Source organism: Betaproteobacteria bacterium (assembly GCA_016720925.1).
Classification (GTDB): domain Bacteria; phylum Pseudomonadota; class Gammaproteobacteria; order Burkholderiales; family Usitatibacteraceae; genus UKL13-2.
Window position 1 is genome coordinate 230,686 of sequence record JADKJR010000036.1, and the last position, 57,671, is coordinate 288,356.

The 57,671-nt window shown below is 60.0% G+C and carries 40 protein-coding genes and 2 pseudogenes (2 of these 42 only partly in view); 30 read left to right on the top strand and 12 right to left on the bottom strand.

All coding sequences use genetic code 11. The features are described 5' to 3' along the window. The 4 genes in view from IPP88_23850 to IPP88_23865 are tightly spaced (at most 33 nt apart) and all read left to right on the top strand, a layout consistent with a single transcriptional unit that may run on beyond the window. Positions 1-5,026, top strand: the 3' portion of a protein-coding gene (locus tag IPP88_23850; protein ID MBL0125562.1) for a DUF11 domain-containing protein. 1,310 nt of this gene lie to the left of the window's left edge; the window shows 5,026 of its 6,336 coding nt (coding positions 1,311-6,336); its start codon lies off the left edge, out of view; its stop codon occupies positions 5,024-5,026. 33 nt (positions 5,027-5,059) lie between these two features. Further along, complete coding sequence (locus tag IPP88_23855; GenBank protein ID MBL0125563.1) at positions 5,060-10,705, top strand: DUF11 domain-containing protein; 5,646 nt, start codon at positions 5,060-5,062, stop codon at positions 10,703-10,705. Next, positions 10,702-10,950: a DUF11 domain-containing protein gene (locus IPP88_23860; GenBank protein ID MBL0125564.1), complete on the top strand. Its 249-nt coding sequence runs from the start codon at positions 10,702-10,704 to the stop codon at positions 10,948-10,950. The genes IPP88_23855 and IPP88_23860 overlap by 4 nt, the downstream gene beginning before the upstream one ends. 21 nt (positions 10,951-10,971) lie before the next feature. Next, the gene (locus IPP88_23865) at positions 10,972-11,616 is read left to right on the top strand and encodes a DUF11 domain-containing protein (protein ID MBL0125565.1); all 645 of its coding nucleotides are present in this window, start codon (positions 10,972-10,974) and stop codon (positions 11,614-11,616) included. On the opposite strand, the gene IPP88_23870 is transcribed toward IPP88_23865, so the two are convergent. Next, complete coding sequence (locus IPP88_23870) at positions 11,583-11,867, bottom strand: hypothetical protein (protein ID MBL0125566.1); 285 nt, start codon at positions 11,865-11,867, stop codon at positions 11,583-11,585. The genes IPP88_23865 and IPP88_23870 overlap by 34 nt on opposite strands. Positions 11,868-11,917: 50 nt before the next feature. On the opposite strand from IPP88_23870, the gene IPP88_23875 reads away from it, so the two are divergent. The 13 genes and pseudogenes from IPP88_23875 (at position 11,918) to IPP88_23935 (ending at position 31,265) form a co-directional block, all read left to right on the top strand. Beyond that, complete coding sequence (locus IPP88_23875) at positions 11,918-12,727, top strand: DUF11 domain-containing protein (protein ID MBL0125567.1); 810 nt, start codon at positions 11,918-11,920, stop codon at positions 12,725-12,727. 74 nt (positions 12,728-12,801) lie between these two features. Continuing rightward, positions 12,802-14,646, top strand: coding sequence for a DUF11 domain-containing protein (locus IPP88_23880; GenBank protein MBL0125568.1), 1,845 nt, complete (start codon positions 12,802-12,804; stop codon positions 14,644-14,646). Further along, positions 14,550-19,268, top strand: a complete 4,719-nt coding sequence (locus IPP88_23885; protein MBL0125569.1) for a DUF11 domain-containing protein — start codon at positions 14,550-14,552, stop codon at positions 19,266-19,268. The genes IPP88_23880 and IPP88_23885 overlap by 97 nt, the downstream gene beginning before the upstream one ends. Beyond that, positions 19,172-19,432 carry a DUF11 domain-containing protein gene (locus tag IPP88_23890; GenBank protein MBL0125570.1) on the top strand — a complete coding sequence of 87 codons (261 nt, stop codon included), beginning with the start codon at positions 19,172-19,174 and terminating at the stop codon, positions 19,430-19,432. Before IPP88_23885 ends, IPP88_23890 begins: the two co-directional genes overlap by 97 nt. 11 nt (positions 19,433-19,443) lie before the next feature. Further along, complete coding sequence (locus tag IPP88_23895; protein MBL0125571.1) at positions 19,444-20,439, top strand: hypothetical protein; 996 nt, start codon at positions 19,444-19,446, stop codon at positions 20,437-20,439. 2 nt (positions 20,440-20,441) lie between these two features. Further along, positions 20,442-21,956, top strand: a complete 1,515-nt coding sequence (locus IPP88_23900; protein ID MBL0125572.1) for a DUF11 domain-containing protein — start codon at positions 20,442-20,444, stop codon at positions 21,954-21,956. Between the two features lie 11 nt (positions 21,957-21,967). Continuing rightward, positions 21,968-22,324: pseudogene (locus tag IPP88_23905) on the top strand (DUF11 domain-containing protein). Between the two features lie 172 nt (positions 22,325-22,496). Beyond that, positions 22,497-23,489, top strand: coding sequence for a hypothetical protein (locus tag IPP88_23910; protein MBL0125573.1), 993 nt, complete (start codon positions 22,497-22,499; stop codon positions 23,487-23,489). Then, positions 23,458-23,805, top strand: coding sequence for a hypothetical protein (locus IPP88_23915; protein ID MBL0125574.1), 348 nt, complete (start codon positions 23,458-23,460; stop codon positions 23,803-23,805). Before IPP88_23910 ends, IPP88_23915 begins: the two co-directional genes overlap by 32 nt. A gap of 2 nt (positions 23,806-23,807) precedes the next feature. Then, a complete protein-coding gene (locus tag IPP88_23920) occupies positions 23,808-25,154 on the top strand; it encodes a hypothetical protein (protein MBL0125575.1) in 1,347 nt (448 codons plus the stop codon). Then, positions 25,058-29,071, top strand: a complete 4,014-nt coding sequence (locus IPP88_23925) for a DUF11 domain-containing protein (protein ID MBL0125576.1) — start codon at positions 25,058-25,060, stop codon at positions 29,069-29,071. Before IPP88_23920 ends, IPP88_23925 begins: the two co-directional genes overlap by 97 nt. Before the next feature lie 25 nt (positions 29,072-29,096). Further along, positions 29,097-30,023 carry a DMT family transporter gene (locus tag IPP88_23930; protein MBL0125577.1) on the top strand — a complete coding sequence of 309 codons (927 nt, stop codon included), beginning with the start codon at positions 29,097-29,099 and terminating at the stop codon, positions 30,021-30,023. A 255-nt stretch (positions 30,024-30,278) separates the two neighbouring features. Then, the gene (locus IPP88_23935) at positions 30,279-31,265 is read left to right on the top strand and encodes a malate dehydrogenase (protein ID MBL0125578.1); all 987 of its coding nucleotides are present in this window, start codon (positions 30,279-30,281) and stop codon (positions 31,263-31,265) included. A 66-nt stretch (positions 31,266-31,331) separates the two neighbouring features. On the opposite strand, the gene IPP88_23940 is transcribed toward IPP88_23935, so the two are convergent. The 4 genes from IPP88_23940 to IPP88_23955 form a co-directional block, all read right to left on the bottom strand. Then, the gene (locus IPP88_23940) at positions 31,332-31,664 is read right to left on the bottom strand and encodes a DUF5056 domain-containing protein (protein MBL0125579.1); all 333 of its coding nucleotides are present in this window, start codon (positions 31,662-31,664) and stop codon (positions 31,332-31,334) included. Then, a complete protein-coding gene (locus tag IPP88_23945; protein ID MBL0125580.1) occupies positions 31,661-32,260 on the bottom strand; it encodes a sigma-70 family RNA polymerase sigma factor in 600 nt (199 codons plus the stop codon). The genes IPP88_23940 and IPP88_23945 overlap by 4 nt, the downstream gene beginning before the upstream one ends. Before the next feature lie 35 nt (positions 32,261-32,295). After that, a complete protein-coding gene (locus IPP88_23950) occupies positions 32,296-32,664 on the bottom strand; it encodes a hypothetical protein (protein ID MBL0125581.1) in 369 nt (122 codons plus the stop codon). A 69-nt stretch (positions 32,665-32,733) separates the two neighbouring features. Beyond that, positions 32,734-34,104, bottom strand: a complete 1,371-nt coding sequence (locus tag IPP88_23955) for an MFS transporter (protein MBL0125582.1) — start codon at positions 34,102-34,104, stop codon at positions 32,734-32,736. 563 nt (positions 34,105-34,667) lie between these two features. On the opposite strand from IPP88_23955, the gene rlmM reads away from it, so the two are divergent. Then, positions 34,668-35,765, top strand: coding sequence for a 23S rRNA (cytidine(2498)-2'-O)-methyltransferase RlmM (gene rlmM, locus IPP88_23960; GenBank protein MBL0125583.1), 1,098 nt, complete (start codon positions 34,668-34,670; stop codon positions 35,763-35,765). A 70-nt stretch (positions 35,766-35,835) separates the two neighbouring features. On the opposite strand, the gene IPP88_23965 is transcribed toward rlmM, so the two are convergent. The 6 genes and pseudogenes from IPP88_23965 to IPP88_23990 all read right to left on the bottom strand — a co-directional run bounded on the left by IPP88_23965 (position 35,836) and on the right by IPP88_23990 (position 44,154). After that, positions 35,836-36,603: an energy transducer TonB gene (locus IPP88_23965; GenBank protein ID MBL0125584.1), complete on the bottom strand. Its 768-nt coding sequence runs from the start codon at positions 36,601-36,603 to the stop codon at positions 35,836-35,838. A gap of 171 nt (positions 36,604-36,774) precedes the next feature. Beyond that, on the bottom strand, positions 36,775-37,914 hold the full coding sequence (locus IPP88_23970; GenBank protein ID MBL0125585.1) for a hypothetical protein: 1,140 nt from the start codon (positions 37,912-37,914) through the stop codon (positions 36,775-36,777). A 223-nt stretch (positions 37,915-38,137) separates the two neighbouring features. After that, positions 38,138-40,834, bottom strand: a complete 2,697-nt coding sequence (gene acnA, locus IPP88_23975; GenBank protein ID MBL0125586.1) for an aconitate hydratase AcnA — start codon at positions 40,832-40,834, stop codon at positions 38,138-38,140. 378 nt (positions 40,835-41,212) lie between these two features. After that, positions 41,213-42,206: pseudogene (locus IPP88_23980) on the bottom strand (CoA ester lyase). Then, positions 42,203-43,267: a MaoC family dehydratase gene (locus IPP88_23985; protein ID MBL0125587.1), complete on the bottom strand. Its 1,065-nt coding sequence runs from the start codon at positions 43,265-43,267 to the stop codon at positions 42,203-42,205. Before IPP88_23985 ends, IPP88_23980 begins: the two are co-directional and overlap by 4 nt. A gap of 11 nt (positions 43,268-43,278) precedes the next feature. Then, positions 43,279-44,154: a CoA ester lyase gene (locus tag IPP88_23990; protein MBL0125588.1), complete on the bottom strand. Its 876-nt coding sequence runs from the start codon at positions 44,152-44,154 to the stop codon at positions 43,279-43,281. 191 nt (positions 44,155-44,345) lie between these two features. Here IPP88_23990 and IPP88_23995 point away from each other — a divergent pair, with 191 nt between their 5' ends. Further along, positions 44,346-45,128, top strand: coding sequence for a GntR family transcriptional regulator (locus IPP88_23995; GenBank protein ID MBL0125589.1), 783 nt, complete (start codon positions 44,346-44,348; stop codon positions 45,126-45,128). A gap of 27 nt (positions 45,129-45,155) precedes the next feature. Here IPP88_23995 and IPP88_24000 read toward each other — a convergent pair whose 3' ends face one another. Next, on the bottom strand, positions 45,156-45,491 hold the full coding sequence (locus IPP88_24000) for a type II toxin-antitoxin system HicB family antitoxin (protein MBL0125590.1): 336 nt from the start codon (positions 45,489-45,491) through the stop codon (positions 45,156-45,158). A gap of 336 nt (positions 45,492-45,827) precedes the next feature. Between IPP88_24000 and sdhC the strand changes: the two genes are divergently transcribed. The 11 genes from sdhC to IPP88_24055 form a co-directional block, all read left to right on the top strand. Then, positions 45,828-46,223, top strand: coding sequence for a succinate dehydrogenase, cytochrome b556 subunit (gene sdhC, locus IPP88_24005; GenBank protein MBL0125591.1), 396 nt, complete (start codon positions 45,828-45,830; stop codon positions 46,221-46,223). Beyond that, on the top strand, positions 46,217-46,573 hold the full coding sequence (gene sdhD, locus IPP88_24010; GenBank protein ID MBL0125592.1) for a succinate dehydrogenase, hydrophobic membrane anchor protein: 357 nt from the start codon (positions 46,217-46,219) through the stop codon (positions 46,571-46,573). Before sdhC ends, sdhD begins: the two co-directional genes overlap by 7 nt. A 3-nt stretch (positions 46,574-46,576) precedes the next feature. Beyond that, on the top strand, positions 46,577-48,361 hold the full coding sequence (locus IPP88_24015) for a succinate dehydrogenase flavoprotein subunit (protein MBL0125593.1): 1,785 nt from the start codon (positions 46,577-46,579) through the stop codon (positions 48,359-48,361). Between the two features lie 30 nt (positions 48,362-48,391). Continuing rightward, entirely contained in the window at positions 48,392-49,087 is a 696-nt protein-coding gene (locus tag IPP88_24020; GenBank protein ID MBL0125594.1) for a succinate dehydrogenase iron-sulfur subunit, read from the top strand. Positions 49,088-49,339: 252 nt separating this feature from the next. Next, on the top strand, positions 49,340-49,591 hold the full coding sequence (locus IPP88_24025; GenBank protein ID MBL0125595.1) for a succinate dehydrogenase assembly factor 2: 252 nt from the start codon (positions 49,340-49,342) through the stop codon (positions 49,589-49,591). A gap of 89 nt (positions 49,592-49,680) precedes the next feature. Then, positions 49,681-50,973: a citrate (Si)-synthase gene (gltA, locus tag IPP88_24030; GenBank protein ID MBL0125596.1), complete on the top strand. Its 1,293-nt coding sequence runs from the start codon at positions 49,681-49,683 to the stop codon at positions 50,971-50,973. Between the two features lie 234 nt (positions 50,974-51,207). Beyond that, positions 51,208-54,117, top strand: coding sequence for a 2-oxoglutarate dehydrogenase E1 component (locus IPP88_24035; GenBank protein MBL0125597.1), 2,910 nt, complete (start codon positions 51,208-51,210; stop codon positions 54,115-54,117). Between the two features lie 59 nt (positions 54,118-54,176). Further along, positions 54,177-55,388: a 2-oxoglutarate dehydrogenase complex dihydrolipoyllysine-residue succinyltransferase gene (gene odhB, locus IPP88_24040; GenBank protein MBL0125598.1), complete on the top strand. Its 1,212-nt coding sequence runs from the start codon at positions 54,177-54,179 to the stop codon at positions 55,386-55,388. 28 nt (positions 55,389-55,416) lie between these two features. Further along, the gene (locus IPP88_24045; GenBank protein MBL0125599.1) at positions 55,417-55,704 is read left to right on the top strand and encodes a hypothetical protein; all 288 of its coding nucleotides are present in this window, start codon (positions 55,417-55,419) and stop codon (positions 55,702-55,704) included. Positions 55,705-55,718: 14 nt separating this feature from the next. After that, positions 55,719-57,155: a dihydrolipoyl dehydrogenase gene (lpdA, locus tag IPP88_24050; protein MBL0125600.1), complete on the top strand. Its 1,437-nt coding sequence runs from the start codon at positions 55,719-55,721 to the stop codon at positions 57,153-57,155. Positions 57,156-57,284: 129 nt separating this feature from the next. After that, on the top strand, positions 57,285-57,671 hold the beginning of the coding sequence (locus tag IPP88_24055; GenBank protein MBL0125601.1) for an AFG1 family ATPase. 870 nt of this gene lie beyond the right edge of the window; the window shows 387 of its 1,257 coding nt (coding positions 1-387); it begins with the start codon at positions 57,285-57,287; its stop codon lies beyond the right edge, outside the window.

Genomic DNA, 57,671 nt, shown 5'->3' on the forward strand with positions numbered 1-57,671 from the left:
CATTGGTAAGCCGCTCTATTTGCGGGCAAAGGCGCCGTCGTGCAATCTCGATCCGACGCTCATTGAACGTCGCACGATCGTGATCACCGGCCCCAATGGTGAACGCGAGGAAATCATTGCGGTCGAGACGGGACCCGACACCGGGCTATTTGTCGCGGAGCCGATGAATATTCGCCTGCCGCCCGTCGTGCCGGGTGACAAGATTCTGGAAGGACGGCCCTACGACACCTATGACGTTGAACTGACTGGCTGTGGCAAGAAAATCTCCACGACCGTGACTTTGGTCGATCCAAACGGCGTCGTCTTTGATAGTCATACCAACCAACCGATTGCCGGCGCGACGGTGCGGCTAGTGACGGCAAGTGGCGGCAAGTGCACTACTACCCCGGCAAGTGTCAGCACGATCGTAGGCGGCGTGCTGGTACCGGCGCCGAACGTAGTTCTTACGGGCGCCGATGGCCGGTACGATTTCCCTCTCGTGTCGCCGGGTGATTACTGCGTTCTCGTCACGCCACCAAACGGCTATACGTGGGCATCGACGGTCCCGTTCTCGCAACTCCCGCCAGGACGGAATGTAATCGCCACTGGCCCGACGACCGGGGGCTCCTACGGAGGAGTTTTCCGCGTGGGGCCGGATACCGGCCCCGTCATCGTTGATGTTCCGGTTGACGGGGGATTGATAGGCGGCCTGTTCGTGCAGAAAACTGTCTTGAGATCATTTGTCGAGATCGGCGAATTTCTCGATTACAGCGTGGACGTCAAGAATAATACCGGCTACGCGCTCAACCAGAGCGATGTGTTGCTGACCGACACGCTACCCGCAGGTTTTACCTATGCGCCAGGTGCAGCTCGCAGGGACGGCCAACGAATTGCCGACCCTCAAGGCGGTAGCGGTCCTCGGCTGGTATTCAATCTCGGGCGAATGACCAAAGACCAGCAGATCAAGTTCACCTATCGAGTGCGCGTTGGTCCGGGCGCGTTGCAGGGTGATGGTATCAACCGTGTGGTGGCGAGCTATCGCCTGGGTGGTGGCAGTACGCTATACAGCGAGTCAAACGTGGCGACCGCTAAAGTTACCGTGGCGGGCGGCGTATTTACGGATCGGGCGTATATCGTTGGCAAAGTGTTTGCAGATTGCAACAAAGACGGCGTCCAATCTGCGGATGAAAAAGCCACGCAACGTGAATTTGGTGTGCCGGGTGTGCGACTCTATCTGGAAGACGGCACCAACGCCATCACGGATGTAGAGGGCAAATTCAGCTTTTACGGGCTTCTGGCGCACACGCATGTACTCAAGATCGATCGCACGACGGTGCCTGTAGGCGTCGAGCTAAAAGATCTAGTCAGCTTGTCCAGCCGCAATCTGGGCAAGGGCGATAGTCGCATTGTTGATTTGAAGAATGGCGAGTTGCACAAGGCGAACTTTGCAATTGGTGCCTGTTCGGAAGCCGTGTTGTCGGAAATCACTCAGCGCCGTGCTGCCGCTGCCAGTCTGAAGAATGAGTTTGACGGCCGCCTGCAGCAGAGACTTGAAACTGATCCGAACTTGCGCGCCTCGAACGACATCAAGGCGCTTCCCGCGTCAGGTATCGTGGGTACGACTGCACCGACCGCAAATATCGCCGCTCCGGCTGCCTTGGGAGCATCCGTTGATTCGGCAACTTCGACCAATACGTATAGCGCGCCAGCGCCACGATTTGACTCACTGTTCCGTCCGCTGCCTGAGAGTTCACCAAAACCAATCGTCGAGCGCAAGGCGCGAGAACCCGAGGTCCTGCTCGAGAATGTACTGCCACAGGAAGACAATTCGCTGGGATTTATCGGTATCAAGGATGCCAGTATTCTTGCGTTTTCCCAGACAACGGTGCGCGTGAAAGGTGTTGCCGGTACCACCTTCAAGCTCCTCGTCAATGGAAAAGAGATTGCCGACGATCGTGTTGGCAAGAAGGCGTCACTTGCTGAAAAGCAATTGCAGGCGTGGGAATACGTCGGAATTGAACTGGCCGTTGGCGAGAATACCCTTGCGGTAAGGCAATTCGATTCTTTCGGTATTGCGCGTGGCGAAAAAACCATCAAAGTCATTGCGCCCGGTGCGTTGGCGAAGTTGAAAATCGAATTTCCAAATGTCAAAGGCGGCGCGATCGCGGATGGCAGAACGCCCGCCAAGGTGGTCATTCGCTTGGCCGACGTGAATAATGTGCCGGTAACATCGCGCACAGTGGTCAGTCTTTCCGCCACAGCGGGCCGCTGGTCAGTCGATGACCTCAATCCCAATGAACCGGGCGTCCAGTCGTTTATTGAGGGTGGACGCGGCGAATTCGAGCTCATTTCTCCCTCTGAGCCGTCCGAGTCGCTACTGCGCGTGGCCAGTGGGGACCTCCATGCTGAAGCGAAACTTGATTTTCTGCCTGACCTGCGAGAAATGATTGCGGCAGGCGTCATTGAAGGCGTACTGAATCTCCGCAAGTTTGACACGCGCGGCTTTGCGCCAGCACGCGCACAGGATGGGTTTGAACAGGAAATATCCCATTTGTCGCGTTCGTGGGGGGATGGCAACCGCGACGCCGCGGCGCGTGCTGCAATGTTCTTGAAAGGCAAAGTCAAGGGCGAATACCTGCTGACGCTTGCCTATGACTCCGACAAAAATACCAAGGAAAGATTGTTCCGGGATATTCAGCCGGACGAGTTCTATCCAATCTACGGCGATTCCTCTGTGCGTGGATTTGATGCGCAATCGACGGGCAGGTTCTACGTCAGAATTGACAAGCAGAAATCCTACCTGCTGTACGGCGATTTCAATACTTCGCAGTTGAGCGAGGCGCGCAAGCTGTCGAATTACAGCCGCTCACTTACCGGCGTAAAGCATCATTTTGAAAGCGGCCAGGTTAGTGCGAACGTTTTTGCAAGTCGCGACTCGACCAAACAGGTTGTCGATGAGTTCCCGGCAAACGGCACTTCAGGACCGTTTGTGCTGACCAGAATTAGTGGGCTGATCAATAGTGAAAAAATCGAGCTCCTGACGCGCAATCGCAACCAGCCGTCGGTGATCATTCGTGCATTGCCGCAGGCCAGATTTGTGGATTACGAACTCGAACCTCTTACCGGCCGAATTCTCTTCAAATCGCCAATTGCCAGTCTGGACGAGGATTTGAATCCTGTCTCCGTTCGCATTACCTACGAGGTTGACCAAGGCGGCGAGCAGTTCTGGGTGACCGGCGCAGATGTCCAGGTCAAGATTACCGAGAAACTTGAAGTCGGCGCGATGATTGTTGACGATCGCAATCCGCTGGATAAATTCCGGATGGCGGGTGTCAATGCCATCGGACGGCTTGCGGACAAGACTTTCCTGATTGCGGAGCTTGCGCAGACCAGGCGTGAGATTTTTTCCGGCACTTCCAGCACCGCCAGCGCTTTGGCGCAGGGGGAAAAACAAGGAAACGCGCAACGCATCGAGTTCCGGCATGCCAGTGGGAACCTCGATGTCAGTCTCTACGCGGGACGAGCAGAGGCAAGCTTCGACAATCCGGGCGCCAGCCTGACGAACGGTCGCCAGGAGGCGGGCGGCAAACTAGCCTACAAGCTGGACGAGAAAACTCGCGTGCAAGGTGAAGCGCTACACACGGAAGATATCGTTACACGCAGTAAACGCGACGGCGTCATGCTTGGCGTCGAGCGCACGCTCGGAAATGGATTACGCATTGAAGGCGGCATCCGGCATGCGCGTGAATCGCAGCCGTCGCAGCCATTGCAGGCTGTGGCTGGCGCTGCGCAAATGCCCAATGAGGTGACATCGATTCGTGCCCGGGTGACGGGCGAGATTCCTGGTGCGAAGGATGCCGCCGCATATGTTGAAGCGGAAGTGGACGTAAAGGATTCTTCCCGCAAGATTGCGGCGGTCGGCGCAGATTATCGCCTTGGGACAAATAGCCGAATTTACGCGCGGCACGAATTCATTTCCTCATTGACCGGCCCGTATGGACTCAATAGTCAGCAGCGCCAGAATTCCACCGTCGTCGGCGTAAATGCCGATTACATGAAGGATGGCAGCGTATTCAGTGAATACCGGATTCGAGACGCGATTTCGGGCGGTGACGCAGAAGCGGCTTTTGGCCTGCGCAATCTCTGGACATTGTCTCCGGGCGTGCAGTTGCATACAGGGTTCGAGCGCGTTCATGCCTTGTCGGGCAAGGGTGATGCCGAAGCGACGGCGGCGACATTTGGCCTCGAATACACCGCCAATCCGCTTTGGAAGGGCTCGACGCGCCTCGAGTTGCGGACCAGCCACAACAGCGATTCAATCCTGTCGACAGTAGCCGGTGCCGCCAAGCTTGATCGTGACTGGACCTTCCTGGGGCGCAATACTTATTCGCTGATAAGGAACAAGGGGCAAAGCACGGGCGACAACGAACAGGATCGGCTGCAGTTGGGGCTTGCCTATCGCGACACCGACAGCGACAAGTGGAACGCCCTTGGTCGGGTGGAGCATCGCACCGAACATGACGCAACACAGGTGGGAATTGAACTGAAACGAACCGTTGAGTTGATTTCAATCCATGCCAACTGGCAACCGCGACGTCCCTTTACATTTTCCGGTCGCTACGCCGCGAAGTGGGTCAACGAGAAATCGAATGGGCTGGCATCCAAGAACAATGCCCAGCTCATCGCCGGTCGCGCGATCTGGGATATAGCGCCGCGCTGGGATGTTTCCGTGAATGCGTCGGGCATGGTTGGCGACAGGACGCAATCCCGGCACTACGGCGTTGGCATCGAGTTAGGCTACCTGGTCATGGAAAACCTTTGGGTATCGGGTGGATACAATTTCTTCGGCTATCGAGATGATGATCTCGCTTCGGGCGAATACACCAGCAAAGGTGCCTTCGTACGGCTGCGGTACAAGTTTGACGAGGATTTGTTTGCAACCGGCAAATCGGGCAAATCCGTTGCCACCAAAGAAGCCAGTGGCATGAATGCAAATGCCGGTGCCAAGCCGGTATTGGGCACAACTGAACAAAGAGGGGGAGTCTGATTGCCCGCACCGGCGGCGCCAGCTCAAGCGAAAATGACCTTAAGAAATATCATCCACGAAATCGCTTCCGGATATCCGCGCCTGGGGGGCAAGCTCCACGCGGGTCGTGACTTGGTCGTCCGCACCCGATTCTTTGTTTGGCTGTGTGTGTTCACGGCACTATGCGCTTCGTCGCTTGAGGCAACCGCCCAGATTACCCGGCCATTTGCGATTCGCTATACGACAAACACGAATGGCGATATCAAGCTCATTGGCAACGCCTTGATGACGTGCCCTGCATCGGCGAATTGCACGCTTGCACAACAAGGTCTTGCAAACGGCACCGGACTGAACAACAACGATTTTGCGTTGATCGACATCGATATCGACGGGGACGCGACCACGTTTAATTCGTCCGCGGCTACCCTGAGCATGCCGCCTGCGTCAACTGTCCTTTTCGCCGGGCTATATTGGGCCGGTGAATCGACGAGCGCACAGAGGGGTCAGGTGCTGTTGAAATCGCCCAGCGCATTTGGCTATTCAACCGTGACTGCATCGGTGGTCAGTACGGCGACTGGCGCCGCCAACAACTATAGTGGTTTTGCGGATGTGACCGCAGCCGTCGCTGGCGCCGGAAACGGCGTGTATACCGTCGCAAATGTTCAGAGGACCCTTGGGCTTGCTCATTGGGCCGGTTGGGTTTTGACCGTGGTTTACCAGAATAACGGGGAGACGCTGAAAAACCTCGTTGTTTATGACGGCTATGGTTTGGTAAACAACGCGAACCCCATCACGATCGTGCCTAGCGGTTTTTTGACGCCGCTCTCCGGTCCGGTAACCACGCGCGTTGGTGCCGCCGGATTTGATGGTGATCTCGGACTTACCGGTGACGGTTTTTCGGTAAACGGCACGGCGCTGACTGATTCGCTCAATATCACGACCAACTTCTTCAACTCCGTACTTTCCGAAAACGGCGTGCAGTTACCGGGTCGCAACCCAAGTTTCATCAATAATTTTGGAACAGATATTGATCGCGTCAATGTGCCGACCGGCGTCGTGCCCAACGGCGCAACCTCCGCTACATTGCAACTCACGGCGCCAAGTGAAAACTACCACCCCGTGGTTGTGACCTTCGCCACCGATTTGTATGTTCCGATCATTACACAAAACGTCACGAAGACTGTTCAGGATTTGAACGGCGCCCCGCTAGTCACTGGCGACATCATGCGCTGGACCATCGCGATGGCGAATACAGGGCAGGATACCGGCACCAATTTGATCGTAAAAGATGCGATACCAGTGGGTACAACCTACGTACCGGGAACGTTGCGCATTGTCACCGGTGCCAATTCGAGCGTTACCCCAAAGACAGACATTAACCTGGACGATCAGGCTGAGTTTTCAAATGTCCCGGCAACCTGTGCGCCAGTCGCCTCGCCTTGCGTGATCTTTCGCTTGGGAACGGGCGCAACCGCGCTCGCCGGTGGAAACCTGGCATTCGGTGAGGCGACATCGATAAGCTTTGACACAACCGTCAATGCAGGATTGCCGGCGGGAACGCAAATCACAAATTCGGCTACGGTCTCTTACAGCGGTCAGACGCAGGGCCTATCTTTTACGACAACGAGTGCCTCAGCGTCGGGCTCAGTCATTGCGGCACCAGTCATTGCAAAGTCATTCAGCCCGGCGGTCATCAATGTCGGTGGAACTTCGACGCTAACGGTAGTCGTCTCAAACCCCGCGGCGAACCCGGTAACGCTAACGGGCGTCGCATTTACTGACACCTATCCCGCGGGCATCACCAATGCGGCGACGCCGAATCCGAATGTCGTCTGCACCGGCGGATCAACGCCCGGAACATTGACCGGTGGCGTGGCCCTTGGTAACACGATTGGGATGAGCCCGACGGCGACGATTTTGGCAGGGGGTAGCTGCACAATAACGGTCCAGGTGACGGGCACGACGGCGGGCGGCCTCGTGAATACGACCGGAAACGTTTCTTCAAGCAACGGCGGCACCGGCACGACCGCCGCGGCAACATTGTTTGTCGGCAAAGTATCAATCACAAAGGCGTTCTCGGCACCAACGATAGAAGTCGGGCAGAACTCAACCATCACATTTTTGCTCACCAACAACACGGGTGCCGCCGTCGCTGGCGTTGCATTCTCTGATTCTTATCCGGGTGGGTTGGCAAATACTGCGCTCGCGGCAACCAATTCATGCGGCGGAGTTGTGACGGCGGCAAGTGCGACAACCACCCTCACGCTCACCGGTGGGGCGCTCGGAATAGGTGCAAGTTGCACTATCACCAAGCAGGTATCCGGCACGATAGGCGGCATTTTTACCAATACAACGAGTGGCGTGACTCGTACCGGTGATGCGGTGCCCGGCAATCCGGCAACTGCCAGCTATACCGTCGTCGCGGCGCCGACGATTGTCAAATCGTTCCTGCCGAATCCGGTAAACCTCAATGACGTCACCCAGTTGTCCATCACGATTACCAACCCGAATACGACAACGACGATTAACAGGGCTGGCGCTGTGTTTCTGGATACGTACCCGGCGAACCTGGTCAACACGACGGCCGCGTCGGTCACACTCAATTGCTCTGGTGGCTCGACTGCAACGGTGACTGGTGGTACAGGCGCGAGTGGAGGCAGCAATATCGGCCTGTCCAACATGACGCTTGCGCCGGGCGGATTTTGCACCGTCACCAGTGCCGTCCGCGCCAATGCCGCGGGAAATAAGACCAATCCCGCGTTCGTCGCAACATTTGACAATGCCCCCGACCCGACCGCAGCGGCCGCTGTTCTCACGGTTACCACGCTCACCGAGCCCACCGTTACCAAGACCTTCGTGACCAACCCGATACTCGTCGGCGGCTCCAGCGTCATGCGAATCACCATCACCAATACCAATGCGGGAACACCGATAACCGGCGTTTCTTTTACGGACACTTATCCAGCGGGACTGGTAAATACCGCGACCCCGGGAGCCGTCATCACGCCGGTTGCATCGACCTGCACATTGGGTACCGTGACCGCCGCGCCGAACGGCAACTCGCTGACCCTGAGCGGATTGTCGATTGGCAATGCCGGCGTATGCCGGATTGATGTAAACGTCACTGCCACTGCAACCGTACCGCCCAGAGGCGGCGCCTATATCAATAGCACCGGCCCGATCGCCGTTGCCAATACTCCCCCGGGTCTTGCCGCCAGCGGCACTTTGAATGTGTTGACCCCGCCCACGATTAACAAGAGTTTCACGCCGGCAGCGATTGCAAGCGGCGGATCCTCTGTCCTGACTATTGTTATTTCCAACCCGGGCACAAATCCGAGCGCTCTGACGGGCGTTTCCTTTACAGACGTTTTCCCAGTCGCTGGCGCGCCACCTGGAACGCCGGGGCCGATGACACTGCTAAACAATACGAGCACCAATACTTGTACGGCAGGCAGCACTGCCGGCACGCTACAGAATTCTGCCGGCGGCGCACTTGCCGTCGGCAACGTTGGTATTCGCATCAATCCCGCAGCCGGGGCGACCATCGCGCCAAACGGCAGTTGCACGATCACCGTAAATGTCACTGCTGCCGCGACAGGTAACTATGTCAATACGACATCAACGGTGGTATCTACTGCTCCCGCGCAGACTGGCACCACGGCCACCGCTACTCTCAGCGTTGCCAGATTGGGGATTGCCAAAGCATTCGCACCAACGACGATTGCCAACGGTGGCACATCCACCATCACCTTCACCATCTCGAATCCAACGGGTGGCGCGATCACCGGCCTGGCATTCGCCGATGCATTTCCCGTGGGCATGAGCATGTCATCGGCGATTGTTGGCGGTACATGCGGCGCAAGTGTCGTCAGCAATGCGGCGATCGGCGTCACGAATTTCGCTGTCACAGCCGGAAACGTACCGGTGGCTGGTTGCACCATTACGATCTCGGTCACCAGTAATGTGGCGGGCACGAGCAACAATCAATCCAGCGGCGCATCTTACGCCGGCTTCCCGACGCCGGGCGCGCCGAGCAATATCGCGACACTCGTGGTACAGGCCGCACCGACAGTGGTGAAAACATTTGCTCCGGTGGTCATTGCCCAGAATGGCACGTCGCTGTTGACCATTGCGCTCACAAACCCGAACTCGGTGAATATGACTGCGGCCAGTTTCACGGACACATATCCGGCTGGCATGCTGAATGCCATAGCGCCGGCTGGCGCGACGACCTGTCCGCTCGCCACCGTGACAGCCGCCGCATCAGGCCCCTCTGTAGCAATTTCAGGCGCAACCATCCCGGCGAACAGCACTTGTATCGTCACTGTCAATGTGACTTCCTCGAGCGCCGGCACGTACGTCAATACCTTCCCGGCGCTGGGATTAACGTCGAGTGGAGGCTCGAATGCCAATCCCGCGAGCGCAACGTTAACTGTGCTGCTGCCGCCGACAGTCGCGAAAGCGTTTTCGCCAACCGGAGTGGCCGTCAACGAAAACGCGACGATGACGATCACGCTGACCAATCCCAATTCAACGGCAATTACAGGCGCCGCATTTACTGATACCTACCCGCTAAATTTACGCAACGCTGTTGTTCCAGGCGCGTCAAGTACCTGTCCAGTCGGAACGGTTACGGCATCGCCGAACGCGACCAACCCGGGCTCGCTTGCATTCTCGGGCGGCACCATACCGGCGAACGGATCTTGTACGGTTACGGTGTCCGTGGTTTCCGCCGCTTCCGCGAATTACAACAACAGTACCGGCGCAGTCACGACCAGCAACGCGGGCACAGGTACCAGTGCGAACGCAATCCTGTCGGTCGGTGTGCCAGCCATTGCCAAGATATTCAGCCCCAACCCAATCCTGCTGGGCCTGAACAGCACGTTGACATTTACCCTCACCAATGGCACGCCCACATCGATGACCGGGGTTGCGTTCACGGATACGTTTCCTGTGGCGCCGGCTGCAATGACGATTGCAGCGCCGGTCGTTTCGACCAACACGTGTGGCGGCACCTTCGTACCCACCGGTGGCGCCGCCTCGATTACACTTTCTGGCGCGTCCATTCCGGCCGACAGTTCATGTACATTGAGTGTCGTCGTAGCTGCTCCAGCTGTCGGCACATACAACAATACTTCCGGAATCATTTCAGCCGCAGGCCCATTGAATGGGAATACTGCATCGGCGAGCCTGACGGTATTGCCCGCCCCGAACCTGGGGCTGGCCAAGAGCAACGGCAGCGCCAGCGTGACCGCTGGCGGCACCACCACCTACACACTCACCGTCAGCAACAGCGGCAACGTAGCCACGAGCGGCACCATCACCGTGGTCGACGTGCTGCCGGCGGGCATGACCATCGCGGCGGGCGCGGTCACGCTGGGGGGCGCCCAGGCGGCCAACTGGAGCTGTACCGCCGCCGGACAAAACATCACCTGCACCAGCGCCACCGCCATCGCTGCGGCCGGCAACAGCATCTTCAGCTTCACGCCGGGCATCAGCGCCGGCACCACCGGCACGCTGACCAACCCGGCAAAGTGGGTGGTGGTGGCGACCCGACCAACCCGGCGGCGCCGACACCGGCCACGGCGGGCGTGTGTACCGGCACCAATGTGCCGAGCGAAGGCTGCGCTGTCGATGGGCCGGACACGGTCAACGCGCCCAGCCTGGGGCTGGCCAAGAGCAACGGCAGCGCCAGCGTGACCGCTGGCGGCACCACCACCTACACACTCACCGTCAGCAACAGCGGCAACGTAGCCACGAGCGGCACCATCACCGTGGTCGACGTGCTGCCGGCGGGCATGACCATCGCGGCGGGGGTGCTGGGGGCGCAGGCGGCCAACTGGAGCGTACCGCCGCCGGACAAAACATCACCTGCCCGCCACCCCCGCGCGGCCGGCAACAGCATCTTGCTTCACGCGGGCATAGCGCGGACACCGGCACGCTGACCAACCCGGCAAAAGTGGGTGGTGGCGGCGACCCCAACGGCGGCGCGAGGCGGCGGTGTGTACCGGCACCAATGGCCGAGCGAAGGCTGCGCTGTCGATGGGCCGGACACGGTCAACGCGCCCAGCCTGGGGCTGGCCAAGAGCAACGGCAGCGCCAGCGTGACCGCTGGCGGCACCACCACCTACACACTCACCGTCAGCAACAGCGGCAACGTAGCCACGAGCGGCACCATCACCGTGGTCGACGTGCTGCCGGCGGGCATGACCATCGCGGCGGGCGCGGTCACGCTGGGGGGCGCCCAGGCGGCCAACTGGAGCTGTATCGCCGCCGGACAAAACATCACCTGCACCAGCGCCACCGCCATCGCCGCGGCCGGCAACAGCATCTTCAGCTTCACGCCGGGCATCAGCGCCGGCACCACCGGCACGCTGACCAACCCGGCAAAAGTGGGTGGTGGCGGCGACCCCACCAACCCGGCGGCGCCGACACCGGCCACGGCGGGCGTGTGTACCGGCACCAATGTGCCGAGCGAAGGCTGCGCTGTCGATGGGCCGGACACGGTCAACGCGCCCAGCCTGGGGCTGGCCAAGAGCAACGGCAGCGCCAGCGTGACCGCTGGCGGCACCACCACCTACACCTCACCGTCAGCAACAGCGGCAACGTAGCCACGAGCGGCACCATCACCGTGGTCGACGTGCTGCCGGCGGGCATGACCATCGCGGCGGGCGCGGTCACGTGGCGGCGCCCAGGCGGCCAACTGGAGCTGTATCGCCGCCGGACAAAACATCACCTGCACCAGCGCCACCGCCATCGCCGCGGCCGGCAACAGCATCTTCAGCTTCACGCCGGGCATCAGCGCCGGCACCACCGGCACGCTGACCAACCCGGCAAAAGTGGGTGGTGGCGGCGACCCCACCAACCCGGCGGCGCCGACACCGGCCACGGCGGGCGTGTACCGGCACCAATGTGCCGAGCGAAGGCTGCGCTGTCGATGGGCCGGACACGGTCAACGCGCCCAGCCTGGGGCTGGCCAAGAGCAACGGCAGCGCCAGCGTGACCGCTGGCGGCACCACCACCCACACACTCACCGTCAGCAACAGCGGCAACGTAGCCACGAGCGGCACCATCACCGTGGTCGACGTGCTGCCGGCGGGCATGACCATCGCGGCGGGCGCGGTCACGCTGGGGGGCGCCCAGGCGGCCAACTGGAGCTGTACCGCCGCCGGACAAAACATCACCTGCACCAGCGCCACCGCCATCGCTGCGGCCGGCAACAGCATCTTCAGCTTCACGCCGGGCATCAGCGCCGGCACCACCGGCACGCTGACCAACCCGGCAAAAGTGGGTGGTGGCGGCGACCCCACCAACCCGGCGGCGCCGACACCGGCCACGGCGGGCGTGTGTACCGGCACCAATGTGCCGAGCGAAGGCTGCGCTGTCGATGGGCCGGACACGGTCAACGCGCCCAGCCTGGGGCTGGCCAAGAGCAACGGCAGCGCCAGCGTGACCGCTGGCGGCACCACCACCTACACACTCACCGTCAGCAACAGCGGCAACGTAGCCACGAGCGGCACCATCACCGTGGTCGACGTGCTGCCGGCGGGCATGACCATCGCGGCGGGCGCGGTCACGCTGGGGGGCGCCCAGGCGGCCAACTGGAGCTGTACCGCCGCCGGACAAACATCACCTGCACCAGCGCCACCGCCATCGCTGCGGCCGGCAACAGCATCTTCAGCTTCACGCCGGGCATCAGCGCCGGCACCACCGGCACGCTGACCAACCCGGCAAAAAGTGGGTGGTGGCGGCGACCCCACCAACCCGGCGGCGCCGACACCGGCCACGGCGGGCGTGTGTACCGGCACCAATGTGCCGAGCGAAGGCTGCGCTGTCGATGGGCCGGACACGGTCAACGCGCCCAGCCTGGGGCTGGCCAAGAGCAACGGCAGCGCCAGCGTGACCGCTGGCGGCCCACCACCTACACACTCACCGTCAGCAACAGCGGCAACGTAGCCACGAGCGGCACCATCACTGTGGTCGACGTGCTGCCGGCGGGCATGACCATCGCGGCGGGCGCGGTCACGCTGGGGGGCGCCCAGGCGGCCAACTGGAGCTGTACCGCCGCCGGACAAAACATCACCTGCACCAGCGCCACCGCCATCGCTGCGGCCGGCAACAGCATCTTCAGCTTCACGCCGGGCATCAGCGCCGGCACCACCGGCACGCTGACCAACCCGGCAAAAGTGGGTGGTGGCGGCGACCCCACCAACCCGGCGGCGCCGACACCGGCCACGGCGGGCGTGTGTACCGGCACCAATGTGCCGAGCGAAGGCTGCGCTGTCGATGGGCCGGACACGGTCAACGCGCCCAGCCTGGGGCTGGCCAAGAGCAACGGCAGCGCCAGCGTGACCGCTGGCGGCACCACCACCTACACACTCACCGTCAGCAACAGCGGCAACGTAGCCACGAGCGGCACCATCACCGTGGTCGACGTGCTGCCGGCGGGCATGACCATCGCGGCGGGCGCGGTCACGCTGGGGGGCGCCCAGGCGGCCAACTGGAGCTGTACCGCCGCCGGACAAAACATCACCTGCACCAGCGCCACCGCCATCGCTGCGGCCGGCAACAGCATCTTCAGCTTCACGCCGGGCATCAGCGCCGGCACCACCGGCACGCTGACCAACCCGGCAAAAGTGGGTGGTGGCGGCGACCCCACCAACCCGGCGGCGCCGACACCGGCCACGGCGGGCGTGTGTACCGGCACCAATGTGCCGAGCGAAGGCTGCGCTGTCGATGGGCCGGACACGGTCAATCCGACACCCGTACTGACCAAATCCTTTGGAGCTAATCCGCAGACCATCGGAGTCGGCCAGACAACAACCCTCACCTTCACTGTCGACAACAGCGCAGCGGGTGCGGTGAATCGTACCGCCCTGGGCTTCACCGACACGTTGACGGGTGCCGGATCATTGATCGCCACGGCATCGACCCCGCAATGTGGCGGAGGCAACGTCACTGTGACGGGAGGGAATGTAATCTCGATAAACAATGCAGCTGTCAACGCGGGGACAACTTGCACCATCACAGTTTCCATAACTGGTGTAACCGCCGGCATCTACGTCAACGGTCCCACCAATTCGAGTATCAGCGGAGTCTCTGCAAATCTATCGAACAATGTGACCGATCAGACGCTCAATGTTCAACGTGCCAATGTCGGAAAAACCTTCGCAGCGGCCAGCATTACCGACGGGGCCAGCACCAGCCTCATTTTCACCCTTTTCAACACCGGCACCAACCCTGTGCAGAGTGGAATCAGCGTGAGTGACACGTTGCCGGCGGGATTGAGACTTACGAGTGCAATACCTGCAGTGAGCTATAGCGTCGGCTGTAGTGGGCCTGCGACGGCCGCCTACGCTTTCCCGACTAGGATCCTGTCAGGGCTCACCGGACTGGCGATGGCCAACGGCACGGCGTCCTGCACCGTGACACTGGCCGGTGTGACGAACACCGCCGGTCAAATTGGCACCTGCCCAGTAGCCGCCCAGACCAACCTTGCCACGAGCGTGACCACGACAGGCGCGACCAACGCATCGGCCGACCAATGTCTGAGCGTGACCAAGACCAACCCGGGCGTGGCCAAGACCTTCGGTGCGGCCAGCATCACGGACGGGCCAGCACCAGCCTCATCTTCACCCTGACCAACACCGGCACCAACCCTGCGCAGAGCGGGATCAGCGTGGGCGACACCTTGCCTGCCGGGTTGACGAACACCAGCGCCACCCCGGCGGTCGCCTACAGTGCTGGCTGCAGCGGGCCGGCGACGGCGGCCTACAACAGCGGCACGCGGGTACTGTCCGGATTGAGCGGAGTGGCGATGGCCAACGGCACGGCCAGCTGCACGATCACGGTGGCCGGCATCAGCAACGCGACCGGCCAGACCGGTACCTGTCCGAACGCCGCCCAGACCAACCTGGCGGCGAGCGTGACCACGACGGGCGCGACCAACGTATCGGCCGACCAATGTCTGAGCGTGACCAAGACCAACCCGGGCGTGGCCAAGACCTTCGGTGCGGCCAGCATCACGGACGGGGCCAGCACCAGCCTCATCTTCACCCTGACCAACACCGGCACCAACCCTGCGCAGAGCGGGATCAGCGTGGGCGACACCTTGCCTGCCGGGTTGACGAACACCAGCGCCACCCCGGCGGTCGCCTACAGTGCTGGCTGCAGCGGGCCGGCGACGGCGGCCTACAACAGCGGCACGCGGGTACTGTCCGGATTGAGCGGAGTGGCGATGGCCAACGGCACGGCCAGCTGCACGATCACGGTGGCCGGCATCAGCAACGCGACCGGCCAGACCGGTACCTGTCCGAACGCCGCCCAGACCAACCTGGCGGCGAGCGTGACCACGACGGGCGCGACCAACGTATCGGCCGACCAATGTCTGAGCGTGACCAAGACCAACCCGGGCGTGGCCAAGACCTTCGGTGCGGCCAGCATCACGGACGGAGCCAGCACCAGCCTCATCTTCACCCTGACCAACACCGGCACCAACCCTGCGCAGAGTGGACTCGCGGTGAGCGACACGTTGCCTGCCGGGCTCGACCTGAGCAGTGCGACGCCTGCGGTGAGCTACAGTGCCGGCTGCAGCGGGCCAGCCACGGCGTCCTACAATATTGGTACGCATTTGCTGAGTGGGTTGGCCGGACTGGCGATGAGCAACGGTACGGTGAACTGTACGGTGACGATCGCCGGATTGACGAACACCGCCGGTCAAATTGGCACCTGCCCAGTAGCCGCCCAGACCAACCTTGCCACGAGCGTGGCCACGACAGGCGCGACCAACGCATCGACCGACCAATGTCTGAGCGTGACCAAGACCAACCCGGGCGTGGCCAAGACCTTCGGTGCGGCCAGCATCACGGACGGGGCCAGCACCAGCCTCATCTTCACCCTGACCAACACCGGCACCAACCCTGCGCAGAGCGGGATCAGCGTGGGCGACACCTTGCCTGCCGGGTTGACGAACACCAGCGCCACCCCGGCGGTCGCCTACAGTGCTGGCTGCAGCGGGCCGGCGACGGCGGCCTACAACAGCGGCACGCGGGTACTGTCCGGATTGAGCGGAGTGGCGATGGCCAACGGCACGGCCAGCTGCACGATCACGGTGGCCGGCATCAGCAACGCGACCGGCCAGACCGGTACCTGTCCGAACGCCGCCCAGACCAACCTGGCGGCGAGCGTGACCACGACAGGCGCGACCAACGCATCGGCCGACCAATGTCTGAGCGTGACCAAGACCAACCCGGGCGTGGCCAAGACCTTCGGTGCGGCCAGCATCACGGACGGGGCCAGCACCAGCCTCATCTTCACCCTGACCAACACCGGCACCAACCCTGCGCAGAGCGGGATCAGCGTGGGCGACACCTTGCCTGCCGGGTTGACGAACACCAGCGCCACCCCGGCGGTCGCCTACAGTGCTGGCTGCAGCGGGCCGGCGACGGCGGCCTACAACAGCGGCACGCGGGTACTGTCCGGATTGAGCGGAGTGGCGATGGCCAACGGCACGGCCAGCTGCACGATCACGGTGGCCGGCATCAGCAACGCGACCGGCCAGACCGGTACCTGTCCGAACGCCGCCCAGACCAACCTGGCGGCGAGCGTGACCACGACGGGCGCGACCAACGCATCGGCCGACCAATGTCTGACGGTAAATCAGGATACATTAATCCTGACGAAGGCATTCACGCCGGCAACCTTCATCGACGGCGGCACGACAACATTGAGATTCACCCTGAACAATTCAGGCACTAACCCGGCCCGCTCCGGAATCAATTTCACTGACACGTTGCCTGCGGCCATTCGTGTTGCGGCGGGTAGCGTGCTGGGCAGTTCATCATGCGCCAATGCCGCAACGGTAACGGTTGCGACAAATGGCAGTGGATCGATTGTTGTTACCGGCGCATCTATGGCGCTTGGGCAAGCGAGCTGCACCATTGATGTCCAAGTCACCAACGCGGTCGGGCAAATAAATGCCAGTTGCGTCGGAAATCCGGTGGCGTTTACCAATGCATCAGGAAACATCGGCGCTATTGCGAATATCACCAGCGGCATTTCCCCCAGTTGCGTGACCGTGACCGCGACGGCACCGGGCGTGGCCAAGACCTTCGGTGCGGCCAGCATCACGGACGGGGCCAGCACCAGCCTCATCTTCACCCTGACCAACACCGGCACCAACCCTGCGCAGAGCGGGATCAGCGTGGGCGACACCTTGCCTGCCGGGTTGACGAACACCAGCGCCACCCCGGCGGTCGCCTACAGTGCTGGCTGCAGCGGGCCGGCGACGGCGGCCTACAACAGCGGCACGCGGGTACTGTCCGGATTGAGCGGAGTGGCGATGGCCAACGGCACGGCCAGCTGCACGATCACGGTGGCCGGCATCAGCAACGCGACCGGCCAGACCGGTACCTGTCCGAACGCCGCCCAGACCAACCTGGCGGCGAGCGTGACCACGACGGGCGCGACCAACGTATCGACCGACCAATGTCTGAGCGTGACCAAGACCAACCCGGGCGTGGCCAAGACCTTCGGTGCGGCCAGCATCACGGACGGAGCCAGCACCAGCCTCATCTTCACCCTGACCAACACCGGCACCAATCCTGCGCAGAGTGGATTCGCGGTGAGCGACACGTTGCCCGCCGGGCTCGACCTGAGCAGTACGACGCCTGCGGTGAGCTACAGTGCCGGCTGCAGCGGGCCAGCCACGGCGTCCTACGCTTTCGCGACCAAGATCCTGTCGGGGCTTACGGGCTTGGCGATGAGCAACGGTACGGTGAACTGTACGGTGACGATCGCCGGATTGACGAATACAGGCGGTCAAATTGGCACCTGCCCAGTAGCCGCCCAGACCAACCTTGCCACGAGCGTGACCACGACAGGCGCGACCAACGCATCGGCCGACCAATGTCTGAGCGTGACCAAGACCAACCCGGGCGTGGCCAAGACCTTCGGTGCGGCCAGCATCACGGACGGGGCCAGCACCAGCCTCATCTTCACCCTGACCAACACCGGCACCAACCCTGCGCAGAGCGGGATCAGCGTGGGCGACACCTTGCCTGCCGGGTTGACGAACACCAGCGCCACCCCGGCGGTCGCCTACAGTGCTGGCTGCAGCGGGCCGGCGACGGCGGCCTACAACAGCGGCACGCGGGTACTGTCCGGATTGAGCGGAGTGGCGATGGCCAACGGCACGGCCAGCTGCACGATCACGGTGGCCGGCATCAGCAACGCGACCGGCCAGACCGGTACCTGTCCGAACGCCGCCCAGACCAACCTGGCGGCGAGCGTGACCACGACGGGCGCGACCAACGCATCGGCCGACCAATGTCTGAGCGTGACCAAGACCAACCCGGGCGTGGCCAAGACCTTCGGTGCGGCCAGCATCACGGACGGGGCCAGCACCAGCCTCATCTTCACCCTGACCAACACCGGCACCAACCCTGCGCAGAGCGGGATCAGCGTGGGCGACACCTTGCCTGCCGGGTTGACGAACACCAGCGCCACCCCGGCGGTCGCCTACAGTGCTGGCTGCAGCGGGCCGGCGACGGCGGCCTACAACAGCGGCACGCGGGTACTGTCCGGATTGAGCGGAGTGGCGATGGCCAACGGCACGGCCAGCTGCACGATCACGGTGGCCGGCATCAGCAACGCGACCGGCCAGACCGGTACCTGTCCGAACGCCGCCCAGACCAACCTGGCGGCGAGCGTGACCACGACGGGCGCGACCAACGTATCGGCCGACCAATGTCTGAGCGTGACCAAGACCAACCCGGGCGTGGCCAAGACCTTCGGTGCGGCCAGCATCACGGACGGAGCCAGCACCAGCCCTCATCTTCACCTGACCAACACCGGCACCAACCCGGCGCAGAGTGGACTCGCGGTGAGCGACACGTTGCCTGCCGGGCTCGACCTGAGCAGTGCGACGCCTGCGGTGAGCTACAGTGCCGGCTGCAGCGGGCCAGCCACGGCGTCCTACGCTTTCGCGACCAAGATCCTGTCGGGGCTTACGGGCTTGGCGATGAGCAACGGTACGGTGAACTGTACGGTGACGATCGCCGGATTGACGAATACAGGCGGTCAAATTGGCACCTGCCCAGTAGCCGCCCAGACCAACCTTGCCACGAGCGTGACCACGACAGGCGCGACCAACGCATCGGCCGACCAATGTCTGAGCGTGACCAAGACCAACCTGGCGTGGCCAAGACCTTCGGTGCGGCCAGCATCACGGACGGGGCCAGCACCAGCCTCATCTTCACCCTGACCAACACCGGCACCAACCCTGCGCAGAGCGGGATCAGCGTGGGCGACACCTTGCCTGCCGGGTTGACGAACACCAGCGCCACCCCGGCGGTCGCCTACAGTGCTGGCTGCAGCGGGCCGGCGACGGCGGCCTACAACAGCGGCACGCGGTACTGTCCGGATTGAGCGGAGTGGCGATGGCCAACGGCACGGCCAGCTGCACGATCACGGTGGCCGGCATCAGCAACGCGACCGGCCAGACCGGTACCTGTCCGAACGCCGCCCAGACCAACCTGGCGGCGAGCGTGACCACGACGGGCGCGACCAACGCATCGACCGACCAATGTCTGAGCGTGACCAAGACCAACCCGGGCGTGGCCAAGACCTTCGGTGCGGCCAGCATCACGGACGGGGCCAGCACCAGCCTCATCTTCACCCTGACCAACACCGGCACCAACCCTGCGCAGAGCGGGATCAGCGTGGGCGACACCTTGCCTGCCGGGTTGACGAACACCAGCGCCACCCCGGCGGTCGCCTACAGTGCTGGCTGCAGCGGGCCGGCGACGGCGGCCTGCAACAGCGGCACGCGGGTACTGTCCGGATTGAGCGGAGTGGCGATGGCCAACGGCACGGCCAGCTGCACGATCACGGTGGCCGGCATCAGCAACGCGACCGGCCAGACCGGTACCTGTCCGAATGCCGCCCAGACCAACCTGGCGGCGAGCGTGACCACGACGGGCGCGACCAACGCATCCGCCGACCAATGTCTGACGGTAAATCAGGATACATTAATCCTGACGAAGGCATTCACGCCGGCAACCTTCATCGACGGCGGCACGACAACATTGAGATTCACCCTGAACAATTCAGGCACTAACCCGGCCCGCTCCGGAATCAATTTTACTGACACGTTGCCTGCGGCCATTCGTGTTGCGGCGGGTAGCGTGCTGGGCAGTTCATCATGCGCCAATGCCGCAACGGTAACGGTTGCGACAAATGGCAGTGGATCGATTGTTGTTACCGGCGCATCTATGGCGCTTGGGCAAGCGAGCTGCACCATTGATGTCCAAGTCACCAACGCGGTCGGGCAAATAAATGCCAGTTGCGTCGGAAATCCGGTGGCGTTTACCAATGCATCAGGAAACATCGGCGCTATTGCGAATATCACCAGCGGTATTTCCCCAGTTGCGTGACCGTGACCGCGACGGCACCGGGCGTGGCCAAGACCTTCGGTGCGGCCAGCATCACGGACGGGGCCAGCACCAGCCCTCATCTTCACCCTGACCAACACCGGCACCAACCCTGCGCAGAGCGGATCAGCGTGGGCGACACCTTGCCTGCCGGGTTGACGAACACCAGCGTCACCCCGGCGGTCGCCTACAGTGCTGGCTGCAGCGGGCCGGCGACGGCGGCCTACAACAGCGGCACGCGGGTACTGTCCGGATTGAGCGGAGTGGCGATGGCCAACGGCACGGCCAGCTGCACGATCACGGTGGCCGGCATCAGCAACGCGACCGGCCAGACCGGTACCTGTCCGAACGCCGCCCAGACCAACCTGGCGGCGAGCGTGACCACGACGGGCGCGACCAACGCATCGACCGACCAATGTCTGAGCGTGACCAAGACCAACCCGGGCGTGGCCAAGACCTTCGGTGCGGCCAGCATCACGGACGGGGCCAGCACCAGCCTCATCTTCACCCTGACCAACACCGGCACCAACCCGGCGCAGAGTGGACTCGCGGTGAGCGACACCTTGCCTGCCGGGCTCGACCTGAGCAGTGTGACGCCCGCGGTGAGCTACAGCGCCGGTTGTAGCGGGCCGGCCACGGCGGCCTACGCTTTCGCGACCAAGATCCTGTCGGGGCTTACGGGCCTGGCGATGAGCAACGGTACGGTGAACTGTACGGTGACGATCGCCGGATTGACGAATACAGGCGGTCAAATTGGCACCTGCCCAGTAGCCGCCCAGACCAACCTTGCCACGAGCGTGACCACGACAGGCGCGACCAACGCATCGACCGACCAATGTCTGAGCGTGACCAAGACCAACCCGGGCGTGGCCAAGACCTTCGGTGCGGCCAGCATCACGGACGGGGCCAGCACCAGCCTCATCTTCACCCTGACCAACACCGGCACCAACCCTGCGCAGAGCGGGATCAGCGTGGGCGACACCTTGCCTGCCGGGCTGACGAACACCAGCGCCACCCCGGCGGTCGCCTACAGTGCTGGCTGCAGCGGGCCGGCGACGGCGGCCTACAACAGCGGCACGCGGGTACTGTCCGGATTGAGCGGAGTGGCGATGGCCAACGGCACGGCCAGCTGCACGATCACGGTGGCCGGCATCAGCAACGCGACCGGCCAGACCGGTACCTGTCCGAACGCCGCCCAGACCAACCTGGCCACGAGTGTGACCACCACGGGTGCGACCAACACCTCGACCGACCAATGTCTGGGCGTGACCAAGACCAACCCGAGCGTGGCCAAGACCTTCGGTGCGGCCAGCATCACGGACGGGGCCAGCACCAGTCTCATCTTCACGCTCACCAACACCGGCACCAACCCCGCGCAGAGCGGGATCAGCGTGGGCGACACCTTGCCTGCCGGGTTGACGAACACCAGCGCCACCCCGGCGGTCGCCTACAGTGCTGGCTGCAGCGGGCCGGCGACGGCGGCCCCTACAACAGCGGCACGCGGGTACTGTCCGGATTGAGCGGAGTGGCGATGGCCAACGGCACGGCCAGCTGCACGATCACGGTGGCCGGCATCAGCAACGCGACCGGCCAGACCGGTACCTGTCCGAACGCCGCCCAGACCAACCTGGCGGCGAGCGTGACCACGACGGGCGCGACCAACACATCGGCCGACCAATGTCTGAGCGTGACCAAGACCAACCCGGGCGTGGCCAAGACCTTCGGTGCGGCCAGCATCACGGACGGGGCCAGCACCAGCCTCATCTTCACCCTGACCAACACCGGCACCAACCCGGCGCAGAGTGGACTCGCGGTGAGCGACACCTTGCCTGCCGGGCTCGACCTGAGCAGTACGACGCCTGCGGTGAGCTACAGTGCCGGCTGCAGCGGGCCAGCCACGGCGTCCTACGCTTTCGCGACCAAGATCCTGTCGGGGCTTACGGGCTTGGCGATGAGCAACGGTACGGTGAACTGTACGGTGACGATCGCCGGATTGACGAATACAGGCGGTCAAATTGGCACCTGCCCAGTAGCCGCCCAGACCAACCTTGGCCACGAGCGTGACCACGACAGGCGCGACCAACGCATCGACCGACCAATGTCTGAGCGTGACCAAGACCAACCCGGGCGTGGCCAAGACCTTCGGTGCGGCCAGCATCACGGACGGGGCCAGCACCAGCCTCATCTTCACCCTGACCAACACCGGCACCAACCCTGCGCAGAGCGGGATCAGCGTGGGCGACACCTTGCCTGCCGGGTTGACGAACACCAGCGCCACCCCGGCGGTCGCCTACAGTGCTGGCTGCAGCGGGCCGGCGACGGCGGCCTGCAACAGCGGCACGCGGGTACTGTCCGGATTGAGCGCAGTGGCGATGGCCAACGGCACGGCCAGCTGCACGATCACGGTGGCCGGCATCAGCAACGCGACCGGCCAGACCGGTACCTGTCCGAACGCCGCCCAGACCAACCTGGCGGCGAGCGTGACCACGACGGGCGCGACCAACGCATCGACCGACCAATGTCTGAGCGTGACCAAGACCAACCCGGGCGTGGCCAAGACCTTCGGTGCGGCCGGCATCACGGACGGGGCCAGCACCAGCCTCATCTTCACCCTGACCAACACCGGCACCAACCCGGCGCAGAGCGGCATCAGCGTGGGCGACACCTTGCCTGCCGGGCTGACGCTCACCAGCGCCACGCCGGCGGTGGCCTACAGTGCCGGCTGCAGCGGGCCGGCGACGGCGGCCTACAACAGCGGCACGCGGGTGCTGTCCGGATTGAGCGGAGTGGCGATGGCCAACGGCACGGCCAGCTGCACGATCACGGTGGCCGGCATCAGCAACGCGACCGGCCAGACCGGTACCTGTCCGAATGCCGCCCAGACCAACCTGGCGGCGAGCGTGACCACGACGGGCGCGACCAACGTATCGGCCGACCAATGTCTGACGGTAAATCAGGATACATTAATCCCTGACGAAGGCATTCACGCCGGCAACCTTCATCGACGGCGGCACGACAACATTGAGATTCACCCTGAACAATTCAGGCACTAACCCGGCCCGCTCCGGAATCAATTTCACTGACACGTTGCCTGCGGCCATTCGTGTTGCGGCGGGTAGCGTGCTGGGCAGTTCATCATGCGCCAATGCCGCAACGGTAACGGTTGCGACAAATGGCAGTGGATCGATTGTTGTTACCGGCGCATCTATGGCGCTTGGGCAAGCGAGCTGCACCATTGATGTCCAAGTCACCAACGCGGTCGGGCAAATAAATGCCAGTTGCGTCGGAAATCCGGTGGCGTTTACCAATGCATCAGGAAACATCGGCACTATTGCGAATATCACCAGCGGCATTTCCCCAGTTGCGTGACCGTGACCGCGACGGCACCGGGCGTGGCCAAGACCTTCGGTGCGGCCAGCATCACGGACGGGGCCAGCACCAGCCTCATCTTCACCCTGACCAACACCGGCACCAACCCTGCGCAGAGCGGGATCAGCGTGGGCGACACCTTGCCTGCCGGGTTGACGAACACCAGCGCCACCCCGGCGGTCGCCTACAGTGCTGGCTGCAGCGGGCCGGCGACGGCGGCCTACAACAGCGGCACGCGGGTACTGTCCGGATTGAGCGGAGTGGCGATGGCCAACGGCACGGCCAGCTGCACGATCACGGTGGCCGGCATCAGCAACGCGACCGGCCAGACCGGTACCTGTCCGAACGCCGCCCAGACCAACCTGGCGGCGAGCGTGACCACGACGGGCGCGACCAACGCATCGACCGACCAATGTCTGAGCGTGACCAAGACCAACCCGGGCGTGGCCAAGACCTTCGGTGCGGCCAGCATCACGGACGGGGCCAGCACCAGCCTCATCTTCACCCTGACCAACACCGGCACCAACCCTGCGCAGAGTGGACTCGCGGTGAGCGACACCTTGCCTGCCGGGCTCGACCTGAGCAGTGCGACGCCTGCGGTGAGCTATAGCGTCGGCTGCAGCGGGCCAGCCACGGCGTCCTACAATATTGGTACGCATTTGCTGAGTGGGTTGGCCGGACTGGCGATGGCCAACGGCACGGCGTCCTGCACCGTGACACTGGCTGGTGTTACAAACACCGCCGGCCAGACCGGTACCTGCCCAGTAGCCGCCCAGACCAACCTTGCCACGAGCGTGACCACGACAGGCGCGACCAACGCATCGGCCGACCAATGTCTGAGCGTGACCAAGACCAACCCGGGCGTGGCCAAGACCTTCGGTGCGGCCAGCATCACGGACGGGGCCAGCACCAGCCTCATCTTCACCCTGACCAACACCGGCACCAACCCTGCGCAGAGCGGGATCAGCGTGGGCGACACCTTGCCTGCCGGGTTGACGAACACCAGCGCCACCCCGGCGGTCGCCTACAGTGCTGGCTGCAGCGGGCCGGCGACGGCGGCCTACAACAGCGGCACGCGGGTACTGTCCGGATTGAGCGGAGTGGCGATGGCCAACGGCACGGCCAGCTGCACGGTCACGCTAGCGGGCTTGACCAACGCGACCGGCCAGACCGGCACCTGTCCGAACGCTGCGCAAACCAATCTGGCCACAAGCGTGACCACCACGGGCGCGACCAACACCTCGACCGACCAGTGTCTGACGGTGACCAAGACCAACCGGGCGTGGCCAAGACCTTCGGTGCGGCCAGCATCACGGACGGGGCCAGCACCAGCCTCAACTTCACCCTGACCAACACCGGCACCAACCCGGCGCAGAGCGGCATCAGCGTGGGCGACACCTTGCCTGCCGGGTTGACGAACACCAGCGCCACCCCGGCGGTCGCCTACAGTGCTGGCTGCAGCGGGCCGGCGACGGCGGCCTACAACAGCGGCACGCGGGTACTGTCCGGATTGAGCGGAGTGGCGATGGCCAACGGCACGGCCAGCTGCACGATCACGGTGGCCGGCATCAGCAACGCGACCGGCCAGACCGGTACCTGTCCGAACGCCGCCCAGACCAACCTGGCGGCGAGCGTGACCACGACAGGCGCGACCAACGCATCGACCGACCAATGTCTGAGCGTGACCAAGACCAACCCGGGCGTGGCCAAGACCTTCGGTGCGGCCGGCATCACGGACGGGGCCAGCACCAGCCTCATCTTCACCCTGACCAACACCGGCACCAACCCTGCGCAGAGTGGACTCGCGGTGAGCGACACGTTGCCTGCCGGGCTTAGGTTTACCAGTGCAACACCTGCAGTGAGCTATAGTTCCGGCTGCAGTGGGCCAGCCACGGCGTCCTACGCTTTCGCGACCAAGATCCTGTCGGGGCTTACGGGCTTGGCGATGAGCAACGGTACGGTGAACTGTACGGTGACGATCGCCGGATTGACCAATACCGCCGGAGAAATCGGCGCGTGTCCCAATGCCGCGCAGACCAATTTTTTGAGCAGTGTGACGGCGACCGGCGCGACTGTCGCGGGCACTGACCAGTGTCTGACGGTGATCAGGATTCCCCCGACACTAACCAAGGGCTGGAGTACGGGTATTTTCGGCGATGGGGCCAACGCGAATTTGGTCTTTACACTGACCAATTCGGGCACCAACCCAGCACAGAGTGCCATTGCATTTACGGAAAGCCTGCCGTCGAGCCTGCAGTTCACCAGTGCGACCCCAGCTGTGAATTTTGGCGCAGGCTGCAGTGGCAGCAGCACGATAACTCAGGGAGCGCCGGACATTATCGCAATCACCGGTATGGCGATGGCCAATGGAACTGTCGCTTGCACGATCACGGTTGCGGCAGTGACAAATCGCGCTGGTCAGGTCAATGCAAGTTGTGCTGCCAATCCTGCCGCTTTTACCAACGGTGCGGCGAATATTACGGGTGTGTCAAACGTTACTAACGGTGTTGCCAACCAATGCGTGGTGGTGAATGCGGGTGCACCGGTATTGACGAAATCATTCACGCCGGCATCATTTGTTGATGGCTCGACCACGACGCTGAGATTTACGCTGACGAACTACGGCACAAATCCAGCACAGTCAGGCATTAATTTCACCGACACTTTGCCAGCGGGGGTTCGTGTCGCCGCAGGTGGGGTTCTAGGTACATCGACTTGTGCCAACGCTGTGACGGTCACCAGCGCCGTCAACGGAAGTGGAAGCATCGCGGTGACCGGCGCAACCATGTTGAGTGGCCAATTATCCTGCGCGATTGATATTCAAGTCCGGAACACAGCAGGCCAGGTCAATGCAAGTTGTGCAGGTAGCCCGGTAGCGTTTACAAATGCCGCCGCCAACATCGGGGCAACGAGCAATGTCGCAAACGGTGTGACCGCAAGTTGCGTGGTTGTGACGACGGCCAGCCCGACGATCACCAAGGCATTTGCACCGGCAAGTATTTCTATCGGGACAACGAGCACCATCAGCTTTACGCTGACTAATCCCAACTCTATTCCGCTTACTGGCGCCGGGTTCAGCGATACGTTGACGAACATGGCCGTGAACGCGGCTGGCGCAGCTGGCGGTAGTTGTCCCGGCGTTGGTAGTAATGTGCTGAACACTGGCCAGACGAGCCTATTATTTGCGGGCCTCACCATACCGGCGAGCGGAAGTTGTACCGTGACGGTTGTGGTTGTCAGCAATACGCCCGGCGTTCATCCGAACACAGCATCGGGGATTTCCAGCGCTGAGGCGGTCACCGGCGTGGTATCCAATACCGCCAATCTGACGGTTCTGGCTGCGGCGCCAACGGTTGCCAAGACCTTCAGCGTTTCGCCGATTAATTCTGGCGGTGTCTCGACGCTACTGGTGACAATCACGAATCCCAATGCGGGACCGATCTCCGTTGTGAACGTGACCGACACGTTCCCAATTAGTCCTGGCGCCGGCATGGTCCGATCAGGAGCTGGAAACACGTCCACCAACTGCGCGGGTGGCGTAGTGACCAGTACACCTGGAAGCGTCACATTGACTGCCGGAATTGTGCCGGGAGGCGGATCATGCACGTTCCAGATCGATGTGACGTCGCCCACCACCGGAAGCTACGTCAACACGATTGCCGCAGGCGCATTGACGACCAACGCAGGTAACAACGTGGTGTCGGCGTCGGCCACGCTTGGTGTGAATCCGGTCGCAAACGTGTCGGTCACAAAGGCCGGCCCTGCAAACGTGTTGTGGGGTACCAATTTTACGTACACCGTGGTGGTCGCCAATGCCGGCCCGGATGCCGCAGATCTGACGAATTTCTCGGATGTGGTGCCGGCAGATGTGACGGCCGTGACGGCAAGCTGTGGGTCACCGATAGGCGGCGCCACCTGCGGAGTGGTCAATGTTGCCGGGAATACAGTGACCAGTGCCATAACAACTTTGCCTGCCGGGTCCAGTGTGACCTTCACCATACAGGGAACCGCACCGCAAACGGGCACATTGGCAAATAGCGCGACGGCGATCGTTCCTGCAGGGATCACCGATCCGGACGATCCAGGCCGTATCGGTGCAGGAAACAATACGTCGATTGTGGTGACTACCACCGTGCTCGCGCCTGACCTTCGCCTGACTAAAACGAGTACCAGCACCTTTGCTGTCGGCGGTACGGCGAGTTTCACGCTGACCCCCAACAATACTTCAGGAAACGCGCCGACGACTGGAATGATCACGATCGTCGATACCTTGCCTGCCGGCCTCGCGTATGTTGCGGCCGGTTCGGGCGGAACGGGCTGGGCTTGTGTCAATGTCGCGCAAACCGTGACTTGCACCAGTTCGACCATCATGGCGGTGGGTGCCGTCGGCAATCCGATTACCATCAACGTCAATGTGGCAAGCAATGCGGTACCTGGCGTAACCAATACCGCAATCGTATCGGGCGGCAATGAACCAGGTGTAAACACGGGAAACAACAGTGCCACACTCAATGTTCCGGTGTCGGGCATGGCAGTGAACACATTCCTGACTGATGGCGCGCAAACCGGATTGCCGGGCACCAGCGTACTTTATACGCACGTTTTCAACGCGGGCGTTGCGGGATCCGTCAATTTCACCAGCTCGAATGCGCCAACGCCGGTCGTAGCTGGTTGGGGTGTGCAAATCTATCGAGATACAAACTGCAATGGCGTGCTTGATGCAGCCGATGGAGCAACAGAGCTGACTGGCAGCGTCGCTGTAATTCCGGGCGATCAGGTTTGTATCATCGTTAAATCAAACATCCCGGCAGCCGTGCCATATAACGCGCAAGACGTGATAACTGTCTCGGCGAACTTTGTACCGGCGGTCGGGTCAAGCGCCACCTATACGCGCCAGGATGTCACCACGGTTGGCGCGACGGGCGGCGCAGGACTGGTGCTCAACAAGTCAGTGCGAAACGTCACGCAGGGTGGCACAGTGGGCACATCAAACACCGCCCGTCCTGGAGACGTGCTCGAATACATCATTGCCTACAGCAACAGCTCAAGCACGGCGCTATCGTCGATCATCATCAGCGATAACACGCCGGCATTCACCAACTTCAGCGTTGCCAGTTGCGGGGCACCGCTGCCGGCCGCGATCACAACCTGTGCAGTCAGTGTCCAACCATTGGCTGGAGGGGCTGGCAATATCCAATGGACCCTCGGCGGATCATTGAATGCCAGCCTGAACGGGAGTGTGACATTCCGCGTAACCGTTCAATGAGTGCGCAACATATCGTTGAGTTGATGTGACGGATCCTGCAGGCTCGTCTACGCGGCCGGATATCGTAGGCGCCGCGCTGGTTATCATCTCCGCAGTCGCATTTTCCGCAAAGGCGATATTCGTCAAGCTTGCGTACGGGGATCTTGCGACCATTGTGCGTGTTGATCCTGTGACCCTGTTGACGATGCGTATGGGGCTCGCGTTGCCGCTGTTCGCGCTCATTGCATGGTGGTCATCAAGGGACGCCGTGTATTCGTTGAGTCAGCGCGACTGGTTGCTGCTAATCGGTATCGGTCTGATGGGTTACTACGGGGCCAGCCTGTTTGATTTCTGGGGGCTCTTGTATATCAGCGCCGCGCTTGAGCGGCTCATCTTGTTCCTGAATCCGACGATTGTTGTGATTATCTCCGCGCTTCTGCTCAGCTATCGCATTGAGGCAGGGGACATTTTTGCGCTCGTCATCAGTTACGCGGGAATCGCATTGGTTTTCACCAATGATCTCCGTGTCGATCGCGAAAATGTAATGCTGGGCGGCACGCTGGTGCTGGTCTCGGCGATCCTGTATGCGGGCTACCTGGTGAGCGGCGGGCAAATGATCAGGCGCGTTGGCGCCGTGCGGTTTGCGGCATACGCTTCGATTTTTTCGGCGTTTGCAATCATGCTGCACTTTTTTATGACCCGGGACCTGCATTTGCTCACCGGTCAATCGTCCCGCGTGTGGATTTTGACGGGGTTCATGGCATTGTTTTCCACGGTTCTCCCCGTGGTGATGATGGCCGAAGGCATGCGGCGGGTCGGTTCGTCAAATGCTGCGATGATGAGTTCCATCGGTCCGATTGCCACTATTTTCATGGGCAGCGTTTTTCTTGGCGAGCCGATTACATTCATCCAACTTGTGGGCGCCTTGCTGGTGATGGTTGGCGTTCTGGCCATCGGCCTGAAGAAAGGGTGAGACTTGGCCATAGCGGTGTCGTAACGTTTTTTTGGCGGGTTTTACAACGCATCGTTTGATGTAACTCAATAACGGACGAGGTTCCCAAGGCGAAAATGGCTGAAACACCGCACCAGTGTTTCGTTTTGGCATGCCCGTCGAGTGCTTTTTTTGAATTGCCTCATTCCAGTTGATGACGCAGCGCAGTACATGATTTTGTATAATTGAACGCAATTGAATCGTTAAACGTTTCCACCCCTCAATCGGAGTTTTCCAATGAAAAAACCCATGCGCGTTGCTGTAACCGGCGCCGCCGGCCAGATTGGCTACAGCCTGCTATTCCGCATCGCATCCGGCGAAATGTTAGGCAAGGATCAGCCCGTGATCCTGCAACTACTGGAGATTCCCGACGAAAAAGCGCAGAAGGCGCTGAAAGGCGTGATGATGGAACTGGACGATTGCGCCTTCCCGCTGTTGGCAGGTATGTCGGCGCATTCAGATGCGATGGGCGCATTCAAGGACGTCGATGTCGCGCTCCTGGTCGGCGCCCGCCCTCGTGGGCCAGGTATGGAACGCAAGGACCTGCTTGAGGCCAATGGTGCAATCTTCACCGTGCAAGGCCGCGCACTGGATGCCGTGGCTTCGCGCAACGTAAAAGTGTTGGTCGTGGGAAATCCCGCTAACACAAACGCATATATCGCCATGAAATCCGCGCCGAGTCTGCCACGTGAGAATTTCACCGCAATGCTGCGTCTTGACCACAATCGGGCACGTTCCCAACTGGCGAGCAAGACAGGCAAGCCCGTCGATTCGATCGAGAAATTAATCGTGTGGGGCAATCATTCCCCCACCATGTATCCGGACTATCGCTTCGCCACGATCGCTGGCTCACCTGCGCCTGCAGTGGTGAACGACCAGGAGTGGTATCGCAATACCTTTCTGCCGACTGTCGGCAAACGTGGTGCCGCGATCATCGAAGCGCGCGGTCTATCTTCCGCCGCGTCAGCCGCCAATGCCGCCATTGACCACATTCATGATTGGGTGATGGGCACCAACGGCAAATGGGTCACCATGGGCGTGCCATCCGATGGCAGCTACGGTATCCCGGATGGTGTGATGTATGGCGTGCCGGTCACTTGTGAGAACGGCAAGTACACCGTCATTAAAGGCCTCGAAATCGATGAATTCTCGCGCGGGAAGATGGATGCCACGTTGAAGGAATTGGAAGACGAGCGAGCAGGCGTTGCGCACTTGTTGAAATAACCCGCTGCCACAAGTGAATCAGCCGCCGGATGCAAATCCGGCGGCTTTTTTCTGCGCGGTTTCCAGTCAGATATCGTTCGCCGCGGCAACTGAGACGGCGACCGCGATGCTGGCAATCGCAAGAAACGCAATGGCGGATTTCGTCATACTGCTGGTGGCGATATCCATCACCGCGTCGATCATGAAATTGCCACCCCCGGCAAAAAGTGCGACGAAAACTGCCGCTACCATCGTGAATCCGAATGGAATCGCGATGCGCATCGCGGGCGAAATTGGTGACTTGACGGGCAGATTGTCCAGTACCCGCAAGCTAAAGCCGGCGTCGTCGATGTATTGATCGCGTTGGGTCATCGCGTCGGCTTTCAGCCATTCGTCGAGCGGGTCTTTGATCATATTCATGCGGCAACTCCTTGGGTCAACTTCTGCTGAGTCGAGTAGTCACTCAGTCTCACGCGCATCTTTTCCTTGGCCTTCAGTATATTGGTCTTGACGGTGCCGAGAGGGATGCCAAGCACGTATGCCGCTTCTTCATGTGAAAGATCGTTGTAATAGCATTGCAGGATGGCATTTCTCTCGCCAGCCGTTAGTCCGACCATGGCCCGCGCCAGATCCATCTGGATGCCCGTACGTTCTGATTCCGGCGGGACAGGTTCCGCCTCCGGCGCGTCCGCTTCACTTACGGCGAATTCGTGTTTCTTGCGCACGCCCGATTGCCAGGCATTGAAAGCAATACGGTACAGCCAGGTCGAGAATTTTGCTTCGTAACGAAAAGATTTGATGTTTCGCCAGGCCAGAATGAAAGTCTCCTGGGCAATATCGTCTGACAGTTCGACATTACCTCCGGTCATCCTGCGTAGCGATGCTCGCAGTTGTGATTGATGACGCCGCACGAGCTCCGTAAAGGCGTTTCGGTCATCCCGTAGCAGTATGCGTCCGATCAGGTCGTTGTCGGCAAATCCGGCGGGGTCGTCACCGTGGCGACGGATGGAGGGCATGGAAGTGAATTGGTGGGCGAGTTGAAGTCAGCCTGCTAAGGCGAAGGTACACGGCCCTTGTCTTTACCTGCTTCGAGTTTCCATACCACCAGATAGCCCGCGCCCATGAAAATGGGAATCAGGCCGAGGCTCCACGGACCATCCGACTGGACCATGAACAGCGCGAGGCCCGCGCCCAGTGCCAGCAACACCACGCCACGGCGCAGGTCAGAAAACGGCTCGTCGGCCCCCATGAAAAGTTCAGGCGGGACCGGCTGGCCCTTTTCTGCCAGGCGCAACGCGGTTTCGTGAATCATTCGCGTTTTGCGCGATTTGTACCAAAGTATCAGTCCAATGAGAGCGACCGGAGCGCAGATTCCCAAGGTGATTGCCAAGCCCGCAATGATCGTGTGCCCGAAATCCATTTCTGTCTCCTGAGTCAAAGTTGCGTTAACGTTCACCCTATGACGCAGCCAACGCAGGTTTTGGATTTGTCAGGCGGACATTTCGGGTGACACTGGAATCATATTTGGGGTCTTTTCGGGTGTGGGCAGCTCGCGCATCTCACCCAGTGGCGACCATTTCAGCAACACCAGCCCGAGCAGCAGTCCGCATCCGCCGCAAATAGCGATGGTCGGACGCAACCCCAGCCACGTGCCCAGTACACCACCCAGCAATGAACCGGCCGGCGCAAGCGAAACCGAAATAAAGATCAGGGTGGACGTAACACGTCCGCGCAGATGCCCCGGTGTGGCGGCCTGCCGAAGCGACAGGTAGTTGATAAAGAACAGCATCGCCCCGAGGTCCATCAGGAACAGCGCCGCGCCCAACTGCAGCGCCACCCATTCATTTACGATCACGCCGGCCACCGCGAGCCACGCGAGCCCGGTCATCGTCAATCCGATGAGCATCACGTAGCCCACACCAAAACGACGATTCAGCCATTGACAGGTCGCAGACGCCGCTAGAAAACCGACACCGGCAATCATGAACAGCGCGCCAATCTTGCCCGGCGAAAGTGCCAGGTCGCGGGTCGCGTACAGAATGACAATGGCGAGGTAGGCATGCTTCAGAATGTTCCAGATCATCAGCGTGAAACCGATCGAGCGCAATACGGCGTGGCCCAGAATCATTTTCAGGCCTTCCTTGGCATCGGTCCAGATGCCGGCCAGCGCGGCATCGCGTTTGCCTGAGGCGCGCAGCTTTGGCGCATCGCTGTCGTGCGGCGGAATACTCCGCAACATCCATGCGGAGGCGAAAAACGACATGGCATCAAGCAGTATGGCGAATGGCGCGGTTAGCCAGTGAATGATGGCGCCCGCGATGCCGGGGCCGATCAACGACGATGCCGAATCCGACAAAGCGATTCCCGCGTTGGCCTCGACCAGATGTTCGTTGCCGACGCGCTCGGCCATGAAAACCTGATATGCGGCCCAACCGATAATCCCGCCCACGCCGACCAGAAATCCCACGACATACAGGACCGACATCGACAGGAATCCGAGCCACGCCGCAAGCGGTACCATCGACAACGCGAGGCCACGACCGATGTCGGCAAGAATGATCAATCGCAGTTTTCGCGACCGGTCAATCAATACGCCGGTAAACAGGCCGAAGAGCGTGTACGGCAATGCCTCCACGGCGGTGAGAATGCCCATTTCAAGTGGCGTTGCGTTTAGCAGCAGGGCTGCTGTCAACGGCAAGGCGAGGAACGTCACCTGCCCGCCGAAATGGGTGATGGTCAGCGAAATCCACAGCGTGCGGAAATCGCCATTTCGCCAGATACTGCCGACGTACCTCTCCCACCAGCGACGCTGATGTAAATGCGGGGTTGCTATCTGTTGCGGATTGTTTTGCTTGTTCATTATTTTTCCAACAGTCTTTTGGCACACGGGTCATGAAAAAATGTGCGCTGATTGGCCAGAAAGCGATGAGGCCAATCCAAATTTAAAGACGGGGAAGTCAAACTTCCGGTTTGTTCCCCGCCACGTGAATCCGGCGAGGGCATCAAGGGATGCGACCGGACTAGTGCTGAGCTGCGTTGCCGTGCATAGGGCAGCGGTGCGGTGCGGTGTCGCGCGGAGATGATGAAGGGGAATACAGGGTATCGAAGCAATCCCATCCACCGTGCGCAGTGACACCGCGGGCGACCGTGAAAACCGGCAACGCGCGCAGTGCGAAACAATTGCGAATGTGGGACATCTGGAACACCTCGTGAATCAAGCCCGATGCCGGAATGTTAACGCAGTTCGCAAAAACTCGCAAAATCAGCGTGCGGGCGTGAGGAAGCGCGGGATGCAAACATCGCTTCCTTCGCAGCCTTGCAGGCAATTTGTCATTGGCTTGAACGCGATTCACTTTCTGCAATGTGATCGCGCCGTTACGCGCCGTTGCGTTATACCTGCGCGTTTTCAGCTAAAGTCGCGGCATGAAATCCAATCCAACTTCATCCTGGCTCGGTTACTGTCGCGCGGGCTTCGAGCCTGATCTGGCCGCCGAGCTGTCCGCCTTGGCCGGGGCGACACCCTCCGCGATATCAGCCGTGCCATCCAGCGGCTATGTGCTCGCCACGTTTGCCGGGCGGGATGTCAGGAAAGCCCAGTCGCAATTTACCTGGGCCGGGCTGGTATTCGCGCGTCAGTTTTTGCGTTCCCCGGCTGAACCGATTGCGCTGCCCACCAACGATCGCGTGACACCGATTCTGGATGCGTCGAAAGCGTTTCTACAAACATTTGGCGTCGAGAAAATCAGCGCGTTACGCATCGAATATCCCGATACCAACGACGGGAAAGCGTTGTCGAAGCTGGCACAGACGCTCGAAATACGCATCGGCAGTCAGTTGGCAAGCGCCGGCCTGATCGACGACAAGAACGCCGCGCTGCCAAGGTTGCACGTCTTGCTGACGCCCGAACGTCAGGCATGGCTGGGTGTTTCCGACCCGGGTTCGTCGTCGGCATGGCGTAACGGCATTCCGCGCCTGCGCATGCCGCGCGACGCGCCCAGCCGCTCGACGCTGAAGCTTGCCGAGGCGTTCCACGTTTTCCTGGGCGATAGCGAGGATCGCCTGCTGCAATCGGAAATGCGCGCCGTCGATTTGGGCGCCGCGCCGGGCGGCTGGACCTGGCAATTGATTCATCGCGGCCTGCATGTCACCGCCATTGACAACGGCATTCTGCGAGGGGAATTGGTCGACAACGCGCTGGTGCGGCATTTGCGCGAGGACGGATTCCGCTATCGTCCGCGCAAGCCCGTCGACTGGATGGTCTGCGACATGGTGGAGAAGCCGGTGCGTATCGCCCAACTGGTGGCGATGTGGATGCGTGAAGGCTGGACTGACCGTTGTATTTTCAATCTCAAGCTGCCCATGAAAAAACGCTTCGAGGAAGTCGAGCGTTGCCGCGCGATTATTCGCGAGGCGCTGGAAGCGAACGGGCGGCCATTCGAATTACGCATCAAGCAGCTTTATCACGATCGCGAGGAGGTAAGCGGATTCTGCCGCTACATCCCACGATCCGAGCGCGATTGAGGATCAAAAAAAGATAGCGCAAAGAAGGGCGCCGTGAACGTGCCCTTTTACCTGACGGATCAGGAAATTGCTAATTCGCGGCCTTGAATCCCACTTCGGTATCAAACGTACGGCCGTCCGCGCCGGCATTGAATTTCCATCGCCCGAGGGCGGACCTTACCGAGCGATCGAAAACGCGCTCTGGTTGCGCCTGCAATATTGCAACGTCCGTTACGTCGCCGGCGGCGCTGATGGTCATGCGCGCGCGCACTGAGCCGCTTTCAATTCCTGCCCGCATTGCGTCGCGCGGAAATTCCGGTTGCTCACGACTGATTACGCTCACGACGGGAACCGTATCCTGCTTTGGTGCGGGTCTTGCCGTAGGCGCCGAACTGGCAACGACATTGCTGGGTGGCGCCGAGGCGGAGGCTGTGGCTGGGGGAGCGGGCGTTGGTGAAGGTGTTGGAACAAGTGTTTGTGCATTTGTTGGCACAGGTTGAGGCGCGGGCTGCTGAGGTGCCGCTTCGGGCGCGGCGGCGGCGTTTTCCCGGGCGGCTGGTTTTGGGTCGGCTGCGTTTGCAGGAACGGGTCTCGACGATACGGGGGCCGGCTCGATGCGCGCCGGGGCGTCCTTGAGCGATTTCAGGTCGGCCATGTAGTCGACCGTTTTTCGGGGCACATAGAAATCGGGCTGCGTTTCCTGTTTCTGCAGAACGGCGGCCAGGCGATCCGCGGTCGTCGGAATCTTTTCGCTTTTTCCGCATCCGGACAGGCTGCCGATTGCGGCAAATCCGTACAGGAGCGACATCGACCAAGCGGTGAATCGCGCGGGCTTGAAGTGGTGTGTCAAGTCATGCATACGCTCTCCTTCATAACGTTTTCATGCAATCGAACCGCGCGGCTCAATCGGCAGGGACGCGCGCAATCCAAAAAGTGTCCTATTTTGCCGAAAATTCCGTTCAATCGTGGATGACGACAGAATGCACCCGTGCGCGCAGGCAGGATCAGCCCCCCCGGAGCTGAATCCAGGTTAGCGCGAAGGCCTCGCGACGATGGTAAACATCGCGTAAAGATTGTTCTCAAGATCCGATATGACTTCGCCTTTGTCATTCCGGTCCCATTTGAGCGCGCGACCCATATTGCGCGCCATGGCATTATCCTCGACATTGAGTGCCAGAACCTTTAATCCTGCCTTCTCATACTGTTCACGCGTATAGGGTGAACGAGCATCCGCCTGTGGGTTGTACGCCGCCTGCGCCGCAGGCGGCTTCGGGTACAGGTTATAGATGATCAAGTTGCCACCGGGAACGAGTGTGTTGTAGATCGCCTTCAAGAAACTGTCGTCGCTGACGCCGAGTTCAATCTGCCGGCGTTTGCCGATCTTGTGTTCGGGCTTGATGTAGCCCTTCTTCAGCGTGTTCTTGGACAGTATCAGGTCATACCCCCGGCCGACGCGTTCAACTATCTTCGGGTCTTTTGGCCACTGACCATGCGCCAGGGTAATGCTGCCGGCATTGCCTCTCCACATCCCTGCGGCGGATGTCACGGCGCCCTGATCCCGCCCGGATGAGTAGAGCGCGCGAAGATAGCTGTCGGCGTCAATGCCGGTCACGTCCGCGCCCAGGCTGGCCAGCAGCCGAAGGTGGCCAATGCCACCGTAGCCAAAATCCAGAATGCGTTTTCCCGCGACGTCGCCGATTCCGTTGGATGCCGCCAACTCCAATGGTCGCAAGTAGGCGAGGGGTGAGCCATATTTCGTGAAGTAATAGCGGTACTCATCGAGTTGAATTTCCGCGAGCTTTTTCTGGGCAGCGACCGGGAGTGCGGATTTTTCGGCGCCGGAAAAATATTCCCGCGTCACTTCATTGACGTAAACGGTGCGCGGCGAAATGGAAGGCAGCGCGTGGGTGGCGTCGAGAAACTTTCGCGTCAACGGACTCTTCGCGAACGCCTGCAATGCCGCCGCTTCATCGACAAGCCGCTGCAGGACGGACGTGGCAGCGGGCTCGCGCGACGTGGCCGGTGAAGTTGCGTCCGAACTGGGTCGGCCACCGGGGCTTAATGATGGCAAGCGTCTATTCGCGCAGCCCGCCATCAAGATCATCACTACCGCCACCAGCAGTCCGGTGCAGGAAAACGTGCGGCAAATGTGGATCGCGATCCTTGGCATGCAGTGGGCGTCAATGAAACGAAGGGCGCTCATTGTAACGTTCGCGGGCGTTGAAATACGTAGGCCGTTTAATTCCGCCGTCGTAAACTCTAGCATCGGCGGGCTTTATAGGCCGAAATGCCGCCAAATCCCGCGCCAGTTCTGGATTTTCATTTGCAAAATAAAATGCCGGGCACCGCCCGGCATTTTCAAGACTTGCACGATTGCGTTCGACTTCGCGTATTTACGCGGCGACCAGCTCACGCAACACATACGGAAGAATTCCGCCGTGCAGGTAATAGTCCACCTCGATCGGCGTGTCGATACGCAGCAGCACCTTCACGTCCTGCCTGCTGCCGTCCTTCCGTCTGATGGTCAGGGTGACATCCATTTGCGGTTTGACGCCGTCTTCAACGCCGACAAGATCAAATTCTTCCGTGCCGGTGATGCCAAGTGACATAACGGTATCAGAGCCCTTGAACTGGCAGGGCAATACGCCCATCCCGACCAGGTTGGAACGGTGGATGCGCTCGAAACTTTTCGCGATCACGACTTTGACGCCGAGAAGTTGCGTGCCTTTCGCCGCCCAGTCGCGTGAAGAGCCGGTGCCATATTCCTCGCCGCCAAATACGATGGTGGGCGTGCCCGATGCCATGTATTTCATGGCGGCGTCGTAAATCGGAATTTGTTCGCCGGTGGGTTGATAGATCGTCAGGCCGCCTTCAACCCGCGAACCGTCGTTCTTCGGCGGAATCATCAGGTTCTTGATGCGCACATTCGCGAACGTGCCGCGCATCATCACATCGTGATTGCCGCGCCGCGCGCCGTAGCTGTTGAAGTCGGCTTTCATCACCTTGTTGGCGATGAGATATTTGCCGGCGGGCGACGTATCCTTGATCGACCCGGCCGGTGAAATGTGATCGGTGGTGACCGAGTCGCCAAACACGCCGAGCGCCTTCGCGCCCCGGATGTCATGCGCCTTGCCAGCGCTCATGCCGAAATTGGCGAAGAAGGGTGGCTCGGCAATGTAGGTGGACGTCGGCCAGTCGTACACCTGTCCCTTGGTGCCCTTGATGTTTTGCCATAGCGGATTGTCCGCGCCCAGATTGGCGTAGCGCGTATTGAATACCACCGGATCCATCGCGAAGCCCATGACGGCGGCGATTTCGTGGCTGGTGGGCCAGATGTCTTTCAAATAGACCGGGCCGGCGGTGCCTTGGCCAACGGGCTCGGTTTGTAGATCTTTCAACACGCTGCCCGCGATGGCATACGCCACCACCAGCGGTGGCGAGGCGAGGAAATTGGCGCGCAGGTTCGGATGGATGCGCGCTTCGAAATTGCGGTTCCCCGACAGCACCGCGGCGCATACCAGATCGTTCTTTACAATCGCTTCATCGATCGGTTCGGCCAGCGGCCCGGCGTTTCCGATGCAGGTGGTGCAACCATAACCGGCCAGATAGAAACCGAGCTTTTCCAGATACGGCAGCAATCCCGCCTTGGTGAGGTAATCGGTCACCACGCGCGAACCGGGCGCAAGCGAGGTCTTGATATGCGGCTTCACTGTGAGTCCTTTTTCAACCGCCTTCTTCGCGAGCAGGCCGGCTGCCAACAGGACGCTGGGGTTGGACGTATTCGTACAAGACGTGATTGCCGCGATCAGTACATCGCCCGAGCCGAGATCCACGCCGTCGGTCGTCAGGAAGCGCTTGGTGAGATCTTCCGCGACCTTGGAGAAACCATTCTCAGCGGGCGGCTTTGAAAACAGCGACGCGAACTGCGATTTCATGTTGCCGAGTTCAATCCGATCCTGCGGACGCTTCGGGCCTGCGAGCGACGCCTTGATTGTGGTGAGATCCAACTCGACGGTGGTCGAGTAATCGCATTCGCCGGCCATTGGTACGCCGAACATGCCCTGCGCCTTGAAGTAGCTCTCGGTTTTATCGAGTTCGTCCGCAGTGCGGCCCGACGCACGGAAGTACTCCATCGTGGCTTCATCGACCGGGAAGAAGCCCATGGTCGCACCGTATTCCGGCGCCATGTTGGCGATGGTGGCGCGATCCGGTACGCTCAGCGCGCGCGCGCCTTCACCGAAGAACTCCACGAACTTGCCGACAACTTTTGCCTTGCGCAACATCTCTGTCACGGTCAAAACGAGATCGGTTGCCGTGGTGCCTTCGGGCATCCGGCCTTTGAGATTTACGCCGACGACATCCGGCGTGAGGAAATATACCGGCTGGCCCAGCATGGCGGCTTCGGCTTCGATGCCGCCCACGCCCCAGCCCACCACGCCCAGGCCGTTGATCATGGTGGTGTGGGAATCGGTACCGACGAGACTGTCAGGATAGAGAACGCCATTACGGTCAAACACGCCGCGCGCCAGATATTCGAGATTGACCTGATGCACGATGCCGATACCAGGTGGGACGACTTTGAAGGTGTCAAACGCCTGCATGCCCCATTTCATGAATTGGTAGCGTTCCTGGTTGCGCTGGAATTCAAGCTTCATATTGATGTCCAGCGAATCCGGCGAGCCATAGCTGTCGATCTGCACCGAGTGATCGACCACAAGATCCACCGGCACCAGCGGCTCGATCACCTTGGGATTCTTCCCCATCTTGTTGGCGACTCCGCGCATTGCCGCCAGGTCAGCAAGCAACGGCACGCCGGTGAAATCCTGCAACACAATTCGTGCCACGACAAAGGGGATTTCATCGGTGCGCGCCGCATTCGGCTGCCAGCTGGCGAGCTGCTTGATGTGTTCCTCGGAGACCTTTTTCCCGTCGCAATTGCGCAGCACGCTTTCCAGCACGATGCGAATCGATACCGGCAGGCGTTTCACATTGGGAAACGTCTCCGCGAGTTTCGGCAGCGAATAGTAGTTTGCGGTCTTGCCGGATTTCAGCGTCAGCGTTTGGTGCGTGTTGTGCAGGTTGTGCGGCATGTTGGATCCTTTAGGGAAGGGCGCGACCAAGTGGCAAAGCGGGGTAGTCACTTGGTGGGATAGGTGATTTTAAGGCCTTTGAAATGATTGCGGTAACAACCTGCTCATGTTCAAAGTAAGCGATAACCGTTTTTGACGGCAATTGGGAAAATCCGTACTGGACAGGGTGGTATTGCCTCCCTTTCAGGCTAAGGGAAAGTGTTCCTTAGTTACCGAATAGCCGAACATCTGCCAGGCTATGCCTGCGTCACTCATTCTCGCCTCGGATAACAATATCAAAGGACAAGCAAACCAAACTCAAGTATAGAAGCGCCTTTTCAGCCACTATTGCCATGGAAGCCCCGCCAGTGCTGGCGTTTAACTTCCAGATTGGCGTGCCTAGGAGAAAAATGCCTGATTGGCCGCGTCATCGATGTCGACGCCGGTCACTTTCGCTTTCTGCAACAGTTCCCAAAAGTAGCGGTAGGTCGCGCGGTCGTGCAACTCGCCTTTGTACTGGATTGGCCCCCAGTCGGCAGCCTGCGCGGCTAGCAGGATGTTCGCGGCATCTTCGACTTCTGAGTGATCCGGCTTCATCGCGTCCACAATGGCGCTGATCTGCGCCGGGTAGATCGACCACATGCGCAGAAAGCCGAACTCGAAGCGTGCGCGCCGCGCGTCGGCCAACACGACTTCGCTGTTCTTGAGGTCCAGGCACACGTTATGCGCGGGAACGACGCCGTTGGCCAGTGCCGCAGCAACCACTTCGGTTTTGGCGCGTACCAGAAGACGATGTTCAAATTGCCCGGGAGAACGCATCGCCGACGCGGGAATTGCGCCGTGGTGCCCGGAGACAAAATCCATCAAGCCGAAATCCAGCACCTGGATACTGGGCAGCGCGGCGATCTGGTGCACATCACGCAGCGCGCCGTGGGTCTCGACAAGTACGTGGGTCGGAATTTCGCGTCCCGCGCCAGTTTTTTTTGCCACCGACTGGATGTAGTCGATCATTTCTTTTGCTTCGGCAAAGGAGGCATTTTTCGGGATCGTGATATATGAAAGCACCTTGCCCGCGCCGCCGACCAGAATATCCACATCCTGCTTCCACAAGCCCATGCGAATAATCATGAATCCGCGCGCCAGCCATCTTGTGTTTGTTGGCCTCCGAGGTGAGGACGCGAACAATCATTTCCGCGTGGGCTTTTTCCTGGCCGGCGGGTGCGCCGTCTTCGCAATCGCAAGTGATGTCAAATACCGGCCCGAGCTTGTCCTGCAGTTCCAGTGCCTTACCAATGAGTTTTTCGCTGCCGGCGAAGTGCTCGCACGAGGGAATGACCGGGAATGGTTTTTCGCCGGCGAACAGGGCTTGTGAGGGATGGACCGCTTTGCTCATGAATGCTCCAGGGAGGTATTGACGATGCGTGGAACGAGTACCGTGTAATCGAGATCGAGAACGACAGTCTCGGGGAGTTGTGGATTGGTTGCGTCGATTTCCGCTGGCGCCGCGTTCTTAATACCTAGCAATCGAACGCGCATCGCACCAAGATCCGGCCGCAGCGGAATTTTTTCGACGATGACAGACTTGGCGTACAAGGTGTCGCCGGCAAACGATGGGTTGGTGTGGCTTCCACCGTTGATGGCGGCAATCGAAATCACATTTTCCAGGCCATCGTAGGACAGCGCGCGGCAGATCGAAATGATGTGACCGCCGTAAACCAGTCGACGTCCAAACCGGCTGTCCTTCATGTGGTGCAGGTCAAAGTGTACGCGCGCGGTATTCTGGTAGAGCTTTGTGGCGAGGGTGTGATCGCTCTCATCCAGCGTCATGCCGGCGGGATGATTGATGACTTCATTGATCCGGTAGTCGTCCCAGAATCGGGTCGAACCGGTCACGGCTGACGTGAGGCCATCCGGCTGTAAAAAGGCAGGAACGGAAATCGACTCGGTGGCGGCCGACTTGTGCAACATCGGCAATACGGTATCGGGAACCGCAGTAATGTCGGCTGATTTCTTTAATACCATCACCCAGCGCACCCAAGTGAGAACCATGGCGTCGTGCTGGTTGAACGCCGACGAGCGCACGTACACTACGCCGGACTTGCCGTTGGAATTCTGTTTGAGACCGATGACTTCCGATTCGCAACGAAGCGTGTCCCCAGCGTAGACGGGTGCGACAAACCGGGTCTCCGCATACCCCAAGTTGGCGACGGCATTCCAGGAGATGTCGGGAACCGTTTTGCCAAAGGCGATGTGAAACACCAGCAGGTCGTCGATCGGAGCGGAAGTGTGTCCCAGCGCCCCGGCGACGGTTACCGCGCAATGCGGTGCATGGCGCGCACCTGTGAGCGCAATGTAGAGGGCGACGTCGCCGGCGGTGATGGTGCGCGGCGTGGCGTGGACAAAAGTCTGCCCGACGCGATAGTCTTCGAAAAAATAGCCAGTAAGGGGGCGCATGTTGGTTTGGGTCAGGCGGCCTCGAGTTCCCTGATCATCTCGACCAGGGCCAATAGCCGTTTGGATGCATTCACATGATGTCCCTCTATCAGGCGACCGTTAAGCATGATGGTGCCGCGGCCTTCGCGATGTGCTTGTCCCAAGGCGTCGATCACCTCATTGGCGAGCGCGATTTCAGAGGGTTTGGGCGTGAATGCGTCATTGGCGTAAGGCAGTTGATTGGGATGCACCAGTGATTTGCCATCGAAGCCTAGATCGCGTGACAAACGGCACGCGAGCTCGAAAGAGTGCATGTCCTTGATATCCACACTGATGCCGTCGACCATGGCGCGCTTGTAGGCTCGCGCCACCAGCAGCACATGCGACAGGGAGTAATGCAGCGCCAGCCGATCCGGCGTCTTCCTGCCATGCAACTGCGTGAGAAGGTCGCTGGTTGCCATGATCATGCAGGCAATGCGATCTGACGAGGATGCGATTTCTTCGGCCCGCAGTACCGCGATCGGACTCTCTATCATGACCATGATCGGCATGTGCGAGCCGCCGGCCTTGTCGAGGACGTCAAGCGCTTCGATTACATCGGTCTTGCTTTCGACATTCGGGAACAGGATCGCGTCGGCGCCAATGTCGGCGACTGCCTTGATGTCGTCGATTCCCCATGGCGAATCGAGGTCATTGACGCGGATCACCTTTTCGCGGCGGCCAAATCCGCCTTGCAGCAGAGCGTCGACAATCTGAGTCCGCGACTCCTCCTTGTTTTCAACCAGCACTGAGTCACCGAGGTCGAAAATCACCGAATCGACTTTCAGCGTGCGCGCCTTGTTCAGATATCGCGGCGCACAACCAGGAACGTAAAGCATCGAACGGCGGGGGCGAAGGTAGGGTGTCATGTAGGGTTGCTCTGGAGAAATAATCATGAAGAAATCCTGGGGCGCGATCGAATCAAATTGCTGCGCTGCGACATACAATAATATTATGCTGGAAGATAAAGGCTGTCAACGGACTTATATCTTATATAAGATATGTGAGTTGCTATTTCCTTGTGGTACGATAAATAGGAGAAAAAATGTCCGTGTCCGCCATGCCCGCGCTACCCACATCGTCCGCGTCACTGTCGACAACTTCAGCGCCGTCGATCTTGTCCGGTTCGCCCAGCTTCCAGCCACTCTACGAACAGATCAAGATTCTGCTGACGCGCAGTTTGATTGCCGGCGAATGGAAACCTGGCGAGGCGATTCCCTCAGAGATGGATTTGGCCGTTCGCTATCAGGTGAGCCAGGGCACCGTGCGCAAGGCGATCGATGCGCTAGCGGCAGAGAATATCCTGTTCCGGCGGCAAGGCAAGGGCACTTTTGTGGCGACCCACACCGAGCCGAATCACCAGTACCGCTTTCTGCGGATCACCCCCGACAAGGGCGAAAAAATTCACCCCAAGACGACCTTTATCGACGTCAAGCGCTGCAAGGCGAATGGCGAGGTCGCCCGGGCACTCGATTTGAAAGTGGGCGCGCCAGTCACGGCGATTCGGCGGATCCTGGTGTTCGCGGGCAAGCCGGTCATACTTGATGAAGTGGTAGTGCCTTCGCTCATGGTTCCTGATCTCACGATCGAAAAGATCCAGCAATCGCAGGGCTCGATCTACAGCTTCTTTGAGACGGCGTATGGCCTTCGCATGATCCGTGCGGAAGAGCGGCTGCACGCGGTTGCGGCTGACGCGTTTTCAGCGCGACATCTGCTGGTGAAGACCGGCGTACCGCTGCTTTGTGTGGACCGCATCGCATATACGTATGGTGACAAACCGGTGGAGTGGCGGCGCGGACTATGTCTGACAGACGGATACTCTTATTACAATGAGCTTGCCTGAGCGAGCTCTCTGTCTGATGCGATAGACTTATTTGGCGAGTATTCCGGTGAGCGCGTCCGTCAACCACTGATTGAGGCTTTTGCCCTCTGTTGCCGCGGCGACCATCGCGGACGCATGAACTTCAGCGGGAAGGCGCAGCAACAGTTTTCCCGACGCGGGCTTCTCCGGTTTTTGCCCCATCCTCTCGCACTGGGCCAGGTAATGATCGACGGCAAATTCGAAATCGCCGCGCAACTCCTCGACACTGGCCCCGTGAAACGCTATTGGCACGCTCATGCCAAGCAAACGGCCGACGAAAACCTCATCCTTTGATTCGAAATCGATGCGGGCCGTATAGCTGCGGTATTTCATGATATTCAACATGTGCAGATTGGCAGTCTTTGTAGCGTTAGGCTTTTCAAATGATATCAAAGTTTGATATCAAAATAGTATTTGTGTTGGTAACCTGAATTTTTGTTGTCCTGCCGCGATTTTGGATCCGGAATTTTCCATTCAAAACAATATGTTATTTTCAACTCGAACGAGAACTTGAGCCATTGTCACGCTGATGCGCAAGTTCCACTTGTTGCTTTGCAGCACAATAATATTAGGATTAAAATCTTGGGGCCTTCCGATATTTCCGCATTCCCGCGCGTTGAGATTGTTTCAATGCCTGCCTTACCAATTGTCTAGTCAGGGACAACAATAAGGAATCCCAATATGTCCACCGTGCCACGTACCCCCGCCGCGCGTCCAAAATATGTCGATGTCAACATGTTGCATCTGCCCATTCCCGGGTTGGTGTCGATTTTTCATCGCGTTACCGGCGTCGTCATGTTCCTGTTCCTGATTCCGGCGGTACTGTTTGTGCTGCAGTGCACCGTCGGGTCGGAAGACGGATTCAATCGATGGAAGTCGTTCTTTTCCGAGCCGCTTGTGAAAGTGGTTTTTCTCGGTTTTGTCTGGGCCTACATGCACCATTTTTTTGCGGGCATTCGTTACCTGCTGCTTGATGTGCATATCGGCATCGACTTGGCGCCCGCCAGGATGTCAGCCAAGATCGTGATGGCGATGGGGCTCATTGCGACCGTCCTGATCGGAGTGCGCATATGGTAAAGAAAGCGGACCGCACACCGGTTGGTGCGCATTACGGCTGGCAGGATTGGCTCGCGCAGCGCGTCACTGCCGTGATCATGTTGCTGTTCAGCATCGTTTTTCTCGGCTTTTTCATGGTCCATGGCTCGGTTGGTTTTGCCGATTGGCGAGCGCTGTTCCACTCGCAACTTTTTCGCATACTTGCGCTAATTTTTCTGTTGTCGGTGTTCTATCACGCGTGGATCGGCATTCGGGACGTGCTGATGGACTACGTCAAACCGGCCGGTATCAGGCTGACCATTGAGGTCATGGCGCTGTTGTATCTCGCGGCCTGTTCGATCTGGTCCGTTTCCATATTGTGGGGAAGCTAATAAATGGCTCTCAATGTTCGCAAATTCGATGCAGTGGTCGTCGGTGCCGGTGGTTCAGGCCTGCGCGCCGCGCTGCAGCTTTCCAACGCCGGCCTGAAAGTTGCCGTGCTGTCAAAGGTTTTTCCAACGCGTTCGCACACGGTCGCGGCGCAAGGTGGCGTCGGCGCCTCGCTGGGCAATATGGGTGAAGACAACTGGCACTGGCACATGTACGACACCATCAAGGGATCGGACTGGCTGGGTGACCAGGATGCCATTGAGTTCATGTGCAAGACGGCGCCGGAAGCGGTGATTGAGCTCGAGCATTTCGGCATGCCCTTCGATCGCAACGACAACGGCACGATTTACCAGCGCCCGTTCGGCGGCCATTCGCAGAATTTCGGTGAGAAACCGGTACAACGTTCGTGCTGCGCTGCGGATCGCACCGGTCACGCCATGTTGCATACGCTGTATCAGCGCAACGTATTTGCCAATACCCAGTTTTTCGTCGAATGGATGGCGCTGGACCTGATCCGCGATCATGAAGGCAATGTACTGGGTGTGACCGCGCTGGAAATGGAAACCGGCGAAACCATGATTTTTCAGGCCAAGGCGACGCTGTTTGCCACCGGCGGGGCAGGGCGTATTTATGCGTCGAGCACCAATGCGTTCATCAATACGGGCGACGGACTGGGCATGGCGGCCAGAGCAGGAATACCGCTGGAAGACATGGAATTCTGGCAGTTCCATCCGACCGGCGTGGCCGGTGCCGGCGTGCTTATTACCGAGGGCGTGCGTGGCGAGGGCGGCATCCTGTTGAACAAGGATGGCGAACGTTTCATGGAGCGCTATGCACCGACCATGAAAGATCTCGCTTCGCGCGACGTGGTGTCACGCGCCATGGCGACCGAAATCAAGGATGGCCGCGGCGCAGGTCCCAACAACGATTACATCCTGCTGAAGCTCGACCATCTCGGACCGGAAGTGATCAACAAGCGCCTCCCGGGAATTCGCGAGATCGCGCTTAAGTTCGGCAACGTCGACTGCACCAAGGAACCCATCCCCGTGGTGCCGACTTGCCATTACCAGATGGGCGGCATTCCCACCAATTACAAAGGTGAAGTCGTGGTGCCGAAGAATGGCAACCCGAATTCAATTGTGCATGGTTTCTATGCAGCCGGTGAGTGCGGTTGTGCGTCGATCCATGGCGCCAACCGGCTCGGCACCAATTCGCTCACGGACCTGCTGGTGATGGGGAAATCATCGGGTGACTCGATGATACGGTTCATCAAGGAAAATAATTCGCACAAGGATTTGCCGAAAGATGCAGGCGACTATTCGATGTCGCGCATCGCGCGTCTCGATGGCCAGAAGAATGGCGAAGGCGTGCACGAAGTGGGCGACGCGATGCGGCAGACCATGCAATTGCATTGCGGCGTGTTCCGCTTTCCGGAAATGCTGGAAAAAGGCGTGACCAAAATAAAGGAAGTCGCCGAGCGCGCAAAATCGATCCAGATTGGCGACAAATCGAAGGTATTCAATACCGCGCGCATTGAGGCGCTGGAACTTGAGAATCTGATCGAAGTGGCGGTCGCGACAATGGTGTCGGCGGAAGCGCGCAAGGAAACGCGCGGCGCCCACGACCGGGCGGATTTTCACGATCGTCCGGGCTTCGTCAATGGCCGCGACGATGACAACTGGCTAAAGCACACGCTCTGGTACAAGGAAGGTAACCGGCTCGACTACAAGCCCGTGAATCTTCAGCCGCTCACGGTCGAATCGTTTGCGCCAAAAGCGCGTACCTACTAGCCCGCACCGACTAATTCTTCCGGATCCAACATGAAATTTCAAATTCTTCGCTACGATCCCGACCAGGACCAGAAGCCGTATTTCAAGGAATACGACATTCAGCTGGAGCCGTCGGACCGCATGTTGCTTGACGCGCTGATTCGCATCAAATCCATCGACGACACACTCGCGCTGCGGCGATCCTGCCGTGAGGGCGTGTGCGGCTCCGATGCGATGAATATCAATGGCAAGAACGGCCTTGCCTGCGTCACCAAAATTTCCGAGTTGAAGGAACCGGTGGTGCTAAAGCCGCTGCCCGGCCTGCCGATCATTCGCGACCTGATCGTCGACATGACGCAGTTCTTCAAGCAATACAACTCGATCAAGCCGTTCGTCATCAATAATGACCCTCCGCCCGAAAAAGAGCGCCTGCAATCGCCGGAAGATCGCCTTGAGCTTGACGGTCTTTACGAGTGCATTCTCTGCGCCTGCTGCTCGACCTCGTGTCCGTCCTTCTGGTGGAATCCCGACAAGTTTGTTGGTCCCGCCGGCCTGCTGGCGGCTTACCGCTTCATTGCCGACACCCGTGACCAGGCGACCAATGAACGTCTCGACAATCTTGAAGATCCATATCGCCTGTTCCGCTGTCACACCATCATGAATTGTGTGGATGTCTGCCCGAAGGGCCTGAATCCTTCCCTCGCCATCGGCAAGATCCGGGAAATGATGGTCAAGCGCGGGATTTAGCCCGGAAAGATTCCCCCAGACCGGTGCTTGGATCGTCTGGCAATTACTTATTTACTACTTACTTCACGGAAAAGGAAAAGCCCACTTGTCTTGTTGTCAATCGTCTTTGTCGGCGCCGTTTGATTTGGGGCCACAATTACCGCACGCCCGATATCAGGCGAAGCACGATTGGCGCCTCGCATTACCCGCTATCTGTTTGTTCCAAATCAACCCGCGGCCCCTTTCAATGATGAAGAATCTGGGGTAGCCGGGATGATTGAAGCCGGTGACGAAAGAGCCCTTGAACGCCTCCGCTGGAAGGCGCGAAGGGGTCTTTTGGAGAACGATATTCTGCTCAGCCGGTTTTTCAAGACGGAATTGGTTCTGCTGTCGGTGGCGGAATTGAATGCACTGGACGAATTGTTGCTGCTGGATGACAACGATTTGCTGGATCTGCTGATGGGTCGGAGGGTTAGTGAGGATGCACGCTTGGCGCCATTGATTGCACGAATACGAGCCGCGTAGCAAAGTGGGTGCGGCTCAAGACACTACGTGCCGGTTGAAGAGCGTGTCCATTGTGGGAAACATTTTCTACTGTAGAGGAGTGCGAAATCATGAATGAAAAAGGCAAAGCAACCCTGTCTTATGGCGATGGCAAAACCATAGACCTTCCCGTATACGGCGGCTCGCTTGGGCCCGATGTCATCGACATCCGCAAGCTCTATGGCCAGACCGGCATGTTTACCTACGATCCGGGCTTTTTGTCGACTGCATCGTGCAAGTCGACCATTACCTTTATCGATGGCGACAAGGGTGAGTTGCTGTATCGCGGTTACCCGATTGAGCAACTGGCGAAGAAATGCGATTTTCTGGAAACCTGCTATCTCCTGCTGAATGGCGAATTGCCCGACGCAGCCCAGAAAGCGGATTTTGTTGGTCGGGTCACCGATCACACCATGGTGCACGAGCAAATGCAGTTTTTCCTGCGCGGCTTCCGGCGCGATGCGCATCCAATGTCGGTCATGACCGGCCTGGTCGGGGCCATGAGTGCGTTTTACCCGGATTCGATCAACCTGGCTGACGCCAAACAGCGGGAGATTTCCGCGATTCGCCTGATCGCCAAGTTGCCAACGCTGACCGCGATGGCCTACAAGTACACGGTTGGTCAGCCGATCGTCTATCCGCGCAACGATCTTTCCTACACCGCAAATTTCATGCGCATGATGTTCGCGGTCCCGGCTGCCGACTACAAAGTCAATGACGTGCTGGTGCGTGCGCTGGACCGGATCTTCATCCTGCACGCCGATCATGAACAAAACGCGTCGACTTCAACCGTTCGCCTGTGCGCATCGTCCGGCACCAACCCGTTCGCGGCAATTGCCGCTGGCGTGGCATGTTTGTGGGGCCCGGCGCATGGTGGCGCCAACGAAGCGGCGCTCAGCATGCTCTACGACATCCAGCGTGATGGTGGCGTGGCCAAGATTGGGGAGTTCATTGCCAAGGTCAAGGACAAGAATTCGACCGTGCGCCTGATGGGTTTCGGCCACCGCGTTTACAAGAATCGCGATCCACGTGCAACGCTGATGCGCGAGACCTGCTACGAAGTGCTGAACGAACTCGGGTTGGGTGACGATCCGTTGTTCAAACTGGCGATGGCGCTGGAAAAAATTGCGCTGGAAGATGACTACTTTGTCAGCCGCAAACTCTATCCCAATGTGGACTTTTATTCGGGTATCGTGCAGAAAGCAATCGGCATTCCGGTACCGCTGTTCACCGCCATTTTTGCGCTGGCGCGCACGGTGGGCTGGATTGCACAATTGAACGAGATGATCGCCGATCCAGAGTACAAGATAGGGCGTCCGCGGCAGCTTTACTCCGGGTCGCCGCACAGGGATGTAAAAAGATAAGCTGAAGTACACTGAAAACCACCGTTCGCGCGGCGCTCACCGAATCGCGCGGCGTCAGTCCGGACAAGCGCTAAAGCGCAAGTCCGGGGGCGGTCGGGAGGTGGGTTTCAGGTAGTGCCAGGCTAGCAAGATCAAGCACTGGTGCGCCTCTCAGGTCAATAATGGCCTGTGAGCCGCACCAGTGCTGTAGTTTTAGGGGCCAAGAATGCAACGGCGGCAAACAGAGGTGGCGTCATGATGCGAGAATTCCAGCAAGGCAGTGCTTTCTTTGGCGCCAACGCGCCTTACGTGGAGGAACTGTACGAACAGTATTTGGCCGATCCTGCATCGGTTCCGGAAAACTGGCGCAAGCAGTTCGACGGACTGCCCAACGTTGCAGGTAATAAGGCGCCGGATGTCGCGCATACACCGGTCATTGAAGCCTTCGCGGAACGTGCCAGGCAGGGCGGCGGGCGCATTGCTTATGTGAACGTCGGCGCGACGCAAGGCGCGGCCAACGACGACAAGCGCTCGCAGAAAGTACTGCACTTGATTCGTGCGTACCGTGTGCTGGGTTCACGCCATTCGCAACTGGACCCGTTGAAACGCAGCGAACGCATGCCGGTGCCCGAACTGGAACTCGCGTACTACGGCCTGACCGAGGCGGACTACGAGGCCGAATTCACCATGGGTTCGTGGCAGGGCCGCATCAACGGGCAGACGGAGCGGGCCAAGCTGAAGGACATCGTCGCCGCCATCAAGAAGACCTACTGCGGTTATGTCGGCATCGAGTACATGTACATCAATTCGACCGAGCAGAAACGCTGGATTCGTGAGCAGTTTGAATCGATTCAATCGCAGCCAACGCTCAATACCGAGGAAAAACAGTTCCTGCTGGAGCGCCTGACGGCCGCCGAGACGCTGGAAAAATATCTGCATACCCGCTATGTCGGGCAGAAGCGTTTTTCGCTTGAAGGCGGGGAAAGCCTGATTCCGCTGCTGGACGACATCATCCAGGTCGCTGGTGGACAGGGCGTCAAGGAAGTGGTGCTCGGCATGGCGCATCGCGGCCGCCTGAATGTGCTGGTCAACAGCCTTGGCAAATTGCCGGCTGATCTGTTCTCCGAGTTCGAAGGCAAGCATGCGCATGACCTGGGCTCGGGTGACGTCAAGTATCACCAGGGGTTTTCCTCGGACATTCAGACCAAGGGCGGCGGCGTGCATCTGACGCTGGCGTTTAACCCATCGCACCTGGAGATTGTCAATCCAGTGGTTGAGGGATCCGTGCGTGCCCGGCAACATCGGCGCAACGACCACACCGGCAAGGAAGTGCTGCCGATGCTGGTACACGGTGATGCGGCTTTTGCCGGTCAGGGCGTGGTAATGGAAACCCTGGCCCTTTCACAGACGCGCGGTTTCAAGACTGGCGGGACGGTGCACATCGTCGTCAATAACCAGGTTGGATTCACCACCTCGGATACGCGCGACTCACGTTCGTCATTGTATTGCACCGACATTGCCAAGATGATCGAAGCGCCCGTGTTCCACGTCAACGGCGATGACCCCGAGTCGGTCCTGATGGTCGGGCGCATCGCGCTCGAGTACCGCATGAAGTTCGGCAAGGACGTCGTTATCGATATGGTCTGCTTCCGGAAGCTGGGGCATAACGAGCAGGACGAGCCGTTCGTCACGCAGCCGCTGATGTATAAGAAAATTGCCCAACATCCGGGTACGCGCAAGCTTTATGCGGACCGCCTCGTGGCGGCTGGCACGATCGCTCCAGGAGATGGCGACGACCTTGTCACCAATATTCGCGCGCGCCTGGATGCGGGCAAGAGCACGAACACAAAAATTCTTTACGGCATCAAGCCGCCGCTGGCCGTGGACTGGGCGCCGTATATCGGTCAGGGATGGCGCGCACCGGCCGATACGCGCGTACCCATCGACACCCTGAAATTCTATGCCGAACGATTAACGCAGATCCCGTCCGATTTCAAATGCCACATGTCGGTTGAGAAGTTGCTGGAAGCGCGTCGCAAGATGGGCCGGGGCGAATTGCCGCTCGATTGGGGCATGGCGGAGAACCTCGCGTACGCCTCGCTAGTCGCAACCGGCCACCCGGTGCGCATGAGCGGACAGGATTGCGGGCGTGGCACGTTCGCGCATCGCCACGCCGTGCTGCATGACCAGAACCGCGAGAAGTGGGATTCCGGCATCTACATTCCGCTGCAAAACATCGAAGCCGGACAGGCGAAGTTTGTCGTGATCGATTCGCTGCTATCAGAGGAAGCGGTGCTGGCATTCGAATATGGCTATGCCTCCGCGCAACCGTTCGAGCTGGTGATCTGGGAAGCGCAATTTGGCGATTTCGTCAACGGCGCGCAGGTGGTGATTGACCAGTTCATCGCCAGCGGCGAAACCAAATGGGCGCGGCTGTGCGGCTTGAGCCTGTTCCTGCCGCACGGCTACGAGGGCCAGGGTCCGGAACATTCATCCGCGCGCCCGGAACGTTTCCTGCAACTGTGCGCGGAACACAATATTCAGGTGGTGGTGCCATCCACAGCCGCGCAGTTGTTCCACATGATTCGCCGGCAGTCCTTGCGCGCGACGCGCAAGCCGCTGATCGTGATGATGCCGAAATCGCTGTTGCGCAAAAAGGAAGCCGGCTCGCCACTGGAAGAATTGGCCAATGGCAAATTCGAGGTGGTGATGAGCGAAACAGAGAAGCTCAACGCCAGGAAAGTGAAGCGCCTGATCTTCTGTTCCGGCAAGGTGTATTACGACATCGTTGCCGAACGCGCCAAGCGTGCCATTGACGACATTGCCGTGATGCGCATCGAACAGCTTTATCCGTTTCCTCACGAGGAATTCGCGGAACAGATCGCGCTCTATCCAAATGCGAAGTCGGTGGTATGGGTGCAGGAAGAGCCGGGCAACCAGGGCGCGTGGCATCGCATCCAGCACTACCTGCTGCGGAACATGCGCGCCGATCAGACGCTGAGCTACTCGCTGCGTCCTTCTTCCGCGTCACCGGCGGTCGGTTACGCCGCCAAACACGCCGAACAGCAGAAGGAGTTGGTTGAGGCGGCGCTGACCTGGGAAAGCGCGGCGGCGAAAAAATCCTCCGTGGCGCAGATGGGGGCGTTGGCAAAGCTCGTGGAATAGTCAAGTAATACACTCCTTCTCCAACGCGAGAGGGAGCCAGTCAGATAAAGGAAGAAAACATGCAGATCGAAGTCAAAGTGCCTACGCTTTCCGAATCGATTACCGAAGCCACGTTGGTCACCTGGCATAAGCGCGAGGGTGAAGCCGTCAAGCGCGATGAAAATCTGATTGATATCGAGACCGACAAAGTGGTGATGGAGTTGCCCGCACCGGCAGATGGCGTCATCGTCAAGATCATCAGGGCCGATGGCAGCACCGTGACGGCGGGCGAAGTGATCGCGATGATTGATACCGAAGTCAAGGCTGCCGCGCCGGCGCCCGCGGCGGCTTCTGTCGCCGCCGCCCCGGCCAAAGCTGCCGTGCCCGCCGCAGGCGCTGCGGCAAGTCCCGCTGCCGCCAAGATTGCCGCCGAGAACAGCGTCAACACGAATGACATCGCCGGGTCCGGGCGTGGCGGACGCGTGACCAAGGAAGATGTTGTCAACAAGGTTGCCGGCGCCCCCGCCGCCGTTGCCGCGCCCGCCGTCGCCAAGCCGGCACCCGCCCCTGCCGTGCAGCTACCGGCCGGTGACCGCACCGAGCAGCGCGTGCCGATGACCCGCCTGCGCGCCCGCATCGCCGAGCGCCTGCTGCAATCACAAGCGACGGCCGCCATCCTCACCACGTTCAACGAAGTGAACATGGCGCCGGTGATTGACCTGCGAAATCTTTATAAGGACAAGTTTGAAAAGACGCATGGCGTGAAACTGGGTTTCATGTCGTTCTTTGTGAAGGCAGCCGTGCATGCGCTGAAGAAATATCCGATCGTCAACGCCTCGATCGATGGCAATGAAATTGTCTACCATGCTTACTACGATATTGGCATCGCCGTCGGCTCGGATCGCGGTCTGGTGGTGCCGATCCTGCGTAACGCCGACCAGATGTCGATTGCCGATATCGAAAAGAAAATTGCCGAATTCGGCCAGAAGGCCAAGGAAAGCAAACTGACCATCGAAGATCTGTCCGGTGGCACGTTCTCGATTTCCAACGGCGGCGTGTTTGGCTCGATGCTGTCGACGCCGATCATCAATCCGCCGCAGTCGGCAATTCTCGGCGTGCACGCCACCAAGGAGCGCGCGGTGGTGGAAAACGGGCAGATCGTGATCCGTCCCATCAACTATCTCGCCATGAGTTACGACCATCGCATCGTCGACGGCCGCGAAGCGGTGCTGTCGCTGGTGGCGATGAAAGAGGCGCTGGAAGATCCGGCAAGGTTGTTGCTGGATATCTAGTGCCCAATTTGTGACGGAGTGACAAGCATTGGCCAAGAAAAAATGGTCTCCTGCCAACCTGTTCAAGCAACTGCTGTTTTTTGTGCTCGGCGCGATTCTCACCGGCTTTCTCACCGTGTTTTTCGCGAAGTTGCTCGGCCACTACATCGGCACGCATTTCTCCGTGTCGCTGGGCGTCGGGCTCGCAGTGGCATTGACGCTCTGGCTCTCGCAATTGGTAAAGAATCCCCCATTTTTATTGAAGGGCACCTCACCGTTGATTGCCGGATTCTGCGCGGCGCTGGGTGTGCACATTTCGCGAGTGTGGTTAAGTTAATCAAGGGTTGAATCATGTCGAAAGCATTTGATGTCGTCGTCATCGGCGCCGGTCCCGGCGGTTACATTGCGGCGATTCGTGCCGCGCAACTGGGTTTCAATGTCGCGTGCATCGAGGGCTGGAAGAATCCCAAGGGCGAGATGGCGCTCGGCGGTACGTGTTTGAACGTCGGCTGCATTCCTTCGAAGGCGCTGTTGCAGTCCTCGGAGAATGTCGAGCAGCTTGAACACAAGTTCGCCGAACACGGCATCACGGCGGCCGGCATAAAAATCGACCTGGCCAAGATGCAGGCGCGCAAGGACGGCATCGTCAGCAAGATGACCAAGGGCATCGAATTCCTGTTGCGAAAGAACAAGGTGACGTGGCTGAAGGGCTTTGGCAAGTTTGTCGCAGGCAGCGATGCGGACACCTACAACCTTGAAATTGCCAATGGCGAGGCCAAGGAAAACGTCACCGCCAAGTACGTCATCATCGCCACCGGGTCCAAGGCGCGCCACCTGCCGGGCATCGTCGTCGACAACGTCGGCATTTGCGATAACGAAGGCGCACTCGCGTTTACCGCGGTGCCGAAACGGCTCGGTGTGATCGGGGCAGGCGTCATCGGCCTTGAGTTGGGCAGCGTCTGGCGCCGCCTTGGCGCCGAAGTGACGGTGCTCGAGGCGCTGCCGAATTTCCTGGGTGTGACCGATGAAGCCATTCAGAAGGAAGCGTGGAAGGTTTTCACCAAGGATCAGGGGCTGAACATCAAGCTCGGCGTGAAGATCGAAAAAGTCACGCAGAAGAAAACCGCCATCACCATCGATTACACCGATGAAAAGGGCCTCGCGCAAAAACTGGAATGCGACAAACTGATTGTGTCGGTGGGCCGCGTGCCGAATACAGATGGGCTGGGCGCCAACAATGTCGGCCTCAAGGTAAGCGATCGCGGCTTCATCGAAGTCGATGATCATTGCAAGACCAATCTGCCGAACGTGTACGCCATCGGCGACGTGGTGCGCGGACCGATGCTCGCGCACAAGGCCGAGGACGAGGGCGTGGCCGTCGCGGAAACCATCGCGGGGCAAAAACCGCACGTCGATTTCAACACCATTCCATGGATCATCTACACCTCGCCTGAAGTGGCGTGGGTAGGCAAGACCGAGCAGCAGTGCAAGGCGGAAGGTATCGCGGTCAAGACCGGCCAGTTTCCTTTCTTGGCCAATGGCCGCGCACTGGGGCAGGGCGAAGCCGGCGGATTCGTGAAGATCATTGCCGACGCCAATACGGACCGCATTCTCGGCGGCCACATCATTCACGCGCACGCCTCGGAATTGATTCAGGAGCTCGTGACGGCAATGGAATTCAAGGCGGCGGCGGAAGATATCGCGCGCATTGTGCACGGCCACCCGACGTTGTCCGAAGCGGTGAAGGAAGCGGCGCTGGCGGTGGACAAACGTACGCTCAACATGTGAGGCGTGCCTGAATAACGGTATGAAACTCAAGCACTGGTGCGGCGTACAGGCGAAAAATGGCTGTAAAGGCGCGCCAGTGCTAGTGTTTTTGCGGACCAACCTGTCGTTCAAGCGTTTCCTCCGACCTGCATGAGCCATCGCGCAAAACACCTCCCCAACATCACCGGCGAAGTCTCCGAGATCGAAAGAATCGAAGCCTCAAGCCCGCTCGAGTGGTACTGGAAATTCTCGCAGCAATCCGATTTCGTCTCCGATCCCGCGCAGCTCGCGGTACTCAAGCATCTTGAGCGGCTGCACGAGGACCTCGAAAAATACCGCCAATACCGGCAGGGCAAGATCAACCGGCTCGTAACCAATTTCGGCGGCGGCAAGAAACCTCCGCGCGGCCTGTACGTGTGGGGCAGCGTGGGGCGCGGCAAGTCGCTGATGATGGATGCCTTCTACAACGTCTGCACGCTTAAGCGCAAACGTCGTGTGCATTTTCATGAATTCATGCGCGAGATTCACGCCGCGATG

Bases quoted from the DNA above. Each gene is read 5' to 3' on its own strand.
- IPP88_24000 (MBL0125590.1), bottom strand. From the start codon at position 45,491: ATGTTGAATATCATGAAATACCGCAGCTATACGGCCCGCATCGATTTC.
- IPP88_23995 (MBL0125589.1), top strand. From the start codon at position 44,346: ATGCCCGCGCTACCCACATCGTCCGCGTCACTGTCGACAACTTCAGCG.
- IPP88_23890 (MBL0125570.1), top strand. From the start codon at position 19,172: ATGTCTGAGCGTGACCAAGACCAACCTGGCGTGGCCAAGACCTTCGGT.
- IPP88_24035 (MBL0125597.1), top strand. From the start codon at position 51,208: ATGATGCGAGAATTCCAGCAAGGCAGTGCTTTCTTTGGCGCCAACGCG.
- sdhD (MBL0125592.1), top strand. From the start codon at position 46,217: ATGGTAAAGAAAGCGGACCGCACACCGGTTGGTGCGCATTACGGCTGG.
- IPP88_23990 (MBL0125588.1), bottom strand. From the start codon at position 44,154: ATGACACCCTACCTTCGCCCCCGCCGTTCGATGCTTTACGTTCCTGGT.
- odhB (MBL0125598.1), top strand. From the start codon at position 54,177: ATGCAGATCGAAGTCAAAGTGCCTACGCTTTCCGAATCGATTACCGAA.
- IPP88_23885 (MBL0125569.1), top strand. From the start codon at position 14,550: ATGTCTGAGCGTGACCAAGACCAACCCGGGCGTGGCCAAGACCTTCGG.
- IPP88_23950 (MBL0125581.1), bottom strand. From the start codon at position 32,664: ATGGATTTCGGGCACACGATCATTGCGGGCTTGGCAATCACCTTGGGA.
- IPP88_23935 (MBL0125578.1), top strand. From the start codon at position 30,279: ATGAAAAAACCCATGCGCGTTGCTGTAACCGGCGCCGCCGGCCAGATT.
- lpdA (MBL0125600.1), top strand. From the start codon at position 55,719: ATGTCGAAAGCATTTGATGTCGTCGTCATCGGCGCCGGTCCCGGCGGT.
- IPP88_23945 (MBL0125580.1), bottom strand. From the start codon at position 32,260: ATGCCCTCCATCCGTCGCCACGGTGACGACCCCGCCGGATTTGCCGAC.
- IPP88_23955 (MBL0125582.1), bottom strand. From the start codon at position 34,104: ATGAACAAGCAAAACAATCCGCAACAGATAGCAACCCCGCATTTACAT.
- IPP88_23895 (MBL0125571.1), top strand. From the start codon at position 19,444: ATGGCCAACGGCACGGCCAGCTGCACGATCACGGTGGCCGGCATCAGC.
- IPP88_23855 (MBL0125563.1), top strand. From the start codon at position 5,060: ATGACCTTAAGAAATATCATCCACGAAATCGCTTCCGGATATCCGCGC.
- IPP88_24015 (MBL0125593.1), top strand. From the start codon at position 46,577: ATGGCTCTCAATGTTCGCAAATTCGATGCAGTGGTCGTCGGTGCCGGT.
- IPP88_23965 (MBL0125584.1), bottom strand. From the start codon at position 36,603: ATGCATGACTTGACACACCACTTCAAGCCCGCGCGATTCACCGCTTGG.
- rlmM (MBL0125583.1), top strand. From the start codon at position 34,668: ATGAAATCCAATCCAACTTCATCCTGGCTCGGTTACTGTCGCGCGGGC.
- IPP88_24020 (MBL0125594.1), top strand. From the start codon at position 48,392: ATGAAATTTCAAATTCTTCGCTACGATCCCGACCAGGACCAGAAGCCG.
- IPP88_23985 (MBL0125587.1), bottom strand. From the start codon at position 43,267: ATGCGCCCCCTTACTGGCTATTTTTTCGAAGACTATCGCGTCGGGCAG.
- IPP88_23970 (MBL0125585.1), bottom strand. From the start codon at position 37,914: ATGCCAAGGATCGCGATCCACATTTGCCGCACGTTTTCCTGCACCGGA.
- gltA (MBL0125596.1), top strand. From the start codon at position 49,681: ATGAATGAAAAAGGCAAAGCAACCCTGTCTTATGGCGATGGCAAAACC.
- acnA (MBL0125586.1), bottom strand. From the start codon at position 40,834: ATGCCGCACAACCTGCACAACACGCACCAAACGCTGACGCTGAAATCC.
- IPP88_24025 (MBL0125595.1), top strand. From the start codon at position 49,340: ATGATTGAAGCCGGTGACGAAAGAGCCCTTGAACGCCTCCGCTGGAAG.
- sdhC (MBL0125591.1), top strand. From the start codon at position 45,828: ATGTCCACCGTGCCACGTACCCCCGCCGCGCGTCCAAAATATGTCGAT.
- IPP88_23940 (MBL0125579.1), bottom strand. From the start codon at position 31,664: ATGAATATGATCAAAGACCCGCTCGACGAATGGCTGAAAGCCGACGCG.